This window comes from Streptomyces sp. CBMA123 (assembly GCF_014596465.1).
Lineage (GTDB): Bacteria > Actinomycetota > Actinomycetes > Streptomycetales > Streptomycetaceae > Kitasatospora.
In genome coordinates this window covers 1-48,130 of sequence record NZ_MECK01000379.1, presented here as the reverse complement: position 1 = coordinate 48,130, position 48,130 = coordinate 1, and the positions used below count along the sequence as shown (strand labels likewise).

Sequence of the window (48,130 nt, the reverse complement as noted above, 5' to 3'; positions counted from 1 at the left end):
TCCAGCCGGCGCCACACCCGCGGCTCGCCGCGCAGGTCGACGACGCACGCGCCGAGGTGGGTGACGCCGATCTCCAGGCCGAGGCCCGCCGGGCCCTCGCCGCTCACGGCCAGCGCCCGCCCGGGTCGGCCGACCCGTCCGCTGGCGGTGGCCACGGCCTCGGTCACCGCGCCGCGACCGATCAGCTCGTCGACCAGGGAGGAGACGGCCGCCCTGGTCAGCCCGACGCGGCCGGCGACGTCCGCGCGGGAGAGCGGGGTGTGCGCGGCGACGGCGCCGAGGACCACCGCGAGGTTCTGCCGTCGCATGTCCTGCAGCGACGCGGGCCCGTTCTCCGCGCTCCTGCTCGCCCTGCCGACCACTGTCACGCGCCGTCCCTCCTACCGGTCCCCGGCCGGGGCGCCCTGCAAGGCCCCGGCCCGACGCAGGGTATCCCCGATCCGCGTCAGTGCGTCGTCGTCCTTCTTCACCGGCTCCAGCACCGGTCCGTGGGCCGTCCGCCAGCGGCGCGCCACGGTGTCGGCGGGCTCGCCGGTGAGGAGGGCGGCGGCCTGGGCGGCGGCGCCGAGCGCGACCAGCTCCTGGGCGTCGGGCACCTGGACCGCCCGGCCGGAGAGCCGCCGGACGGTCTGCTGCCAGGCCCGGCCGCGGGCGCCGCCGCCGATCAGCAGCAGCGGCTCGTCGCCCGCCGGGTCCGCTCCGCCCGCGCGCAGCACGCCGTCCAGGGCGGTGAGGAGGGCGTGGGCGGCGCCGTCGTAGGCGGCCTGGAGCAACTGCCCGGGGGTGGTGTCGTGGCGCAGTCCGTGGACGAGGCCGGAGGCGCCCGGGAGGTCCGGTGTGCGCTCGCCGTCCAGGTAGGGCAGGACGACGACGGTGCCGCCGTCCTCGACCTCGTCACGGCCGCGTCCGAGCAGGACGGCGAAGCGGTCGACGGCGAGGGTGCAGTTGAGCGTGCAGGCCAGCGGCAGCCAGCGGCCGAGGGCGTCGGCGAAGCCCGCGACGGTGCCGGTCGGGTCCGCTGGTCTGGTCCGGCCGACGGCGTAGACGGTGCCGGAGGTGCCGAGGCTGAGCACCGGCTGCCCGGGGAGCAGCCCGAGCCCGAGGGCCGCGGCCATGTTGTCGCCGGTGCCGGCGGCCACCGGCGCGCCCTCGCGCAGCGGCGTCCCGGGGCGGACGACGCCGGCCCTCGCCCCCGGGGGCAGGACCTCGGGCAGCAGCTTCGGGTCGAGACCGAGGCGGGCGAGGACGTCCTGGTCGTAGCCGTCCGGCCCCCACCAGCCGGTGCCCGAGGCGTCGCCCCGGTCGGTGACCGCCTCGCCGGTGAGCCGCTCCGTCAGGAAGTCGTGCGGGAGGCGGACGGCCGCGACGCGGTCGGCGGCGGCGGGTTCCTCGGCGCGCAGCCAGGCCCACTTGGCGGCGGTGAAGGCGGCGGTCGGCACGCTGCCGGTGCGGCGGGCGAGTTCCGCCGCACCGAGCGCGGCCTTCAACGCGGCGGCCTGGAGCGCGGATCGGACGTCGTTCCAGAGCAGTGCCGGGCGGACGGGCGCTCCGGCCTCGTCGAGGGTGACCAGGCCGTGCTGCTGGCCGGCGATCGAGACGGCGGCCGCGCGGTCCGCCCAGCCCGTTCGCGCCGCGGCCTCCCCGAGTGCCTCCCACCACTGCTCGGGGTCGCTCTCGCGGCCGACGCCGGTGCTGACGGTGTGCGGGGCGCGGCCCTGGCCCAGGACGGCGCCGGTGTCGATGTCGACGGCGAGCGCCTTCGTGGACTGGGTCGAGCTGTCGAAGCCGATCACGACACGCTGCTCAGCCATGCGTTCCTCCGGTGCGGGGGGTTACTTCTGACGTTCCGGCATACTAATTTGTTGAGAGTCCTGACAAACACCCCTCGGCACAGATCCGGAGCCGCTCCATGTCCAGCGACGCCCTCACCCCCACCCCCGCGCACAAGTTCACCTTCGGTCTGTGGACCGTCGGCTGGCAGGGGCGCGACCCCTTCGGCGACGCCACCCGCCCGGCCCTCGACCCGGTCGAGACCGTGCAGCGGCTGGCGGAACTCGGCGCCTACGGCGTCACCTTCCACGACGACGACCTGATCCCCTTCGGCGCGGGCGACGCCACCCGCGAGCAGAGCGTCAAGCGCTTCCGCGCCGCGCTGGACGCCGCCGGGCTGACGGTCCCGATGGCGACCACCAACCTGTTCACCCACCCGGTCTTCAAGGACGGCGCCTTCACCGCCAACGACCGCGACGTACGCCGCTACGCGCTGCGCAAGACGATCCGCAACATCGACCTGGCCGTGGAGCTCGGCGCCTCGGTCTACGTCGCCTGGGGCGGGCGGGAGGGCGCCGAGTCCGGCGCGGCCAAGGACGTGCGCACCGCGCTGGACCGGTTGAAGGAGGCCTTCGACCTGCTGGGCGAGTACGTCGAGCAGCAGGGCTACGACCTGCGCTTCGCGATCGAGCCCAAGCCGAACGAGCCGCGCGGGGACATCCTGCTGCCCACGGTCGGCCACGCCCTGGCGTTCATCAACGAGTTGGAGCGCCCCGACCGGGTCGGCCTCAACCCCGAGGTCGGCCACGAGCAGATGGCCGGGCTCAACTTCCCGCACGGCATCGCCCAGGCCCTGTGGCACGGCAAGCTGTTCCACATCGACCTCAACGGCCAGTCCGGCATCAAGTACGACCAGGACCTGCGCTTCGGCGCGGGCGACCTCCGACAGGCCTTCTGGCTGGTCGACCTGCTGGAGACGGCCGGCTACGACGGCCCCCGGCACTTCGACTTCAAGCCGCCGCGCACCGAGGACCTCGACGGCGTCTGGGCCTCGGCGGCGGCCTGCATGCGCAACTACCTGCTGCTGGCGGAGCGTTCCCGCGCCTTCCGGGCCGACCCGGAGGTCCGGTCTGCGCTCGCCGCCTCCCGGCTGCCCGAACTCGCCCTCCCCACCGCGCAGGACGGCCTGGCCGCACTGCTGGCGGACCGCTCCGCGTTCGAGGAGTTCGACGTCGACGCAGCCGCCCGGCGCGGCATGGCCTTCGAGCAGCTGGACCAGCTGGCCCTCGAACACCTCCTCGGCGCCCGCTGACCGCATCCGCGACCGAGCCGGGCCGTGCGGATGGCACGACCCGGCTCGCTCCGTCGTGGGTTCACCCCCGCGAGGCGGGTGGCTGTGCCTGGGCTTCGACCACCAGTGCGTGGCCGGGGTGGTTGGTCAGGCCCGGGGCGGCGAGGCCGACCTCGGCGAGGTACCGGCCGGTCAGGGTGAGCGCGGTCGTACGCCGCGCCCAGGCGGGCCAGGTGTGCTCGGGGGCGGAGAGTTCGGGGCGTACCCGCAGGGCGTAGCGGGTCGTGGGCTCCAGGCCCGGCAGGCGTACGGGCGCGCCGTTCTCGGCGACGGAGGTGTCCAGCTGGACGTAGGCGAAGACGGCGTGGGTCCGGTCACGGGAGACGACGCCGTGGACCCAGGCAGCCGGGTCGGGGTGGTCGGTGCGGACGACGTCGCCGCCGTGGAGCAGCGGCCGCAGCTGCTTGTAGGCGCTGACCCACGCGGTGAGCGCGGTCAGGTCCTCCGGTGACCACCTCGCGAGGTCGGACTCGATGCCGGCGTGGCCGAACAGGGCGGTGGCGCAGCGGAAGGCGAGCGTGGTGTCGCGGCGGCTGATGTGGGCGGGGGAGGAGCCGACGTGGGAGCCGATCAGCTCGTAGGGCAGGAGGAGACCGGTCCAGCGCTGGATGGCCTGGCGTTCGATCGGGTCGATGTTGTCCGATCCCCAGATCCGGTCCGTCCGCTCCAGGATGCCGAGGTCGGCGCGGGCCCCGCCGGAGGAGCAGGACTCGATCTCCAGCCCGGGGTGACGGTCGCGCAGCTCGTCCAGGAGTCGGTAGACCGCCGTCGTCTGCGCGTGCACGCCGGGCCGGCCCTCGTGGACGGCGTCGGCCAGGTCGCGGTTGTGGTCCCACTTGAGGTAGTCGATGCCCACGTCCCCGACCAGGGTGCTGATCCGCTCCAGCAGGTGGGCGAAGGCGTCGGGGTGCGCGACGTCCAGGACGTGCTGGTTGCGCTGCTCGAACGGGAGGCGCTCGGCATCGGCGAGGAACCAGTCGGGGTGGGCGCGGGCCAGGTCGGAGTCGGGGTTGACCATCTCGGGCTCGAACCAGAGACCGAACTGCATGCCGAGGCCGTGGACGTGGTCGGCGATCGGGCCGAGCCCGTCGGGCCACACCTCCTGGTCGACGTACCAGTCGCCGAGGCCGGCCCGGTCGTGGCGGCGGTGCCGGAACCAGCCGTCGTCCACGACGAACCGCTCCACGCCGACCGTCGCCGCGGTGTCGGCGAGGGCGCGCACCCGCTCGGGGTCGTGGTCGAAGTAGACCGCCTCCCAGATGTTCAAGGTGACCGGCCGCGCGGTGGACGGGTGGCGGGGCCGGTCTCGGAGCATGTCGTGGAAGCCGCGGCTGATCCCGTCCAGACCTGTGCCGGAGGTCGCGAAGTACACCCACGGGGTCCGGTAGGACCCGCCCTCCGCCAGCCGGATCTCACCCGCGTCCAGCAGTTCGCCGCCGCCGAGGACCGTCGTACCGTCGGCCAGCCGCTCGGCGTACTGGACGTGGTTGCCGCTCCAGGCGGAGTGCACGCCCCAGACCTGGCCGTGCCGGAAGCCGAAGCCCTCGGTGCCGGCGAGCAGCAGCCCGGCGTCGAAGCCGGTCCGGCCACGGCGGTTCTCCCTCGACCACACGCCCTGGCGCAGCGGGGCGCGCTGCGGGGAGCGCTCACGGGCCCAGCGGCCGGCGAAGTCCAGCAGTTCCGCGGCGTGGGCGGGTACCGGCAGCACGCACACCAGTCCGTCCAGCGTGTAGGCGTCGGTCGCCGTGTTGGTCAGGGCGTGGCGTAGCCGTACCACGCCGTGCGCCGTCATCTCCAGCTCGGTGTCCAGTGCGAGCCCCGCGCCACGGTCCAGGGCGCGCACGTGGACGACACCGCCCCGGCCGTCCCGGGCGCGTGCGCTGACCGGTTCGGCGAGCTCGAACCGCAGGGGGCGGACCCGGCCGTCGCGGTGCCCGGCCAGGGCCGGCCGTCCGAACCAGCCCTGCCCCTGGAAGGGCATCAGACTCCCGGCCCGGTGGCCCGGGCCGCGGCCCATGGCGTCGAGCACCTGCGCGGCGTCACCGGCGCGGAAGCCGGGATCGACGCCCCAGTGCAGCACGCGGGGCAGCCCGGGGCCGGCGGTGTCGAGCGCGAGGGCCGCATCGCCGGCCGTCAGCACGATGACGTTCGATTCAGTCATGTCGTCCTCGTCAGGGGTGGGTCCTGGTGCGGTGCCCGGCGGGCGCCGAGCTACACCCTGGCAGCACGGCGGCCGTGCGGCGCAGAGGCCGTGCGGTCGCTTCCGCCCTGCGGGGAGGGGCTTCGGCGGGGATCAGCCGAGCCTGGCCGCGACGTCCGCACCTTCCCGGACGAAGACCGGGATGCGTTCCAGCGGGGCTTCGGCGTCGAGCGTCGTACCGCCCTCCAGCAGGCGCCCGGTGACCGGGTCGAGCCAGCGGGCGCCGGACGGCAGGTACACCCGGCGGGCCCGGGCGCCCGCCTCGTAGACGGGTGCCACCAGGACATCGGGGCCGAGCAGGAACTGGTCGTCCGTCTCCCAGGCGCGCTCGTCCTCGGGGAAGTCGAAGAACAGCGGGCGCATCGGCGGGGCGCCGGTGCGGTGGGCGTCCTCGGACAGCCTGCTCAGGTACGGGCGCAGGCGCTCGCGCAGCACCAGGTGCTCGCGCAGGATGGCGTACGCCTCCTCCCCGTACGACCAGACCTCGTTCGGCCCGCCGGTCATGTCCGTGGCGAAGGCGGGGTGGTTGGGCTCCCGGTCCCCGTGCAGCCGCATGACGGGAGTGAAGGTGCCGTACTGGAACCACCGGATCAGCAGCTCGCGGTACGCCGGGTCGTCCGGGTCGCCGCCGAAGAAGCCGCCGATGTCGGTGTTCCACCACGGGATGCCGCTCATCGCGACGTTCAGGCCCGCCCTGATCTGGCGCCCGAGGGAGTCGAAGGTCGTCGGGATGTCGCCGGACCACAGCAGGGCCCCGTGGGCCTGACTGCCCGCCCAGGCGGAGCGGACCAGCGACAGCGGCCGGTCCTCGCCCGCCGCGCGCAGGCCGTCGGCGACTCCCCGGACGTGCTCCAGCGGGTAGAGGTTCGCGGCCTCGGCCGCCGGCCCGGCCGCGTAGACGGCGCGCTCGGCGCGGTCAGGGGGAAGGTCGGGTTCGCAGGCGTCCAGCCAGAAGCACGCCACGCCCGGCGAACGGTAGTTGTCGCTCAGCCGCTGCCACAGTGCGGCGCGTGCGCCGGGGTGGGTCGCGTCGTAGTACGCCATGGGGCGGATCAGCGCGTCCCCGCCGTACCGGGACGGCCACGGGTAGGTGAGCAGGCCGCCGTCGGCGTCCCGGACGAGGTGCCCGGCCAGGCGCAACCCGTCGTAGGTGTCGCTGCCGGGCTCGACGGTGGGCCACACCGAGACGGCGAGTCTCACCCCGAGGTCCGTCAGCTCCTTGACCATGGCGGCGGGATCGGGCCACTCCCGCTCCTCGAAGCGCCAGTCGCCCATCCTCGGCCAGTGGAAGAAGTCACAGACGATGACCGACAGCGGCAGTCCCCGCTCCTTGTACTCCCTTGCCACCGCCAGGAGTTCGTCCTGGGTACGGTAGCGCAGCTTCGACTGCCAGAAGCCTGAGGCCCAGTCGGGGAGCAGGGGCGGTCGGCCGGTGGCCCGGGTGTAGGAATCCAGGATCCGGGCCGGGGTGTCGCCGGCGGTGATCCAGTAGTCGATGCGCCCGCCGGCGTCGGCGGTCCACCGGGTGGTGTCGGCGCCCAGGTCGACGCGGCCCGTGGCGGGGTTGTTCCAGAGCAGTCCGTAGCCGCGCGAGGAGTGCAGGAAGGGGATCGCCGCCACGGTGTTGGCCTGGACGAGGTCGATCACACAGCCCTTCTGGTCCAGCCGCCCGTGCGGGTGCTGCCCCAGGCCGTGCAGCCGTTCACCGTCGTAGGCCTCGAAGGACTGTTCCGTCCGGCCGCCCGCCGCGTGGCGGCGGGAGCCGGCGTGATGTGCGTGCGGGCTGCGCTCGGCGAGGAGTTCGCGGCCCGACCCGGTGTGGCGGAACGTCAGCCGGCCGTCCGCCGACGCCTCGACGGCGATGCGGCCGTTGACCAGGCGGGCACGGCCGTCGTCCGCCACGGACGTTTCGGCGGGCGGCGAGGGCGGGGGGCTCGCCAGCGCGCCGGGGGCGGCGGGGTCGATGGTCCCGGCCGAGGCCCGCACCCGGACGGCGTCCGGCCCCCAGGGCTCGATGCGCAGGACCTCTGCGGCGGTGTGCCGTTCCAGGCCGCCCGCGCGGATGCTGTAGGGCAAGGGTGATTCCTCTTTCTTCCTTCTCCGGTGGCGGGTGTGTGCGGGCCGGCGCCCGAGTGCGCCTCCGGGTGCCGGGAGGAGGAAGCGCGGGGCCCGCGCGCCCTTGCGGTGGCGCCCGGGACCTCGCGTCCGGGGGCCGGCCTCAGGCCGGGTAGGGCAGTTCGGCCTCGAAGGTGCCGGCCGGGCTGACGTGCAGGGCGCCGTCCGGGCCGCCGATCCGCAGCTGCCAGGGGTGCGGGCTGTCGGTGGTCACCCGGAGCCGGTCGCCCGTGCGCCGCAGCTGGAAGCGGGCGCTCTCGCCGGGGCCGTCGGTGCGCGGGATCACGGCGGTGCGCTCGGCGCCGTCGGCGAAGGCGTGCACCCGCAGTTCGACGCCCTCGGCCCAGGCGGAGACCGGGCGTTGGTCGTCCGCGCCGAGCGGGACGACGGAGTCCGGGCGGGCGAGCAGCGGCAGGGTGTGGAAGCCGTGCCGTTCGCGCACCCAGCGCGGGCCGGTGATCTGGTCGCCGGTCAGGATGTTGGTCCACGTCCCCTCGGGCACGTAGTACTCGACCGTGCCGTCCTCGGTGAAGACCGGGGCGACGAGCAGGTCGTCGCCCAGCAGGTACTGCCGGTCGAGCGTGGCGGCGGCCGGGTCGTCCGGGAACTCCAGCACCATCGCGCGCATCACCGGGAGGCCGGTGGCGTGGGCCTGCTGGGCGGCGTGCTGGAGGTAGGGCGCCAGGCGGTGCTTGAGCAGGGTGAACTCGCGGGTGACCTTGACGGCCTCCTCGCCGAACTCCCACGGCACCCGGTAGGACTTGCTGCCGTGCAGCCGGCTGTGCGAGGAGAGCAGGCCGAACTGGGTCCAGCGCTTGAAGACCGCGGGGGTCGGGGTGCCCTCGAAGCCGCCGATGTCGTGGCTCCAGAAGCCGAAGCCGGACAGGCCGAGGGACAGGCCCCCGCGCAGCGACTCCGCCATCGCGTTGAAGTGCGATTCGCAGTCGCCGCCCCAGTGCACGGGGTACTGCTGGCCGCCCGCGGTGGCGGACCGGGCGAACAGCAGCGCCTCCCCCTCCCCGCGCTCCTGGCGGAGCAGCTCGAACACGGCCTGGTTGTACAGCTGGGTGTAGTAGTTGTGCATCCGCTCCGGGTCGGAGCCGTCGTGCCAGAGCACGTCGGTGGGGATGCGCTCGCCGAAGTCGGTCTTGAAGCAGTCCACGCCGATGTCCAGCAGGGTGCGCAGCTTGCCGGTGTACCAGTCCCGGGCGGCGGGGTTGGTGAAGTCCACCAGGGCCATGCCCGGCTGCCACAGGTCCCACTGCCAGACGGTGCCGTCCGGGCGGCGCACCAGGTAGCCCTCGCGCATGCCCTCGGCGAACAGCTGCGACTTCTGCGCGATGTACGGGTTGATCCAGGCGGAGATCCGCAGCCCCTGCCGCTTGAGCCGGGCCAGCATGCCGGCCGGGTCCGGGAAGGTGTCCTCGTCCCACGCGAAGTCGCACCACTGGTACTCGCGCATCCAGAAGCAGTCGAGGTGGAAGACGCTCAGCGGGATGCCGCGCTCGGCCATGCCGCCGACGAAGCGGTTGACGGTGGCCTCGTCGTAGTCCGTGGTGAAGGAGGTGGTCAGCCACAGGCCGAGCGCCCAGGCCGGGGGCAGCGCGGGGCGGCCGGTGAGGGCGGTGTAGCGCTCCAGGATCCGCTTGGGGGTGGGGCCGTGGACGATGAAGTACTCCAGCGACTGGTCCTCGACGCTGAACTGCACCTGGCCGACGGCCTCGGAGCCGATCTCGTAGCCGACCTTGCCGGGGTGGTTGACGAAGACGCCGTAGCCCCGGTTGGTCAGGTGGAACGGCACGTTCTTGTACGCCTGTTCGCTGCTGGTGCCGCCGTCCGCCTGCCAGATGTCCACCACCTGGCCGTTGCGGACGAACGGGGTGAACCGCTCCCCCAGGCCGTAGACCAGCTCACCGACGCCGAGGGCGAGCCGGCCGAGCATGTGGTGGCGGCCGTCGGCGTCGGTGACGAAGCCGGTGCCGCGCTCGCCCGCCGTGGTCAGCACCCGGCCGTCGGCGGTGAACTCCAGCTGCCACGGCTGGGCGGTGTCGACCCGCAGGGTCAGTTCGCCGGCGCTGAGCTCGACCACGTCGCCGTCCCGGCGCACCTTCCCGCTGCCCTGCTCGGCGCCGGGCAGCGCGAACTCGGGCCCGCGCCGCACCGAGCCGGCGTGGTGGGTGGTGCGCACCCCGATCACGCCCTCGGCCGGGGACCAGCACTCGACCGTCAGCAGCGGGCTGTTGAGCGTGTCACCGCGGCCGCGCACGTGCTTGACGGGCGCGTAGAGGGTCAGCCGTTGCTCATCGGCGCGGACGTCGGCGACCTCGGTGGCGTAGCGCGCGGTGACGCCCGGGCGCATCAGCCAGTAGCCGTCGGTGAACTTCATCGGGCAGGTTCCTCCGTCCGCGCGCGGCGCGCGGTGATCAGGCCCCGGTACCAGTGGTAGCTGTCCTTGGGGGTTCGGGTCAGGGTGTCGTGGTCGACGCGGACCAGGCCGGGTCACAGCTGCGGCGCCAGCCCGCGCTCGCGCAGCCAGGACAGTTGGACGGGCGGGTTGGAGCCGCAGCCGCCGGCGTGGTCGGCGAACGGCCAGACGGTCATGGTGCGGTCCTCGCCCGCGTAGTGGTTGTAGGCGGCGTAGACCGTCCGGGGCGGGCAGACCGGGTCCATCAGGCCGACGCTGAACAGGGCCGGTGCGGTGGCCCGTTGGGCGAAGTTGACGCCGTCGAAGTAGGCCAGGGTGGCGAAGGTGGGCTGCACCCGGTGCCGGCTGTGCCAGCGCAGGTAGCTGACGAGCTCCTGGTAGGGCCCGTCCAGGGCGAGCTGCGCGGCCTCGCGGTAGTGGCACAGGAACGGGACGTCGGGCATCACCGCGGCCACCCGCTCCCCGGTGAGCCCGGCGGTGGCGAGGGCCAGGCCGCCGCCCTGGCTGCCGCCGGCCAGGACGATCCGGTCGGCGTCGAGACCGGGCAGCTCCGTGACGGCGTCCACGGCCCGCACGCAGTCGGTCATCAGGCGCCGGTAGTAGTAGTTCTCCGGGGAGTCGATGCCGAGGGTCATGAAGCCCCCGACCCACTGGGTGCCGTCGCCCGTGGCCCGGTCCGGGGTGTCGTGGCCCTGTCCCCGGCTGTCCACGACGAGTTGGGCGTAGCCGGCGGCGGACCAGAACAGGTGCTCGGTGGGCAGCCCCCGGCCTCCGGAGTAGCCGATGTAGCTGACGACGACCGGCAGCGGGCCCTGGGCGCCGCGCGGGCGCAGCAGCCAGGCGGCCACCGGCTCGCCGTTCCAGCCCGGGAACCGTACGTCGTCCACCTCGACGGTGCGCAGTCCGTGCCGCGCGGTGACGCGTTCGGCCTTGACCGCCCCGCTGTGCGAGCGGGCCTCGGCGAGGGTGCGCCGCCAGAACTGGTCGAAGTCCCGCGGGATGGTCGACTCGGGCTGGTAGTCGCCGAGTTCGTCGACTCCGAAGTCGGTGGACGGCATGGGTGCTTCCTCCGGGTGGTGCGGGTTCGAGGTCGGGTGGTGGGGCGTGAGCAGTGACACGCGGGCGGCCTCCGGGCGGCGGGTGACTGCGGCGGGGTCGGAACGGATGCGGCGGCGGGCGGTCCGACCCGGCCGGGGAACCGGAAGGGGAGGGGGCGGCAGTCCTCAGCCGGCCGCGGCGAAGCGGTAGGCGGTGAGCCGGAAGTCGCCGTGCAGGGTCAGGCTCAGGTCGTACACGCCGTGGAGCGGGGCGGCGAGTTCGGCGGTGGTGCTGGTCCAGGCGTACCGGTCGCCGGTCACGGGCACGTCGATCGCGGCCAGCACCCGGTCGCCCGACCGGACTTCGAGCCGCGCCCCACCGGTGCCGACGCCCTCGCGGGCGGTCTCGACCTCGATCGCGCGGGCGCCGGAGAGATCGACCTCGCGGAACAGGAGCGTCGCGGGCTGCGCCGGATCGGTGGGCGTGACGGCGTCCCCCTCGGAGCGGGTGGCGTCGACGATGGTGGCGTCCTCGTAGTCGTCGAAGTCGACGGCCAGGATCCGCTGGTCGACGCCCGCCCGGGGTGCGGCGGGCGCCCCGGTCACGGTGAGCGGCGCGGTGAGCACCGGGTGGTCGGCGCTGCGGGCGACGATCACCTCGTAGCGGCCCGGGTCGACGACGAAGGCGCCGGTGGCGACCGACCAGTGGGCGAGTTGCTCGGCCGGCAGCCGGAACGTCAGCTCGCGGCTCCGCCCCGGCTCCAGCCGGACCTTGCGGAAGTCGGCCAGGCGCAGCCGGGGCGCCTCGTAACGGGCGTCCAGGGCGCGGACGTAGAGCTGGACCACCTCGCTGCCGGGCCGCGCTCCCCCGTTCTCCAGGGTGACGGTGACGTCGACCGCGTCGTCCCGGCCGATCGACGGCTGCGACAGCCGCAGGTCGCGGTAGCCGAAGTCGGTGTAGGAGAGCCCGTGGCCGAAGGAGTAGAGCGGGTCGGAGCGGTGGTACTGGTAGGTCCAGCCGGCCTTGATGATGTCGTAGTCGAGCGGGGCGGGCAGCGGGTCGTCGCCCCGGTACCAGGTCTGCGGCAGGCGGCCGGCCGGTTCGGCCTCGCCGAGCAGTACGGCGGCCAGCGCGCGGCCTGTTTCCTGCCCGCCGTGGGAGGTCCACACCACGGCGGGCAGGTGTTCGTCGGCCCAGTCGAGGGCGTAGGGGTAGCTGCTCATCACGACCAGGGCGGTGTCCGGGCGGACGGCCGCGACGGCGCGCAGCAGTTCCTCCTGCCCCTCGGGCAGGTCGATGTCCGCGCGGTCCTCGGTCTCGCGGCCGTTGATCATCGGGTGGTTGCCGAGGACGACCACGGCGAAGTCCGCCGCCCCGGCGGCGGCCCGGGCCTCGGCGGCGCCGTCGCGAACCAGCTCGCGCTGCCAGTGTTCGGCGTCCTCCGCGCTCTCGGCGGTGACGCTCACCCGGCCGTCGAGCGGGTCGACGGCGGCGTAGCGTGCGGTGAACACCGAGCGCAGCAGCACGGTGCCGGGGCCGGCCGGTTCGAGCCGGAAGGTCTCCTTGACGAACCAGCTCTTGATGACGTCCTGGCCGGCCGCCAGCGCGTCGTCGTCCTGGAGGCTCAGGTAGCGGCCGGTGTCGGCGGCGCGCAGGGTGGAGGCGCCGCCGCCCCAGTCGGTCACGTCGAAGGCGGACGTGCCGAGCAGCTCACCCGTGGTGCGCGAGCGCAGGGTGATCCGGTCGGAGCCCTCCACCGGAAGCACCTCGCCACCGTGGGCGCCGAGGGTCTCGGCCAGTCCGTCGGCGATGCTCACCCGGTACGGCATGGTGCCGCTGTACCAGTCCTCGAAGAGGGTGTCGGCGAGCGGGCCGATGACGGCGATCCGCGGCGCGTGGGCCGGGTCGAGCGGCAGCAGGCCGTCGTTCTTGAGCAGCACGGTCGACTCGGTCGCGGCCTGCCGGGCCAGCGAGCGGTGCCCGGGGCTGTCGATCACCTCGGGGCCGGTGCCGGCGTACGGGTCCAGCTCGGGGTCGAACTCGCCGAGGCGGAAGCGCAGTTCGAGCTGGCGCCGGACGGCGCGGTCCACGTCGGCCTCGTCGATCAGGCCGCGCTTCAGCGCCTCGCGAAGGCGGCCGACCGGGATCTCGGTGTCCTCGCCGTGGTCGGTGAAGCTGTCGATGCCGGCCTTGAGCGCGGCCGCGTGGGACTCGGCGTGGTCGTCGAAGTAGTGCTCCGGGTCGACCAGGTTGGAGGGGGCCTCGGCGTCGCTGACCACGAACAGCTCGTGGCCGGTCGGCCGGGCCCAGCGGCGCAGTTCCGCCTCGATCAGCGGACTGACGTGGCAGGGGCGGCCGTTGACCAGGTTGTAGGCGGCCATCGCGCCGGTCGCGGCGCCGGAGGCGATGACGGGCCGGAAGGCGGCGAGGTCGTACTCCTGGAGGACGCGTGGGCGCAGTCCGGAGGAGGTGGTGCAGCGGTCGTCCTCGTTGTTGTAGGCGAGGAAGTGCTTGAGCACCGGGGCGGTCCGCAGGTAGGTCGGGTGGTCGCCGGTGAGGCCGTTGCAGAATGCCTCGCCGACCCGCGCGGTGTGCACCGGGTCCTCGGAGTAGGCCTCCTCGTTGCGTCCCCAGCGCGGGTCGCGCAGCAGGTTGAGCACGGGGGCCCAGGCCTGGAGGGAGTGGGGGCCGCGCTCGGGGGAGCCGATCGCCGGCGGGCGGTGGTAGTGGAAGGCCCGCAGCTCGGTCGAGACGGCCTCGGCGACCTCGCGCACCAGGTCCTCGTCCCAGCTGGCGCCGAGGCCGACGGCCTGCGGGAAGACCGTTGCCGGGCCGAGCCAGGAGACGCCGTGCAGGCCCTCGCTGCCGGTGCGGAAGGGGGCCACGCCCAGGCGCGGGACGGCCGGCGCGTACTGGTGCAGCATCGCGAGCCGTTCGTCGAGCGTGAGCCGGTGGAGCAGGTCGTCGGCACGCCGGCGCAGGGGCAGCGTGGGGTTGCGGAAGTCGGGCAGGCCGGCTGCGGACGCGGGCACGGAACTCACGTGGGGCACCCCTCGGACGGGCTGGGCTCGGGTGGTTGTACATCGAAGCGCTTCGACGCTGGCACGCCTCGGAAGGACTGTCAACTCCCCTGGAAACAACCGATTTTGCATTTGTTCAGACTCTTGCTCAACCAGTAACGCGTCGTTAGTCTCGCCGAAACATCCAAGCGCTTCGACGCTTTGGTGCCTCGACTGTGCTTCGACTGTGCTTCGACGGAGAGGGGCCACGCCACCATGAGATCCGGGCTGAACCGCAGGAGCTTTCTGAGTACCGCCGCCACGGTCGCCGGAGCCGCCGCGATGGCGCCCCTGCTGTCCGCCTGCGGCGGCGGCTCGACCAGGAAGGCCGGCGCGAACACCAAGGAGGGCCTGAGGGCGGCCCTGCCGACCTACGCGCCGAACGCCAACGCGGTCAAGCCGGACATAGCCCCTGTGCAGGGCGGATCCGACGTCGCGACCGACGCGGGCTACCTCTCCTACCCGGCGTCCCCGCCCGCCACCGTGTCCGGCGTTCCGGGCAGGGGCGGCAGCTACACGGCGGTCACCCCGCTGTGGGGCACCGCCCCGCCGGTCGGCAACTCCTTCTACCAGGCGATGGACAAGGCGCTCGGGGTCGAGCTGACCATGAAACCGGCGGACGGGATCAACTACAGCACCATCATCCCGACGATGACCGCCGCCAAGAAGCTGCCGGACTGGATCAACCTGCCGTCCTGGCTGAACGCCAACTTCAACACCGGCGGGCTGGTCGGCACCCAGCTCGCGGACCTGACCCCGTACCTGTCCGGCGACAACGCCAAGAAGTACCCCAACCTGGCCGCCCTCCCCAGCGGTGCCTGGCAGATGGGGGTCTGGGGCGACAAGCTCTACGGGATCCCCTGCTTCTCCAGCAGCTTCGGCATCCCCGGAGCCACCTTCTACCGCCGGGACATCCTCGATGCCCGCGGCATCACGGCCGACCAGGTCACCTCCGCCGACGACCTGATGAACATCGGCAAGGAACTGACCGATGCCAAGCGGGGCGTGTGGGCCTTCGACGACGTGTGGACCTACCTCCAGTTCTCCTGGGGCGTTCCCATGAACTGGAAGGTCGACAACGGCAAGCTGGTCCACCCGTTCGAGACCCAGGAGTTCCTGGAGGCCCTCGACTGGCACTACCGCCTGGCCACCGCGGGCTACATGCACCCGGACACCCTCGCCGGTGACGTCGCCAACGGAGCCACCCGCTTCTACAGCGGCAAGGTGCTCATCGGGGGCGGCGGACTGGGCGCCTGGAACCTGGCCGACCACCAGTCCGGCGCCGCCGCGGACCCGAACTACCGACGCGGCGCGTTCAACGCCGTCACCGCCGACGGCAAGGGCACGCCGGTGATCTACCTGGGCGCGGCCGCCAGCATGATCAGCTACCTCAACGCCGATCTGAAGCCCGCGCAGATCGAGGAACTCCTCGCCGTCGCGAACTACCTCGCCGCCCCCTACGGCACGGCCGAGTACACCCTGGTCAACTACGGTGTCGAGGGCGTCCACCACACCCGGGTGAACGGCGTGCCGACCTTCACCGAGGAGGGCAAGAAGGACGTCCAGGCGACGACCTTCCCGTTCCTGGCCGCTCCCGGCTCCGTGATCAGCAACCCGGGCGGCGACCAGGTCACCAAGGACTACACGTCCTGGTCCGCCGCCAACGTCAAGTACCTCACCAAGCCGCCCTTCTGGGGCATGAACTTCAGCATGCCGCCGGCCCTCGCCACAGCCTCGGCCGCGCAGAGCGTCAACGACACCATCAAGGACTGCTACCACGGCAAGAAGAAGGTCTCCGACGTGCAGGACGCCATCGCCGGCTGGCGCTCCGGCCCCGGGGAGCGGCTCAAGCAGTGGATGACCGACAACGTCCTCGACAAGTACGGCACCGGCCGGTGAGCACCGCGGCCCCGAAGCGCCCGGCGGGCCCCGCGCGGCTCGGCTGGCGGACCAGGCTGCGGCGCGACAGGTCCCTCCTGCTGATGACGGTGCCCGCGGTCGTCCTGCTCCTGGTGTTCAACTACGTCCCGCTGTTCGGCATCGTCACCGCCTTCCAGGAGTACGACCCGCTGGTCGGGGTCTGGCACAGCGAATGGGTCGGCTTCGACCAGTTCCAGCAGCTGTTCGGCGACCCGGCGTTCTGGGCCTCGATGAAGAACACGCTGTACCTCAGCTTCGTCCAGCTGATCCTGTTCTTCCCAATCCCCATCGCCCTGGCCCTGCTGCTCAACTCGGTGATCAGCGAACGGATCCGCAACGTCTTCCAGTCCGTGGTCTACCTGCCGCACTTCTTCTCGTGGGTGCTGGCGGTCACGATCTTCCAGCAGATGCTGGGCGGTGCCGGCGTGCTCAACCAGTTCCTGCGCCAGCACGACATCGGCACCTGGGACATCATGACCAACCCGCACACCTTCGCGCTGCTGGTCACCTCCCAGGCGATCTGGAAGGAGGCGGGCTGGGGGATCATCGTCTTCCTCGCGGCGCTGAGCGCGATCAACAGCGAGCTGTACGAGGCAGCGGCGGCGGACGGCGCCGGCCGGCTCCGGCGGATGTGGCACATCACGCTGCCGGGACTGCGCGGGGTGATCGTGCTGATGCTGGTCCTGCGGCTCGGCAACGCCCTGTCCGTGGGCTTCGAGCAGTTCCTGGTCCAGCGCGACGCCGTCGGCCACGAGGCCGCGGACGTCCTGGACACCTTCTCCTTCTACTACGGCATCTCCACCGGCGGCTACAGCTACGGCGCGGCGGCCGGGCTCTTCAAGAGCGCGGTCTCGCTGCTGCTCGTCTGGGGTGCCAACCGGCTGGCGCACGCCTTCGGCGAGGACGGGCTGTACCGCACATGACCAACGCACTCACCATGGCTTCGCGCCGCGAGAAGCGCCGCCCGGCGGCGGCCGCCCGCCGCCGGGCCGGCTCCGCCCGCCCACCGTGGGAGGAGCCGCCCACCGCCGTCGGCCAGGCCGCCAAGGGGCTCACGCTCGGCGGGACGCTCGCCGTCATCCTGGTCCCGCTCTGGGTCATCATCCTCACCAGCTTCTCCACACCCGGCGCCATCAACCGGGCCGGCGGCCTGGTGATCTGGCCGGACGGCCTGACCACCGCGACGTACCACCAGATGCTCAGCGACCCGACGGTCGTCACCGCGCTGGGGGTGAGCCTGGGCATCACCGTGGTCGGCACCGCGCTGTCCATGGCCGTCTCCGTCCTGTGCGCCTACGGCCTCTCCCGGCCGCGCTCCCTCGGGCACCGCTTCGTCCTGCTGCTGCTGATCACCACGATGTTCATCAGCGGCGGCCTGATCCCCGGCTTCCTGGTCGTCACCGGCCTCGGCGGCTACGGCCAGTGGTGGTCCCTGATCCTGCCGAGCGCGGTCTCCGTCTTCAACATCCTGGTGCTGCGCGCCTTCTACCAGGAGACCTCCTCCGAACTGATCGACGCGGCCCGGATGGACGGCGCCGGGGAGTGGCGCATCCTGTGGTCCGTCGTCCTGCCCACCTCACGCGCCGTCACCGCCGTCACCGCGCTGTTCTACGCGGTCGGGTACTGGAACTCCTTCTTCAACGTCATGCTCTACATGCCGACGGACAGTCAGAAGTGGCCGCTGCAGTACGTACTGCTCACCTACGTCAACCGGGCCAACGGCCTGCCCGGTTCGGTCAACTCCGGCTTCGGAGAGACCCATGTGCAGACCGCACCGCTGTCGCTGCAGATGGCGGTCGTGGTCCTCACCCTGGTACCACTGGTGATCGTGTACCCGTTCGTGCAGAAGCACCTGCGTACCGGCGTCCTCACCGGTGCGATCAAGGGCTGAGCCGTCCGTGCCGGGCCTGACGGGCCCCGCGGACCGGGAGCGGTCCCACCGCGGGCCCGCCCCTCACACGACCGGGACGCTCCCGACCGGAACCGACACGAAGGAAGCAGAACGATGGTGACACTCGCCGATGTGGCCAGGCACGCCGGCGTCTCGTCCAGCACGGTCAGCTACGCCCTCAGCGGCAAGCGCCCGATCTCCGACGGGACCAGGACCCGCATCGAGCAGGCCATCACCGACCTCGGCTACCACCCCAACGCGGGTGCCCGCGCCCTCGCCGGCAAACGCTCCCACATCATCGCCCTGGTGGTGCCGCTCCACCCCGAGGTACACGTCCCCACCATGATGGAGATCGCCATCGCCGTCACCGTGGCGGCCCGTGAGCACGGCTACGACGTCCTGCTGCTCACCAACGACGAAGGGCCCGAAGGCGTCCGCCGGGTCGCCGCCACCGGCCTCGCCGACGGCGTCATCCTGATGGACGTCCGGCTGGACGACGAGCGCATCCCGGTCCTGCGCGCCGAGGAGATCCCGGCCGCGCTCATCGGCCTGCCCGACGACCCCGCCGGACTCTCCTGCGTCGACCACGACTTCGCCACCGCGGGCGCCCTGTGCGCCGACCACCTGGCCGACCTCGGCCACCGCGACATCGCCTTCATCGGCTACAGCAGCGGCGTCTACCGGCGCCACGCCGGATACGCCGAACGTACCCTCCACGGCTTCCGCGCCCGCGCCGAGCGGCGGAACCTGCGCTTCCTCCACCGGCCCTGCGCGGGCACCTACGAGAGCACCGCCGGCACCCTGGCCCGGATCCTCGCGGACCGCCCGGACACCACCGGGTTCGTGGTGCAGAACGAGTCGGCGATCGGCCCGCTACTCAGCCTCCTGCGCGCCAGCGGGCGGACCGTGCCGGAGGACGCCTCCGTCATCGCCATCTGCCCCGACCCGATGGCCGAGCAGCACTCACCCCGGCTCACCTCCGTGACCAGTCCGAAGAAGGACCTCGGGCAGGTCGCCGTCGAGCAGGTCATGGCGAGGATCGCCGCGGCTGCCGCGGGCACCCGGCCGGAGGACCGACTCCTCCTGATGCCACCGGAACTGGTGGTCCGTGAAAGCACCGCCCCGGCCCCGCCCCGCAGTTGACACCACGACGAGAAGGACGGTTCCCAGATGGACATCCGCCGGCTCACCGACCGCCTCGGCGGCCTCGCCTACGGCGGGGACTACAGCCCCGAGCAGTGGGACGCCGAGGTGTGGAAGCAGGACGACGAGTTGATGCGCCGGGCCCGGATCAACCTCGCCACCGTCGGCGTCTTCTCCTGGGCTCTGATGGAACCCGAGGAGGGGCGTTACGACTTCGACTGGCTCGACGCCCACCTCGACCGGCTGCACACGGCCGGCGTCGCCGTCGACCTCGCCACCCCCACCGCCTCCCCGCCGCCCTGGTTCACCCTGGCCCACCCGGACGCCCTGCCGGTCCGCCCCGACGCCACCAGGCTCACCCACGGCAGCCGGGACACCTACTGCCTCGCCTCCCCCGCCTACCGCCGGGCCGCGCGCCGCATCGCCGCCGCCCTCGCCGAACGCTACGGCGACCACCCGGCGCTCGCCCTGTGGCACGTCCACAACGAGTACGCGACCCGCTGCCACTGCGACCACACCGCCGCCGCCTTCCGGGTCTGGCTGCGCGCCCGCCACGGCTCGCTCGACGCCCTCAACGAGGCCTGGGGGACGGCCTTCTGGAGCCAGCGCTACACCGCGTGGGAGCAGGTCCTGCCGCCCCGTGCCAGCCAGTGGCACCGCAACCCCGGCCAGGCGCTGGACTTCAGCCGCTTCTGGTCCGACGAGACCCTCGCCGCCTACCGGGAGCAGCGCGACGCGATCCGCGCCCACAGCGACCGCCCGGTCACGACCAACCTCATGCTGCCCGGCTACCAGAACCTCGACCTGTGGGCCTTCGGCCGCGAGGTCGACGTGGTCTCCGTCAACCACTACCCCAGCGCCCCCGGCGTCGACGCCGCCGCCCACGCCGCCTTCGACGCCGACCGGGCCCGCTCGTTCGCCGGCGGCGCCCCCTGGCTGCTGATGGAACAGGGCACCAACACCGTCTACGCCGACGGCCGGGTCCTGGCCAAGGACCCGGGGGACGTCCTGCGCCACTCGCTCGCCCACATCGCCCGCGGCTCGGAGGGGGCCCTGTTCTTCCAGTGGCGCCAGTCCCGGGCCGGCGCCGAACAGTGGCACTCGGCGATGGTCCCGCACGCCGGGCCGGACAGCCGCACCTTCCGCGAAGTCACCGCGGTCGGCGAGGCCGTCGCCCGGCTCGGCGAACTCGCCGGCTCCGCCGTCCGGACCGAGGTCGCCGTGCTGCACGACTCCGACGCCTGGTGGGCGCTGACGGTCGACGGCCTCCCCTCGTCCGAACTCGACTACTTCGCCGCGCTGCGCCGCGCCCACCGGGCACTGTGGGACGCCGGCCGGACGGTCGACTTCGCCCACCCCGGGCACGACCTCGGCCACTACCGGCTGGTCATCGCCCCGGCCCTTTTCCTGCTGTCCGATGTGAACGCTCACAACCTGCGCCGCTACGTCGCCGCCGGCGGCACCCTGCTCGTCCAGCACTTCAGCGGCATGGTCGACGAGCGCCTCCACTCCCGGCTCGGCGGCTACCCCGCCGCACCGCTGCGCGAGGCGCTCGGCATCCGGGTCGAGGAGTACCGTCCGCTGCGGCAGGGCGAGGAACTGACGCTCTCCGACGGCTCGACGGCCACGTCCTGGACCGAGTCCCTGCGCACCGAGGGCGCCGAGGCAGTCGCCGCCTACACCGACGGCATGCTCGACGGCAGTCCGGCGCTCACCCGCCACGCCTTCGGCTCCGGCCACGGCTGGTACCTCTCCACCCGGCTCGACGACACCGGCTACGCCGCCCTCGTCGGCCGACTGCTCTCCGAAGCCGGTGCCGTCCCGGAGCTGCCGGGGCTGCCGCCCGGCGTCGAGGCCGTCACCCGGCACGCTCCGGACGGCCGCAGCTGGCACGTGTTGATCAACCACGGTGCCGACCTCGTCCCGCTGCCGCAGGCGGGCCATGACCTGCTCACGGACGGGCCCGTGCACCGACTGCCGCCCGGCGGCTGCGCGGTGCTGCGCGCGCACTGACCGCACCTCATGTCCCCCGGACCGAGGAAGGCACCATGAGCGACCCGCACGAGACGATCCGCTGGGGCCACCATGCCCTGGACCTGGAGATCGCCCTGGACGAGCAGGGCCCGCCCCGCCTGGTCCGCCTCGGCGCGCCCGGCGAGAAGACCGCCGCCCCGCGCCCAGGAGCACCGCTGCCGCTGGTGGAGGTGACCACCGCCGCCCTCGGCCGCTACTGGTCGGGCCGGCACCTCGTCAACAGCGCCCTCGGCGGACGGCTGCGCCACCGCTCCCACCACGCGACCCGGGACGGCGACTGGCACGTGCTCACCGTCGAACTCCACGACCCGGAGACCGGCCTGACCGCCGAGGCCGTCTACCGCTCCCCGGACGGCCTGCCGGTCTTGCGCAGCGAGGTGCTGCTGCGCAACGACGGGCCGCGCACGCTGCACCTGGAGTCGGTCTCCTCACTCGTGGCGGGCTGCCTCACCGGGGGCGACCCGGCGGCGCTGGACACCGCCGACCTGCTGTGGGCGGAGAACGAGTGGTTCGCCGAGTGCCGCTGGCACCGCCAGCCGCTGAGGGTGTCCTCGCCCGAGCGCAGCGGCCGCGTCCACACCACCTCCGGCCGCAGCACCCGCGTCGCGGCCGGTCAGGGCGCGTGGTCCAGCTGCGGCCAGCTGCCGATGGGCGGTCTGACGGACCGCACGTCGGGCCGCACCTGGCTGTGGCAGATCGAGCACAACGGCGGTGGCTGGCGCTGGGAGTGCGGTGTTCGCGACGACACCGCGTACGCGGCGCTGTACGGCCCCGACGACGCGGACCACGGCTGGCGCCACCCGCTGGAGCCGGGCGCCGAGTTCCGGACCGTGCCCGTGGCGCTCGCCCTGGCCGCGGACGGCGGCTCGGACGCCGCCTTCGCCGCCCTCACCCGCTACCGCCGCGCCACCCGCCGGCCGCACCCCGACCACCGCCGGCTGCCGGTCATCTTCAACGACTACATGAACTGCCTGATGGGCGACCCGACCACGGCCAAGCTGCTGCCGCTGGTGGACGCCGCCGCCGAGGCCGGCGCGGAGTACTTCGTCATCGACGCCGGCTGGTACGACGACGACGACAACTGGTGGAGCTCCGTCGGCGCCTGGGAGCCGTCGGCCTCCCGGTTCCCGGGGCCGAAGGGGATCCACGAGGTCCTGGACCGCATCCGGGAGCGGGGCATGGTCCCGGGCCTGTGGCTGGAGCCGGAGGCGGTCGGGGTGAACAGCCCGGTGGCCGGCTCCCTTCCGGAGGAGGCGTTCTTCCGGCGCGACGGACACCGTGTGGAGGAGGGCGGCGGCCGCTACCACCTGGACCTGCGCCACCCGGCCGCCCGGGCCCACCTGGACGCCGTGGTGGACCGCCTGGTCGGGGAGTGGGGCGTCGGCTACCTCAAGCTCGACCACAACACCGACCCGGGCTCCGGCACCAGCAGCCACCCGGCCGAGGCCCCGGCGGCCGGCCTGCTCGGCCACAACCGGGCCCAACTCGCCTGGCTGGACGGCATCCTGGACCGGCACCCGGACCTGGTGATCGAGAACTGCGCCTCCGGCGGCATGCGGATGGACCACGCCCTGCTCTCCCGGCTCCAGCTACAGTCCACCAGTGACCAGCAGGACCTGCTGCGCTACGCACCCATCGCGGCTGCGGCCCCCACCGCCGTCACGCCCGAGCAGGGCGCGGTCTGGTCGTACCCCTTGCCCGAGGACTCCCTCGACGAGGTCGCCCTCACCATGGCCAACGCGCTCCTCGGCCGCATCCACCTCTCCGGCCGGATCACCGATCTCTCCCCGGCGGCACGGGACTTGGTGCACGAGGCGGTAGCCGTCCACAAGTCGATCCGCGCCGACCTGCCGAAGGCACTGCCCGGCTGGCCGCTCGGTCTCCCGGGCTGGGAGGACCCGTGGATCGCCCTGGCACTGCACACCCCGGCCACCACCTACGTCACCGCCTGGCGCCGCTCCGGCGAGGAGACCGTCAGGGATCTCGACCTGCCCCACCTGGCCGGCGCCGAGGTCCGCGTCGAGGTGCTCTACCCGTCGTCCAGCCAGGCCTGCGCCACCTGGCACCCCTGCACCGCCGAACTCACCCTGGCCCTGCCGGCGGCCCCGTCCGCCGTCCTGCTGCGCCTCACCAGGATGTCCGCCGAGAGGAGTTGACGATGCGTCAGGCGACCGCGCGCGCCCCACCGCGCCGGCCCGCATCCGTACGGAACACGCTCAGCGTCCGGGCCAGATCCCGAGCAGCCGCTCCGGCCCCCACCGTCCAGAACGCGGGAGTTCGATCCCCCACCCGAACACCACGCACCCCCACCCCTGGAGGGACGCAGTGAAGTCACCCGTCCAGTCTTGTCGTGAACGCGCCATAGCTGTCGCGGCGGCCCTGGCGCTCGCGGTCACCGGCGCGATCGCCGCCGTCGCACCGCCCGCCGCCGCCGCGAACTCCGTGTCGGTGTCCGTCGACGCCGCCCTGCAGCTCGCCACCGTCCCCGCCACCGGCGTCGGCGTGAACATCCCGGTCTACGACGCCGGCATGAACGCCGCCACCACCCCGGGCCTGCTCAGTACGGCCGGCATCAACACCGTCCGCTACCCCGGCGGCAGCCACTCCGACGTCTACCACTGGCAGACCGGCACCGCCGAGGGCGGTGCCTACGTCGCCCCGAACACCGGCTTCGACGCCTTCATGAGCACCGTGCGAGCCGCCGGGGCACAGCCGATCATCACCGCCAACTACGGCTCCGGCACCCCGCAGGAGGCCGCCGCCTGGGTCCAGTACGCCAACGTCACCAAGGGCTACGGCGTCAAGTACTGGGAGATCGGCAACGAGGTCTACGGCAACGGCGAGTACGGCGCCAACTGGGAGTACGACACCCACACCAGCAAGAGCGCAACGACCTACGCGAACAACCTGGTGCAGTACATCTCGGCGATGAAGGCGGCCGACCCGAGCGTCAAGATCGGCGCCGTGCTGACCACCCCCGGCTACTGGCCGGACGGCATCGTCGGCCCGGGCGACACCATGGACTGGAACCACACGGTCCTGTCGATCGCCGGCTCGAAGATCGACTTCGCCATCGTGCACGCCTACCCCACCAGCACCAGCCCGGCCGACCTGCTCACCAAGCCGCAGGCCCAGAACCCGAACATCGCCGGCGCCGTGCGCTCGCTGATCAACCAGTACGCCGGATCCAACGCCCCCAACGTCGGCATCGCGGTGACCGAGGCGAACGCCCAGGCCTACCTGGACACCTCCCCGAACGGACTGTTCGCCCCGGACAACTACCTCACCTGGCTGGAGAACGGCGCGTTCAACGTCGACTGGTGGGACCTGCGCAACGGCACCGACTGCACGAAGGTGACCACCGTCGAGGGCGCCACCGACTACAACGACGGCGGCATGGTCTCCAGCGGCTCCCCCTGCGAGCCGGCCGTCAACACGCCCTTCCCCGCCTACTACGGCACCCAGATGATCTCCAGGCTGGGCGCACCCGGGGACACCCTGGTCAAGGCCGCCAGCTCGTCCGCGCTGCTCTCCGCGCACGCCGTCCGCCGCGCCGACGGCGACGTGGACGTCATGCTGATCAACAAGGACCCGAACAACGACGCCACGGTGAACCTCTCGTACAGCGGGTTCACCCCCTCCTCCGCCGCCCCGACCGTCCACTCCTACCTCAAGAACGCCCACGGGATCGGCACCGCCCAGTCCAGCAGCCCGACCACCCAGACCGTGCCCGCCTACGGCATCACGGTCGTCCAGATGCACCCGACCGACGCGCCCTGCCGGGTCGTCTACGCCAAGAGCCAGTGGTCGGGCGTCACCGTCGCCAACCTGACCGTCGTCAACAACGGCCTCGGCCAGGTCAACGGCTGGTCCCTCGGCTTCACCTTCCCCGGTGACGCCGGCATCACCAACACCTGGAACGCCTCGGCCTCGCAGAGCGGCCCGAACGTCACCGCCCAGAACGTGTCCTACAACGCCTCCGTCCCGCAGGGCGGCAGCGTCCAGTGGGGCTTCAGGGCCACCTGGTCCAGCAGTGACGCCAACCCCTCCGCCTTCCGGTTCAACGGCGCCTCCTGCGCGATCGGCTGAACCGCCGAACCGGTGGTGCCCCTGGCTCCCCGGGGCCCGGGGCGCCACCCCCGACCCATGAAGACCCGAGAGGAACCGACCACGTGTCAGTCCAGCCCGAGCCCGCCGGCACCGTCCCCAACCCGGTGATCCCCGGCTTCCACCCCGACCCCAGCGTCTGCCGCGTGGGCGACGACTACTACCTCGCCTGCTCCAGCTTCGAGTACTTCCCCGGCATCCCGGTCTTCCACAGCCGCGACCTGGTGAACTGGGCGCGGATCGGCAACGCCCTGGACCGGCCGAGCCAGCTGAACCTGCCACTGGAGTCGCCGTCCTCCGGCGGGATCTACGCCCCGACGCTGCGCCACCACGACGGCCGCTTCTGGCTGATCGTCACCAATGTCAGCGGGGACGGGAACCTGCTCTTCACCGCGACCGACCCGGCCGGCCCCTGGTCCGACCCGGTCCGGCTGCCCGGCGTCCACGGCATCGACCCGGACCTCGCCTGGGACGAGGACGGCACCTGCTTCTGCACCGTCGCCGGCGTCTCCCAGGTCCGCCTCGACCCGGCCACCGGCGAGACCCTCGGCGAGCCGCAGCGGATCTGGTCCGGCGCCCCCGGCGCTGCGGCCCCCGAAGCCCCGCATCTGTACCGGATCGGCGCGTACTGGTACCTGATGATCGCCGAGGGCGGCACCGAGCGCGGCCACGCCGTCTCCATCGCCCGAGGCACCTCGCCCTCCGGCCCGTTCGAGCCCTGCCCGACCAACCCGGTACTGACCCACCGCGGCATCGACAGCCCCGTCCAGAACACCGGGCACGCCGACCTCGTCCAGGCTCCCGACGGCTCCTGGTGGATGGTGCTGCTCGCCGTCCGGCCGCGCGGCGGCACCCCCGCCTGGTACGTGCTCGGCCGGGAGACCTTCCTCGCCCCCGTCGAATGGATGGACGGCTGGCCGGTGGTCGGCCGGGTCACCCCCGAACTGCCCACCCCGGCCTGGCCGTTGCACCCGATGCCCACCGTCCCGGCCCGGGACGACTTCGACCAGGCCGAGCTGCACCCCCAGTGGATCTCCGTACGCCGGCGCACCGAGCAGCTGTGCACCACGAAGGAACGGTCCGGCTGGCTCACCCTGCGCGCCGCCGGCGCCTCCCTCGACGAGAACGACGTGGTGTTCGTCGGGCGGCGCCAGCAGCACCTCGGCTGCCGCGCCCGCACGCTGATCGATCCCACCGAGGGACGCGGCGGCCTCGCCGTCCGCATGGACGAGGACCACCACTACGAGATCGAGGCGGCCGACGGTGAGGTGAAGGTCCTCGCCCGGATCGGCTCGCTGCGCACCGAGGTCGCCTCCCGTGCGGTGCCCGCCGGAGCCGTGGTGCTCGGTGTCGACGTCGTCCCGCGCCAGACGCGAGGCCCGCGCACCGGCCCCGACGACATCGTCCTCGGCATCGAGGAGCCGGACGGAACCTTCACCGAGCTCGCGTGCCTCGACGGCCGCTACCTCTCCACCGAAGTGGCCGGCGGCTTCACCGGCCGGGTCATCGGCATGTACGCCGCCGAAGGCACCGTCCACTTCGACTGGTTCGACTACGAGCCCCTCCCGTTTCCCTGACCACCCGTCAGGGGCTCCCCCACCCCGTTCACCCGAAGGGACGACCCGTGAACACCGCACGACACACCGCCCGACCGCTCGCCCGCCGGCTCCGGCGCACCGCCGGCCTCGTGGTGGCCCTGGCCACCACCGGCGCCCTCTGCGCCGGCACCGCCGTCGCCGCCCCCGCCGAGAAGGCCCCGCCGGCGGCCGAGGCCGCCGGCGTCCGGGTCCCGCAGGACCCGATGGCCGCCGTGGCCCGGATGCAGCCCAGCTGGAACCTCGGCAACACCCTGGACGCCATCCCCGACGAGACCTCCTGGGGCAACCCGCTCACCACCAAGGCCACCTTCGACGGCCTCAAGGCCCAGGGCTTCCGCAGTGTCCGGATCCCCGTCACCTGGTACCCGCACCAGTCCGACACCGCCCCCTACACCATCGACCCGGTGTGGATGAAGCGGGTCAAGCAGGTCGTCGACTGGGCCCTGGAGGACGGCCTCTACGTCGAGATCAACGTCCACCACGACTCGTGGAAGTGGATCGCCGCCATGTCCACCGACCACGACAACGTCGTGGCCCGGTTCAACTCCACCTGGCAGCAGATCGCCACCGCCTTCAAGGACGAACCGCGCAGCCTGCTCATGGAGAGCATCAACGAACCGCAGTTCTCCGACGCGACCGACGCCCAGAAGACCCAGTACCTGCGCGAGCTCAACACCTCGTTCCACGACATCGTGCGCAACACCGGTGGCAGGAACAAGGACCGTCTGCTCGTCCTGCCCTCCGAGGAGACCAACAACGCCCAGCACTGGCTCGACGACCTCTCCACCACGATGGCCTCGCTGCACGACCGCAACCTGGTCGCCACCGTGCACTACTACAGCTGGTACCCGTTCAGCGTGAACATCGCGAACGGCCCGACCTACGACGCGAAGGCCCAGTCGGACCTGACCGAGGGCTTCGCCCGGGTGCACGACACCTTCGTCGCCAAGGGCATCCCCGTCTACCTCGGCGAGTACGGCCTGCTCACCTCGCCCTACTCCGGCGTGGTCGAGCGCGGCGAGATGCTCAAGTACTTCGAGCACGTCAACTACGAGGCGCGGCGCAACGGCATGACCTCCGCCGTCTGGGACGCCGCCAACGACTTCCTGAACCGCGGCACCATGCAGTGGATGGTCCCCGAGATGAAGGACCTGATCCAGACCTCCTGGCGGACCCGCTCGGGCACCGCCTCCACCGACAACGTCTTCCTGCCGAAGTCCGGCCCCATCGCGGCGCAGACCATCACCCTGAACCGCAACGGCTCCTGGTTCACCGGCCTCTGGCAGGGCGACCGCCCGCTGGTCCCGTACATCGACTACACCGTCAACGGCGACCAGCTGACCCTGACCGCCGACGCCCTCACCCGGCTCGCCGGCGACCGGACCGCCGGGGTCAACGCCACCCTGGAGGTCCGGTACTCCGACGGCGTCCCGTGGAAGCTCTTCGTGCGCTCGTACGACAAGCCCGCGATGGCCGACGCTACCGGAACCGCCGACGGGCTCACGATCCCCACCCGGTTCAACGGCGCCCTGATGGCCAACGTGCAGTCCACCTACGCCGACGGCACCGCCGCCGGTCCCGCGTCCTGGACCACCTACCAGTCGTTCGACAACCTCCGTGCCGACTACGGCGCCAACACCACCACCCTCAAGCCCGACTACGTCAAGTCCCTCAAGGACGGCGTCCCGGCGACATTCACCTTCCGCTTCTGGACCGGTGACACCGTCACCTACCACGTGACCAAGTCCGGCAACACGGTCACCGGCACCGCCTCCTGACCCGCGTCCCCTCCGCCCCGGCTGTCGCGCCCGGCAGCCGGGGCTCCCACCCGTTCCGAGGCGCACCCATGGTCCCCCTGCCCCCTCGCGCGCTGTCGGCGCCGCCTACCACCACGAGTACCAGCCCTACGAGCGGCTCACGGAAGACCTCGACCTGATGGACGACGCGAGGTTCACCGTGATCCGGGTCGGCGGGGGCGCTGGCCTCCTGACGCGGGAGGGCGGTGGGCCCCGCCGGGCCCACCGCCCCCGCTCACCGCCCCCGCTCACCGCCCGGCGCTCCGCTACTCGGCCGAGAAGCGGTACACCGTCCGCGACCGGTACCTCTCCCCCGGGCGCAGCACGGTGGAGGGGTAGTCGGGCCGGTTGGGCGAGTCCGGAAAGTGCTGGGTCTCCAGGGCGATGCCCGCGTAAGCGGTGTACCGGCGGCCGGAGCGACCGGCCAGCGTGCCGTCGAAGTGGTTCCCGGTGTAGACCTGGAGCCCCGGCTCCGTGGTCAGGCACTCGACGTGCCGACCGCTGGCCGGGTGGCTCAGCAGGGCAGCCCGCCGCAGCCCGGAGCCGTCGAGCACCCAGGTGTGGTCGAACCCGCGTCCGGCCGCCCGGATCTGGGGGTGTTCCCCGGTGACGCAGGCACCGATCCGCCGGGCGCGGCGAAGGTCGAAGGGGGTGCCGGCGACCGGCTCGACCGGGCCGAGCGGGATCAGCTCCCCGTCCACCGGGAGGTACCCGGCGGCCTCGACGCGCAGCAGGTGGTCGAGCACCGTTCCGCGGCCCTCGCCGGCCAGGTTGAAGTACGCGTGATTGGTGAGGTTGACGACCGTCGGGGCGTCCGTGGCCGCCTGGTAGGTGATCGAGAGTTCGCCGTCGGCATCGAGCAGGTACGTCACCTCGGCGGTGACCGCCCCCGGGAACCCCTGGTCCCCGGCGGGGCTGCGGAGGCGGAAACGGACGCCGACCTGCCGGTCCGCCCGGACCGGCACGCCGTCCCAGACACGGGTGGCGAAGCCGTCCGGGCCGCCGTGCAGGGTGTGCCCGGTGGGTTGGGTGGCCAGCTGGTACGTCCGGTCGTCCAGGGGCAGCACACCGCCGGCGATCCGGTTGGCGTAGCGGCCGACCGTCGCGCCGAGGAAGGCCGCTTCGCCGAGCAGGTCCTCGACGCTGCCGCCGCCCAGGACCACATTGGCCCGCTGCCCGGTCCGGTCCGGCGCGTTGAGGGCCTGGAGGCGGGCGCCCAGGCTGAGCACCTCCGCTGTGACCCCGGCCCGGGAGCCGAACGTCCAGCGGGTGATGCGCTGCCCGTCCGGCAGGGCCCCGGCGGCCTCCTGGGCCACCGTCAGGTCACCGGGGGAGACGAGTACGTCTCTGGGCACGGGCTGCTCTCCGTTCGGCGGGTGTGCGGGAAGCCGGGGCGACGCCCACCGGGCGGGCGGGCGTCGTCGGTACGGGCTCATCGGGGTCAGAAGCCCTGGGCCAGCCGGTGGTAGGCCTGGTTCCAGCGCAGTTCCTTGGTGAAGCGGCGCATCGTGGTGTCGTCGTCGATCACCAGGAGTTCCACGCCGAGCATCTCGGCGAGGTCGTCCAGCTCCTCGGTGCCGACCGCACCGGAGAGCACGGTGTGGTGCGGCCCTCCGGCGGTCAGCCAGGCCTCGGCGGAGGTCGGCAGGTCCGGTCGCGGCCTCCAGACGGCACGGGCGACGGGCAGGTTGGGCAGCGGCGCCGGGGACGGGACGACGTCGATCTCGTTGGCGACCAGCCGGAAGCGGTCACCGAGGTCGGCGAGTCCGACGACGACGGCCGGGCCGGGTTCGGCGTCGAAGACCAGGCGGACCGGGTCCTCCCGGCCGCCGATGGCCAGCGGGTGGATCTCGCACGAGGGGGTCTGCGCGGCGATGCTCGGGCAGACCTCCAGCATGTGGGCACCGAGGATCAGCTCACTGCCGCACTCCAGGTGGTAGGTGTAGTCCTCCATGAAGGAGGTGCCGCCGGGCAGTCCGGTGCCGGTCACCTTGAGGGTGCGCAGCAGGGTGGCGGTCTTCCAGTCGCCCTCGCCGCCGAAGCCGTAGCCGTCGGCCATCAGCCGCTGCACGGCGAGGCCGGGCAGCTGGCGCAGTCCGCCGAGGTCCTCGAAGTTGGTGGTGAAGGCCTTGAAGCCGCCCTGTTCCAGGAAGCCGCGCAGGCCGAGTTCGATGCGCGCCGCGTAGCGCAGCGAGTCGTGGCGCTCCGCGCCGGCGCGCAGTTCGGGCGCGAGGCGGTAGCTGTCCTCGTACTCCTCGGCGAGCGCGGTGACTTCGCCCTCGCCGGCCGCGTCCACGGCGGCGACCAGGTCGTTGACGCCGTAGGTGTTGACCGAGACGCCGAAGCGGCGCTGGGCCTCGACCTTGTCGCCCTCGGTGACGGCGACGTCGCGCATGTTGTCGCCGAAGCGGGCGAGCTTGAGGCTGCGGAGTTCGGCGCGGCCCGCGGCGGCGCGGGCCCAGGCGGCGATCCTGGCGGCCACGGTGGGGTCGGCGACGTGTCCGGCGACGGTCTTGCGCGCGAGGCCGAGGCGGGACTGGATGTAGCCGAACTCGCGGTCGCCGTGGGCGGCCTGGTTCAGGTTCATGAAGTCCATGTCGATGGACTGCCAGGGCAGTTCGACATTGGCCTGGGTGTGCAGGTGGAGCAGCGGCTTCTGCAGGGCGTCGAGGCCAGCGATCCACATCTTGGCCGGGGAGAAGGTGTGCATCCAGGCGATCAGGCCGATGCACTCGTCCGCGGAGTTGGCTTCCAGACAGATCCGGCGGATGGCGCTCGCGTCCGTGAGGACGGGCTTCCAGACCACCTCGACCGGCAGGGTGCGGTCGCGGTTCAGGGTTTCGGCGATCCGCTGGGACTGCTCCGCGACCTGGCGCAGCGTCTCCTCGCCGTAGAGCCCTTGGCTGCCGGTCAGGAACCAGACCTCGCGGCCTTCGAGTGGCTTGGTCATGGGGTGGCTCCTCACCGGGCCTGGGGCTGGCCGTAGACGTTCTGGTAGCGGAAGTTGAGACTGTCGATGTCCGCCTGGGCGATCGGCAGCGGTTCGCCGAGCTGACGGGAGAGGTGGACGGTGCGGGCCACGTCCTCGCACATCACGGCGGCCTTGACCGCTGACGTGGCGTCCTTGCCGATGGTGAAGACACCGTGGTTCTGCATCAGGACGGCGGGCGAGCGGTGGCCCTTGAGGGTGTCCACGATGCCGCGGCCGATCGAGTCGTCGCCGATCAGGGCGAACGGGCCGACCGGGATCTCGGCGCCGAACTCGTCGGCCATCGCGGTGAGCACGCAGGGGACGGCCTCGCCGCGGGCCGCCCAGGCGCAGGCGTAGGTGGAGTGGGTGTGGACCACGCCGCCGACCTCGGGCAGGTGGCGGTAGACGTAGGCGTGCGCGGCGGTGTCGGAGGAGGGTGCGTGCTCGCCTTCGACGACCGTGCCGTCCAGGTCGCAGAGGATCATGTTCTCGGGCGCGAGCTCGTCGTAGGAGACGCCGCTGGGTTTGATCACCATGAGGTCCTCGCCGGGGACGCGGGTGGAGACGTTGCCGGCGGTCCAGACCACCAGGTGGTAGCGGACCAGCTCCCGGTGGAGGTCGCTGACCTGGCGGCGGATGAGGTCGATGGTCGCGTTCACAGATCCTCGCTCGGTGTGGTGAGGGTGGTGAGGGCGGCGTTGCGGATGTCGCGCAGGCGGTGCAGGAGTTTGTCAGCGCCGAGGCCGAAGTGGTCGTGCAGGGCCCGGTATTCGGCGAAGAGCCGGTCGTAGGTGTCGGCGGCGGCCGGGTCCGGCTGGTAGGCGCCCCGGTGCACCCGGCCCATGGCGGCGGCCGCGGCCCGTACGTCCGGGTAGGCTCCGGCGGCGACGGCGGCGTGGATCGCCGAGCCCAGCGCCGGGCCCTGCTCGGACTCGGCGACCGAGACCGGGCGGCGCAGCACGTCGGCGTGGATCTGCATCAGCAGGGCGTTCCTCTTGAGGCCGCCGGTGACGATGAACTCGGTGACGGGGACGCCGCCCCGCTCCAAGGCCTCGACGATGACGCGGGTGCCGAAGGCGGTGGCCTCCAGCAGGGCGCGGTAGATCTCCTCGGGGCGGGTGGCCAGGGTGAGTCCGACGATGACGCCGGACAGGTGGTGGTCGACCAGGGTGGAGCGGTTGCCGTTCATCCAGTCGAGCGCCACCAGGCCGTGCGCGCCGACGGGTTGGGCGGCGGCCTTGCGGGTGAGCAGCCGGTGCAGGTCCTCGCCGGTCGCCTCGGCCTCGGCCAGGTAGTCGGCGGGGACGCCCTGGCGCAGCCACCAGGCGAAGATGTCGCCGACGGCGCTCTGGCCGGCCTCGTAGCCGTAGGAGCCGGTGACGATGCCGTCCTCGACCACGCCGCAGATGCCGGGGACGTCGGCGAGGGTGGCACCGTTGACGACGTGGCAGGTGGAGGTGCCCATGATGGCGAGGAGTTGGCCGTTGTCGACGGCTCGGGCGGCGGGTGCGGCCACGTGGGCGTCGACGTTGCCGGCGGCGACGGCGATGCCCTCCGGCAGGCCCGTCCACTCCGCCGCCCGGGCAGTGAGCGAGCCGACCCGGGAGCCGAGCGGGGAGAGCGGGTGCTCCAGGCGGGTGCGGGCGAAGTCCGCGAACTCCGGGTGGAGCAGGGCGAGGTAGTCCTCGCTCGGGTAACTCCCGTCCTGGTGGATGCCCTTGTAGCCGGCCGTGCAGGTGTTGCGGCTCTCGGTGCCGGTGAGCTGCCAGACGATCCAGTCGGCGGCCTCGATCCAGCGCTCGCAGGCGGCGTAGACGGCCGGGTCCTCCTCCAGCACCTGGAGCGCCTTGGCGTACTGCCACTCGGCGGAGATCCGGCCGCCGTACCGGGAGATCCACTTCTCGCCGCAGGCGTGCGCCAGCGCGTTGATCCGGTCCGCCTGGGGCTGCGCGGCGTGGTGCTTCCAGAGCTTGGGCCAGGCGTGCGGGTGGGCGGCCCAGGCGTCCGTCTCGGCCAGCGGGGTGCCGTCGGTGAGCACCGGCAGGACGGTGCAGGCGGTGAAGTCGGTGGCGATGCCGATGACGTGGGCCGGGTCGACGTCGGCGGCGGCGAGCGCGGCCGGGACGGCGGTGCGCAGCACCTCGCGCCAGTCCTCGGGGTGCTGGAGCGCCCAGTCGGGCGGGAGCGGCCCGCCGGTGCCGGGCAGTTCGCGCTCGATGACGGCGTGCGGGTAGTCGTGGACGGCGGTGCCCAGCTCCTCGCCGTCCCGGACCCGGACCACCACGGCGCGTCCGGAGAGGGTCCCGAAGTCGACCCCGACGACGTACTGGTCGGTGTCGGGGTCGGCAGGAGTCACGGTCACTTGCTCATCCTTCGTACGGGAGGCGTGGCGTTGTCGACTGTCGCCGGTGCGGTTCTCGACCGAGGCGGTGGGACCGCACCGGCGACAGGCTTCGTTCCGCTGCCTCCCCCTCTGGAGGGCGGAACGGCTGGCCGTCGGCCGGGCACACGGAAGCGGGATGCGGTGGCTCGGCCGACGGAGTGGGGGGCGTCACTGTTGACGCTCACGGCGATTGTTAACGCTCACAATCACCGTGTCAAGGGAGGTCCACGGCCGAAAGGCCGCGAAACCGCGTGCTCAGGGCGCTGCGGCCCGGCTACCGGCTCAGCGCCGGACGACGGGGCCCACGCTGCGCCGCAACACCATCTCCGCGGAGATCTGCACCTGACTGGGCGGGTGCGCCACGCCCTCCAGCTCATCCACGAGCAGTTCCAGGGCCCTGCGGCCGAGTTCGCCGAAGTCCTGCCGCACCGTGGTCAGCGGCGGAATGAAGTACGCGGCCTCGGGGATGTCGTCGAACCCGACCACGCTGATGTCGCCCGGCACCGACCGGCCGGCCTCGTGCAGGGCGCGCAGCAGGCCGAGGGCCATGTGGTCGTTGGCGCAGAACACGGCGGTGACGTTGCCCAGTCCGGCGATCCGCAGACCCGCCTGGTAGCCGGAGCGGGCGCTCCAGTCACCGCGCTCCACCTCCGGCACGGGAGCCCCGGCCGCCTCCAGGGTGCGACGCCACCCCTCCTCCCGGTCCTGGCTCTCCAGCCAGTTGGCCGGCCCCGCGACGTGGTGCACCGTACGGTGCCCCAGGTCGAGCAGGTGCCGGGTGGCCGCCTCCGCGCCGGAGCGGTTGCCCACCGACACCATGGGCACCTGGGTCTGGTTGCCCGAACCGACCGCGACCACCGGCACGGAGCTGGAGAGCCGGGCCACCGCGCTGACGGTGGAGGTCTGCGGCGCTATCACCATGACGCCCTCCACCCCCTGGTCGCGCAGCCGGTCGACGGCCTCCTGGATCGAACGGCCGTCCAGGGAGCGCAAGCTGGCGACGCTCACGAAGTACCCGGCGCTGCGCGCGGCCCGCTCGATGCCGTCCAGCATCGAGGCGGGGCCGTAGAGGGTCGAGTCGAAGCTCACCACCCCGAGCGTCTGCGAGCGGCGGGTGACCAGCGCCCGGGCGGCGGAGTTGGGCCGGTAGTCCAACTCCCGTATGGCCGCCAGCACCCTGTCCCGGGTGTCGGGCCGGACGTGCGGGGCTCCGTTGAGCACCCGGGACACCGTCTGGTGGGACACACCCGCCAGTTTCGCCACGTCCGCCATTACGGGCTGGCGCTGTTCAGTCCCGGTGCTGTCGGTTCCCACTCGCAGTCCCCTCCTCGGTTGTGGACCACAGTACGCGACCAGGTCCAGTCCAATCCGTCACCCTCGGTTCAACAGACGGCCTCTCTTCATACCAGTCCCCCGGGGCGTCCACATGTGCCGATACCGCCAAGTTAACGCTCACACGCGCTCCACGGGGGGGCTTGCCGAGATCGTCCGCCCGTGGCCCGCGCGGCCGGCAGCGGTCAGTGAGGCGTTCAGCACGGAGCGCGTACCGGCCGGCCGGGACCGGGGCGCTGAACGCCATGCCGTCCCCGGCCTCGCGGGACCTCGCCGGCCCAGCCCCCGACGCACGCGTCGGGGCCGCACCCCCCCGGCCCCGACGGCGGCCGGGCCCCGGCTCCGCAGGTGCGCGGAGCCGGGGCCCGGCCGGGGTGCGCGCTACCCGAGGGTCCACCGCTGGTTCCCGCCGCCCCAGCAGCTCCACAGCTGGACGGGCGTGGCGTCGGCGGTGGCCGCCCCGGCGACGTCCAGGCACCGGCCGGACGGCACGCCGCTGACGCTGCCGTCGGAGTTGAACCGCCACTGCTGGTTGGCGCCGCCGTTGCACGGCCAGGTCACCACCTTGGTGCCGTCGGCCGTCGCGCCGCCGTACGCGTCCAGACACAGCGTGGTACCGGAGACGTTCACCGTGAGCCGGCCGTCGTCGGTGCGGGTCCAGGTCTGGTTCGTGCCTCCGGAGCAGCTGTTGATCTGCGTCTGGGTCCCGGGCGTGGTGGAGGCGTTCGGCACGTCCAGGCACTTGTCCGAGCCGGCGCCGCGCAGCGCCCCCGTGGCCGCTGCCGGGGAGTTGGCGTAACCGGCGGCGACGATGTTGGCCTGCACCGCGTTCTCGGTGGCTTCCGACGGGTAGCCGGAGGTCATCACGCCCTCGTAGAAGGTGCCCCGGGCACTCTTGCTGTTGTCGCCGCCGATGCCGAGGATGATCGCGCCCTCCTTGTGCATCGGGTGGTACCCGGCCACGTTCGGACGCGGACCGGAGTAGAAGGTCGACAGCCCCCCGGACTGGGCGTCGCCGGCGCGGATCGCCCACTGGTTCGGCGCGCCCTTGACCATGGCCGTCAGGTAGCGGTGGTTCACGGTCGGGTCGTCGGCGTTGTAGCCGGCGTCGACCCCGGAGAACAGACCGTTCTCCAGGTCGGCCATCACCCAGGGGCCCGGTCCGGTGCCGTAGCCCCAGACCTTGATGTTGCCGAAGTAGATGGCTTCCATGTGACCGTTGCCGGTGTCGGTGCTGCTGGTCTCGGCGTTGCCGTAGTCGAAGCAGCAGCCGCCGTTGTCGTGGGTCCCGTCGAGGATCGCGTACATCCCCTCGGGCTGGTCCCCGGTCGCGACGCCCGAGGTGTGGTTGTCGCGGTAGCCGGTGCCGGGCGCCACGTAGACGCCGTAGGCCCGGTGCCCGTTCAGCGTGGTGGGCGCGAGCGCGGCGTCCGCGAGGTTGTCCGGGCCGGGTGCGGCCCCGCCGCCGGGCGCCTGGGTCAGGTGGTTGCCCCGACCGCTCTGGTCGTAGATCACGGTGATCACGCAGGCGGTACCGGCGCAGAAGGCGTCCTGGGCGGCGGCGTCGGCGTAGCCGCCGGGACTCAGCGCCCCGATGTTCCGGATCGCCTGGTCCGACGCCCGCCGGACCTGGTACAGCGGCCCGCCGTACCCGGAGTACAGCGCGCGGGTGGTGCTGTGCGCGGCCACGCAGGGCGTGCCGCCGGCGGCGTAGAGGTCGCACGGGCCCTGGGTGGCGGCCTGGGCCACGCCGCCCGTCACGGTGGCACCGGCCAGGGCGCCGACCAGGACGGCGAGGGCCGTCCCGGCCCGGGCGAGGCGGCGCAGCGCACCGCTTCGACGGGTTGTCCTGTTGTTGTCACTCATGGGTGCTCCCTGCTCGTCCGTTGAGCGCGGCCAGAGAAATGTGAGCGCTAACAATCCAGCCCACGACAGCAGGCTGCGGCCGGGGCGGGGGTGGGGGTGGGGGTGGGGGTTCCTGGACCGGTGACAGTGCCCGCACCGGCCGTGTCCCGTCAAGGCTTTCGACAGAACCCGTGACGGAAGGGCCGGTCGAGGACTGATCGCCCGTCAGGGCCGCCACCTTCCGCTTGACGCACAGTGGTTGACGCCGAGCAATGTGAGCGCTCACACTCCACACCGGCGCACCCGCGTCCGGTTCGCCGCGTCCACGCCTTTCACCTGCTCCCCCACCCATCGGCAGCGATCGAGAGGAACCACCCCATGCGCGCACCCTCCCGCAGGCCCTCCAAAGCCACCCGCCTCACCTCCGCCGCGATCGCCGTCCTGGCGCTGGCCGTCGGCTGCAGCAAGCAGGGCGCCGGTGACTCCGGCACCTCCACCGGAGCCTCCTCGGCCGCCGCACCCGCGATCCAGGGCGACATCACCTTCAACGACGACAACCTGACGCGCCTCGACGCCGCCCTCAAGACCGCGCTCCAGGGCAAGGACCTGTCGCAGCTGGACCTGGCCATGGTCGTCAACGTCGCCGTGGACTACTGGAACGCCGGAAAGGCCGGCTTCACCAAGGGCCTCGCCGACCTCGGCGCCAAGGGCACCTTCCAGGCCCCGGCGAACGGGCGGCTCGACCAGCAGCTGTCCATCCTCCAGACCCTGCGCGGCCAGGACATCTCCGCCTTCTCGCTCTCCGCGATCGATCCGACGGCCGTCAAGTCGCCGATCCAGTCGGCTGGTGCGGCGGGGATCCCGGTCCTCGCGATCGACTCGCCACTGCCCGCCGAGGACGGCGCCGCACTCTACCTCGGCACGCCCAACTACCAGGCCGGAAAACGGGCGGGCGAGGCGATGAGGACCGCCCTCGGCGGCCGGGGAAAGGTCGTGGTGCTGGTCGGCTCGCTCACCGCCTCCAACGCCGTCGAACGCATCCAGGGCTTCGAGGACGCGCTCAAGGGCTCCGACGTCACGGTGTCCAACAAGCTCGCCGACACCATGGACGCGGCCAAGGCCCTGACCAACGCGCAGACCGCGATCCAGACCGACCCGGGGGTGACCGGCCTCTACGGCGTCTACTCCTACGACGGCCCGTCGGCCGCGCAGGCGGTGCAGGCCGCAGGCAGGACCGGAAAGGTCAAGGTGATCTCGGACGACAGCGACGCCCAGACCCTGGCGTTCATCCAGCAGGGCGTCATCCAGGCGACCGTCGTCCAGTCGCCCTACCAGCAGGGCTACACCGGCGCCTACCTGCTGGCCGCCCTCAAGGTGCTCGGCAAGGACGCCACCATGGCCGTCGTGAAGCCGTTCCTGGAGTCCGACGGCAGCACCCTGAGCTCCGGTGTGGGCGTGGTGACCCCGGACAACCTGGCCGCCTTCCGGGCCAAGCAGGCCCAGCTCGGCAGCACGGGATGACCGGGGCGGGCACCCCCGGCCGGCCGGCCGCGACCCTGCGCGCCGTGCGCAAGAGCTACGGGCCGGTCACCGTGCTGGACATCCCCGAGCTGGAGCTGATGCGTGGCCAGATCACCTGCGTGGTCGGGGAGAACGGCGCCGGGAAGTCGACCCTGATGGGCGTGCTGTCCGGCACCGTCTCCCCCACCGCCGGCGAGATCCTCGTCGCCGACCACCCCCTCCAACCGGGCCGACCCGACCACGCGAAGGCCCTCGGAGTCGGCCTGGTGGCGCAGGAGTTCCCGCTGGTCGGCCGGATGAGCGTGGCCGAGAACCTGCTGCTCGGCCGGCGCACCCGGCCCGCGCAGGGCGCGGGGGCGCTGCGCCGCGCCCTGTTCGACCGCGCCGGCACCCGGCACGAGGCCCGTGAACTGCTGGCGGACATCGGCGTCGAGGGCGTGGACGTCGACCGACCGGTGGAGCGGCTGCCCGTCCCGCTGCGGCAGATGATCGAGATCGCGAAGGCCTGGGGGAACCGACCCCTGGTCCTGATCCTGGACGAGCCGACCTCCTCGCTGGGGCCGGTCGAGGCCGGCAAGGTCCTCGCACTCGCGCGGCGGCAGGCCGCGAACGGCGGCGCGGTGCTGTTCATCGGCCATCGGCTGGACGAGGTGCGGGACATCGCCGACCGCGTGCTGGTGCTGCGCGGCGGCCGTCTGGTCGCGGACCTCCGCCCGGCCGAGGCCACCGACGTGCGGATGATCCGCGAGATGGTCGGCGGCGAACTCGCCCGCGACATCACCGTCCGCCCCGTCCCCGCCGCGGCCCGCACCGTCCTGACCGCCCGGGGGCTGACCGCGGCCGGCCTCGGCCCGGTCGACCTGGACCTGCGGGCCGGTGAGATCGTCGGGGTGGCCGGCCTGATGGGCTCGGGCCGCAGCCGGTTGCTGCACACCCTGATGGGCGCGCAGCCCAGCACCGGGGGCGAGGTCGCACTGGGCGGGCGCCGGTTCCGCCCGCGCCATCCCGCCGACGCGGTCGCGGCGGGCATCGGTCTGGTGCCGGAGGACCGCAAGGAGCAGGCCCTGCTGCTGTCGCACCCGGTGCGGTGGAACGCCACGCTGGCCACCCTGCGGCGCGACTCCTGGCACGGCGTGCTCACCCCAGGGGGCGACCGGGCGCGCTCCCGCCGGATCGTCGACGCCCTGGGGGTGCGGCTGCACAGCCAGGAACAGCCGATCGGAGACCTGTCCGGTGGCAACCAGCAGAAGGTCGTGTTCGGGCGGTGGCTGCACGCCGCCCCCGAGGTGCTGCTGCTCGACGAGCCGACCCGCGGCGTCGACGTGGGCGCCAAGGCCGAGATCTACCGGCTCGTCGACCGGGCCGCGGCGGACGGTCTCGCCGTCCTGGCCGCCTCATCCGAACTGGAGGAACTGCTGTGGATCTGCCACCGGATCCTCGTGATGGCCCGAGGACGGATCGTCGCCGATCTGCCGCGCGACCGGTTCGAAAAGGAACGGATCATGACGGCAGCCACCAGCCGGCCGACAACGAGCGCGGAGGAAACCGCATGACCACCGAGAGCGCTCCGGCCCGCGAGACGGCCGCAGCCGCCCGGAGCCGACTGCGTGTCCTGATCGACACGCCCGAGGTGGGTGTCGTCCTCGCCTGCGTCGCCGTGTTCGCGGCACTCGCGCTGGCCCGTGACACCTTCGCGAGCGCGGTCAACCTCCAGGGCATGGGCGCCGACCTCGCCCAGTACGGGCTCCTCGCGATCGGCGAGTCGCTGGTCATCCTCACCGGCGGCATCGACCTGTCGGTGGGCGCCCTGATGGGCACCAGCGTGATCCTGATGTCCTGGTTCGACGTCCGGGCCGGCCTCCCCGCAGGCGTGGCGGTGCCGGCCACCCTGGCCGTCGCCGGACTGGTCGGCCTGGTCCACGGGCTGGCCGTCACCCGGCTGCGGATGCCGCCGTTCGTCGTCACACTGGTCACCTACACGGTGGCCCAGGGCGTGACCCTGGCCATCACCTCCGGCACCTCGATCGTCGGCATCTCCCCGTTCTTCGGCGACGTCGGCCAGAGCTACCTGGCCCAAGTCCCGGTGCCGCTGGTGCTGTTCGCGGTGGTCGCCGGCACCGCCTGGTTCTTCCTCGAACGCACCTACGCCGGACGGCAGGTCTACGCGGTCGGCGGCAATCCCGAGGCGGCCAGGCTGGCCGGCATCCGCGGCGACCGACGGGTGGTCTCCATGTACGTGGCCTCCTCGCTGGTGTCGGCTTTCGCCGGGATGCTCGTGCTGGGCCGGATGGGAGTCGGGTCCGCCAGCGGCGTCGGCGTCGGCTGGGAGCTCTCGGCGATCGCGGCCGCGGTCATCGGCGGGGTCAGCCTGACCGGCGGGCAGGGACGCGTCCTGGGAATCGTCGCGGGCGCCGTCCTGCTGGAGCTGATCAACAACGGACTGACCACCCTCCAGGTCAACTCCGACTACACCGACATCGTGCTCGGCTGTGTCCTCGGCCTGGCCATCACGGCCGACCGGCTGCGCGCCAGGCACGTGGCGAGGAGGTCCTGAGCCGTCTCCTCGGCACCCTGCCGATCTCTCCGGCCTGCCGTCGCCCCGCCATCTCGCCTTCACCTGGCCCTGGTTGGCGGGGCACGCCCCCTCCGCCTGGCGGGGAGAAGGACACGGCGAAGGCCCGTCGGCTCGTCGCCGACCGGATGACCGGCACCGGTGGCGGGACCTGCGCCCACCGCCTGCTGGAACGCGTCGCCGGCGAGGTGCCCCGGCAGTCGGGTCGACCTTCCGGGGCAGCACGCGGCACCCGCCCCGGGAGGCCTGTCCCGGGGCATGGGAATGTCCATGTGAGCGATAACATCGCATCGCGGATGCGTGCTATCGTCAGCACCGACCGCCAGTCGGGACAACTCCGCGGCGGCCTCGAAATACCCCCGACAGCGCGTCATGAAATGTGCTGCACGGGGCCCTGATCAGGACCCTTCCGGTCTCGTGCACTGCCTTTCCCGCAGCCCCCTGCCCCCGCTGCGCGAAGAGGTCGGCAGCCGCCCCCCTCTCCTCCCCCCGGCGGCGACCGGAAGGGTCCCCTTTTCTGCTGAATTCCGACCAAGAAACCGGGCTCCGTCGAATCTTCACTTCGGAAGCTATTCTCAGGCATTACCTGCCGTATAGGTTTGCGCCATGGAGCTGGAGTTTCGTCATCTGAGGATGATCCGGGCCATCGGCGACGCCGGAAGCGTGACCAAGGCAGCGGACCGGCTGGGACTCGCCCAATCGGCGCTCTCCACCCAGCTGAAACGGATCGAGGCGGCCGTGGGCGGGCGGCTCTTCGAGCGGGGCCGGGAGGGCGTACAACCGACCCCGCTGGGCATCCTGGTCCTGGAGCGGAGCCGAGTACTGCTGCCCGCGATGCGTCAACTGCAGGAGGACGCCCGGTGCCTCGCGAACACTGCGCGCAAGGACGGCGCACTGCGCGTGGGGGCGACCCACGGTCCGTTCCTGGGCGCACTGGTGGACCGACTCACGACGGCCCGGCCCGAGCTGGTGGTGAGCACCCGATCGTCGACTTCCGCCTCGGAGTTGGTGGACCGGGTGCTCGACGGGCGGCTGGACCTCGCACTCACCGGGTGCTGCGGACACCGGAAGGCCACGGGAGACGAGCGGCTGGAATGGCGGGAGATCGCCACAGACCCGGTGTTCGTCCTGCTCGCCGAGGAACATCCGCTGGCAGGGGAGCCGGAGGTGGAACTCGGACAACTCGCGGGCGAGCGCTGGGCTCTGCCACCCGGGGAGAGCTGCTTCGGTGAGTGCTTCGCAGCCGCCTGCGTACGCGCGGGCTTCCTGCCCCGGTCGGTCTACGAGGCCGACGCGGCCTCGTGCCTCCACCTCGTCCGCTCGAACCGGGCGGCCGCGCTGTGCCGGGCGACCTTCCCGCCACCCCCTGGCGTCGTGCCGATTCCCCTGGCCCCACCGCAGTTGAGCTGGCGCCAGCTGTTCTGCTGGCGTCCGCTCGCGCTGGCGCGTGGGCTCGCGGACGAGGTGCTCTGCTACGCCAGGGCGGTGCACGCCGACGCGGTGGCCCGCAGCCCGGTGTACTCGGCGTGGCTGCGGCGACAGGAGGAATCGGCGGCGCGACTGGGGGACAACAGTGCTCCTGCGTCGCCGGACCACCGGCCTCACCCGCGCCTGACGGACCCCGATCCGCTGGAGAGCCAACCGGACCCGGCACCCTGAACGACCCTGACCGTCGCCACCGCCGCCCCGGCCGCCGCCCGGACCACGGTCGTCCGCAACACCCTCGCCACCGGCTGACCCAGGAGCAGCAAGGTGCTCCGCTCCCCGGTCCCCGGCGGGAAGCGGGGCACCGTGCTGCGGCGGCCGCCGCTCCCGGACAGCCCCCTCCGGCCGTCCGCACCCCGGCGGACGTGTCGCCGGGGCACCGCTACCCAACGGTGATCTCACGCCCCTTGACGCCACGGTTGTTAGCGTTAACACTTCATTTCACGCCAGGCCAGAGCTACCGCCACCCCGACGTTCCACAGCGCGAGGGACCGCTCCGGCCGGCCCCGCTCGACCACGCCCAGAGCCGCCCAGTCACGGGCGCACTGCGCCGGTCGCGGAACATCATCACTGGAGGAACTGTGCGGAAGCTTTCAGCGGGCCTTGTCGCGGCGGGCCTGACCCTCTCGTTGGCGGCCTGCGGCCAGAGCAGCAACGGCGTAGGGGACGGCGCCGCCAAGGGCGATGCCAAGGGTGGACTCATCGGCATCGCGATGCCGACCAAGTCGTCGGCACGCTGGATCGACGACGGCAACAACATGGTCAAGGACTTCCAGGCCAAGGGCTACAAGACCGACCTGCAGTACGGCGACAACGTGGTGGAGAACCAGGTCTCCCAGGTCGAGAACATGATCACCAAGGGCGCCAAGCTGCTGGTGATCGCCGCCATCGACGGCTCCTCCCTCACCAACGTGCTACAGAAGGCCGCCGACGCCCACATCCCGGTCATCTCCTACGACCGGCTGATCAAGGGCACCGCGAACGTCGACTACTACGCGACCTTCGACAACTACAAGGTCGGCGTCCTCCAGGGCGGCTACATCGTCGACAAGCTCGGCCTCAAGGACGGCAAGGGCCCGTTCAACATCGAGCTGTTCGCCGGCTCGCCGGACGACAACAACGCCAACTTCTTCTTCAACGGCGCGATGAGCGTCCTCAAGCCGTACATCGACCAGAAGAAGCTGGTCGTGCAGAGCGGCCAGACCGACTTCAACCAGGTCGCCACGCTGCGCTGGGACGGCGGTGTCGCCCAGTCCCGGATGGACAACCTGCTCAGCAAGGCCTACACCACCGCGCACGTCGACGCCGTGCTCTCGCCGTACGACGGCATCTCGATCGGCATCCTGTCCTCACTCAAGGGCGTCGGCTACGGCACCGCCAAGTCGCTGCCCGTCGTCACGGGCCAGGACGCCGAACTGGCCTCGGTGAAGTCGATCATCGCGGGCGAACAGACCCAGACCGTCTACAAGGACACCCGCCAGCTGTCCAAGGTGGCGGTCCAGATGGGCGACGCGCTGCTGACCGGCGGCAAGCCCGAGGTCAACGACACCACCCAGTACAACAACGGCGTGAAGGTCGTTCCGGCGCAGCTGCTCCAGCCGGTCAGTGTCGACAAGGACAACTACCAGAAGATCCTGGTCGACAGCGGTCAGTACACCGCGGACCAGCTCAAGTAGCCTGCGGGGCCCGCTCGGCGGGCCCCGTGCCGAACCGGCGGTGCCGAGCCCGGGCTCCCCCGGGAGCCCGGCGGCTCCCCCACCGCACCGCCCCGAACGATACGGACGCACAACCATGGTTGGACCGGTTCTCGAAATGCGGTCGATCAGCAAGTCGTTCCCCGGCGTCAAGGCGCTCTCCGAGGTCAACCTAACCGTCGCCGCCGGCGAGGTGCACGCCATCTGCGGCGAGAACGGTGCCGGCAAGTCCACCCTGATGAAGGTGCTCAGCGGGGTCTACCCGCACGGCGGCTACGAGGGCGAGATCCTCTTCGAGGGCGAGCCCTGCCGGTTCAAGGACATCCGGGCCAGCGAGCAGCGCGGCATCGCCATCATCCACCAGGAACTGGCGCTGGTGCCGTACCTGTCCATCGCCGAGAACATCTTCCTGGGCAACGAGCACGCCACCCGGGGCATCATCAGCTGGCACCGGACGCTCACCCACGCCGCCGACCTGCTGCGCCGGGTCGGGCTGGACGAGAGCCCGCACACCAGGGTCGCCGACCTCGGTGTGGGCAAGCAGCAACTGGTCGAGATCGCCAAGGCGTTGGCCAAGGAGGTCAAGCTGCTCATCCTGGACGAGCCGACCGCCGCGCTGAACGACGAGGACAGCCGCAAGCTGCTCGACCTGATCCTCGAACTCAAGGCGCAGGGCATCTCCTGCATCGTCATCTCGCACAAGCTGAACGAGATCGCCCGGGTCGCCGACGCCGTCACCATCCTGCGCGACGGGCAGACCATCGAGACCATCGCGATCGGCCCGGAGGGCATCTCCGAGGACCGGATCATCCGCGGCATGGTCGGCCGGGACCTGGAGCACCGCTACCCCGAACGCACCCCCGAGATCGGCGAGGTCGCCTTCGAGGTCGAGGACTGGACCGTCCGGCACCCGATCGACCAGCAGCGCACGGTGGTGGACGGCGTCTCGCTGAACGTGCGGCGCGGCGAGATCGTCGGCATCGCCGGGCTGATGGGCGCCGGCCGCACGGAACTCGCGATGAGCGTCTTCGGCCGCTCGTACGGGCGCTGGGCCGGCGGCCGGGTGCTGCTGCACGGCCGGGAGGTCCACACCCGGACGGTGCCGGAGGCGATCGGGCACGGCATCGCCTACGTCACCGAGGACCGCAAGCAGCTCGGCCTCAACCTCATCGACGACATCAGCCGGAACATCTCGCTGAGCGCGCTCGGCAAGGTCGCCCGGTACGGCCGGGTCGACCGGCACGAGGAGAGCAAGGTCGCCGAATCGTTCCGGCGGACCATGAACATCAAGGCCCCGACGGTGTTCACCCGGACCGGCACGCTCAGCGGCGGCAACCAGCAGAAGGTCGTCCTCAGCAAGTGGATCTTCGCCGAGCCGGAGGTGCTGATCCTCGACGAGCCCACCCGGGGCATCGACATCGGCGCCAAGGCGGAGATCTACACCGTCATCGCCGAACTCGCCGCCCAGGGCAAGGCCGTACTCGTCATCTCGTCCGAACTCCCCGAACTCCTGGGCCTGTGCGACCGGATCTACACCATGGCCGAAGGCCGGATCACCGGTGAGGTCGAGCGCGCCACCGCCACCCAGGAATCCCTCATGCGGCTCATGACCATGAGCGCCGCATCCAGCAGCGAACAGGTGTAAGGCATGGCCCAGACCGAGATCATCCCGGACTCCACCCAGAGCGGCCCGGAGGCCGGCCCCGGCCAGTCCGTCGGCTCCGCACTGGCCCGCGCGCTGCGTGGCAACGTGCGCCAGTACGGCATGCTCGTCGCGTTGGCGTTGATCGTGCTGCTGTTCCAGATCTGGACCGACGGCATCCTGCTCCAGCCGCTCAACATCACCAACCTGATCCAGCAGAACGGCTACATCCTCATCCTGGCGATCGGCATGATGATCGTCATCATCGCCGGGCACATCGACCTGTCGGTCGGCTCCCTGGCCGCCTTCGTCGGGGCCGCCGCCGCGGTGATGATGGTCGAGCACCACCTGCCGTGGCCGGTGGCGATGCTCGCCGCGCTGGTGATCGGGGCCCTCGCCGGGGCCTGGCAGGGCTTCTGGATCGCCTACCTCGGGATCCCGTCGTTCATCGTCACCCTGGCGGGCATGCTGCTGTTCCGCGGCGGCACCCAGATCCTGCTGCAGGGCCAGTCGGTCGCGCCGTTCCCCAAGGGCTTCCAGAGCATCAGCAGCGGCTTCCTCCCCGAGGTCGGACCGCACACCAACTACCACAACCTCACCCTGCTGCTCGGTCTCGCGGTGCTGGCCGTCGCGATCCTCCAGGAGCTGCGCGGGCGGCGGCAGACCGCCTCGTTCGGGCTGGAGGTGCTCCCGCTCGGGCTGTTCGTCGTCAAGCTCGCCGTGATCACGGCGGCCGTGGTCGTCTTCACGCTGCTGCTGGCCAGCTACCACGGGGTGCCGATCGTCCTGCTGATCCTCGGCGCCCTGCTGGTCGGCTTCGGCTACCTGATGCGCAACTCGATCATCGGCCGGCACACCTACGCCATCGGCGGCAACGAGCCGGCGGCCAGGCTCTCCGGGGTGAAGAGCAAGCGGGTCGTCTTCCTGGCCTTCACCAACATGGGCGTCCTCGCGGCGCTGGCCGGACTGGTCTTCGCCGCACGGCTCAACGCGGGCACCCCGCAGGCCGGCATCAACTTCGAGCTGGAGGCGATCGCCGCCGCCTTCATCGGCGGTGCCTCGGCCAGCGGCGGCGTGGGCACCGTCCTCGGCGCGATCATCGGCGGCCTGGTGCTGGGCGTACTGAACAACGGCATGTCGCTGGTCGGTGTCGGCACCGACTACCAGCAGGTGATCAAGGGCCTGGTGCTGCTCGCCGCCGTCGGCTTCGACGTCTACAACAAGCGCCGGGCCGGTTCCTGACCAGCCTGCCCGGCGGGGACGGGCCGCGGTGTCTCGACACCGCGGCCCGTCCTGCCCTGTTTCCACCCCGATCCAGACTGGCTTTCTCTCCCCCGACGGCAGCGGCTGCGGCGGACCGGTCAGGGTCACCGACCGCTACGGCGAGCACCTGAGCGTCGACGGGATCGCGTTGCGGGCGAACGCCGTCCAGCCGACCCGCGTCCCGTTCGCCCGGCATGGACAGCGCCGGCCACCCGTCGGCCCCCGCCGGCCTCCGTCCGAGGCGACCACGGCACCGCCCCGGGACCGGGCACTGCTACGCTCAGGCCGATTGTTAACGCTCACATTGCAGGGAGGAGGCGACCGGGGACATGCTCCTCGATGACGCGTCCGCGGAGTTCCACGACTTCTTCGAACGCCACTACGCCGAACTCGCCCGCCTCGCCCATCTCCTGACCGGCGGGACGGACGCGGCCGACGACCTCGCCGCGGACGCCCTGGTCGCCCTGTGGCAACGCTGGGACCGGCTCCGCGCGGCCGACCACCCGCTCGCCTACGCCCGCGGAGTGGTCGCCAACATGGCCCGGGAACGGATCCGCAGCGCCGTCCGCGAGCGGCGCCGGGTCCTGCTGTTCTGGTCCCGCACCCCGGAGAGGACCTCGGGACCCGACGTGGCGGCCGTCCTGGACGTGCGCGCGGCGCTCGCCCGGCTGCCGTTCCGCAAGCGGGCCTGCGTGATCCTGCGGCACGCCTTCGACCTCTCGGAGAAGGACACCGCGGCGGCGCTGGGCATATCGGTCGGTACGGTGAAGAGCCAGACCTCGAAGGGCATGGCCGAGCTGGAACACCTGCTCGGCGCACGAGCGGTCGGCGAACTGGCGACAGGAAGGAGGAACCGATGAACGAGCACATCACCCGGCAGCTGCGCGAGGCGGCCGAGGCCCACCAGCCCGACCGCGCACGGATGCTGGCCCGCGTACAGCGCGGCGCGGCCGGCCCCGCCGCCCGCCACCGCAC

At 72.3% G+C, this 48,130-nt stretch carries 31 protein-coding genes; 18 read left to right on the top strand and 13 right to left on the bottom strand.

From position 1 onward, the window contains the following. Together BG452_RS31240 and xylB are read right to left on the bottom strand one after the other, a co-directional pair. Positions 1 to 308: helix-turn-helix domain-containing protein (locus tag BG452_RS31240; protein ID WP_317621309.1), on the bottom strand; the 308-nt coding region annotated here is incomplete at its 3' end. A gap of 72 nt (positions 309 to 380) precedes the next feature. Then, positions 381 to 1,811 carry a xylulokinase gene (gene xylB, locus BG452_RS31235; RefSeq protein WP_188307718.1) on the bottom strand — a complete coding sequence of 477 codons (1,431 nt, stop codon included), beginning with the start codon at positions 1,809 to 1,811 and terminating at the stop codon, positions 381 to 383. A 98-nt stretch (positions 1,812 to 1,909) separates the two neighbouring features. On the opposite strand from xylB, the gene xylA reads away from it, so the two are divergent. Then, positions 1,910 to 3,082: a xylose isomerase gene (gene xylA, locus BG452_RS31230; RefSeq protein ID WP_188307717.1), complete on the top strand. Its 1,173-nt coding sequence runs from the start codon at positions 1,910 to 1,912 to the stop codon at positions 3,080 to 3,082. A gap of 61 nt (positions 3,083 to 3,143) precedes the next feature. Here the strand turns inward: xylA and BG452_RS31225 are convergent, their stop codons facing one another. The 5 genes from BG452_RS31225 to BG452_RS31205 all read right to left on the bottom strand — a co-directional run bounded on the left by BG452_RS31225 (position 3,144) and on the right by BG452_RS31205 (position 13,940). After that, on the bottom strand, positions 3,144 to 5,282 hold the full coding sequence (locus tag BG452_RS31225) for an alpha-galactosidase (protein ID WP_188307716.1): 2,139 nt from the start codon (positions 5,280 to 5,282) through the stop codon (positions 3,144 to 3,146). Positions 5,283 to 5,414: 132 nt separating this feature from the next. Then, the gene (locus BG452_RS31220; RefSeq protein ID WP_188307715.1) at positions 5,415 to 7,397 is read right to left on the bottom strand and encodes a glycoside hydrolase family 31 protein; all 1,983 of its coding nucleotides are present in this window, start codon (positions 7,395 to 7,397) and stop codon (positions 5,415 to 5,417) included. Between the two features lie 142 nt (positions 7,398 to 7,539). Further along, positions 7,540 to 9,822, bottom strand: coding sequence for an alpha-xylosidase (gene yicI / locus BG452_RS31215; RefSeq protein WP_188307714.1), 2,283 nt, complete (start codon positions 9,820 to 9,822; stop codon positions 7,540 to 7,542). A 113-nt stretch (positions 9,823 to 9,935) separates the two neighbouring features. After that, complete coding sequence (locus tag BG452_RS31210; protein ID WP_188307713.1) at positions 9,936 to 10,919, bottom strand: acetylxylan esterase; 984 nt, start codon at positions 10,917 to 10,919, stop codon at positions 9,936 to 9,938. A 165-nt stretch (positions 10,920 to 11,084) separates the two neighbouring features. Further along, complete coding sequence (locus BG452_RS31205; protein WP_317621308.1) at positions 11,085 to 13,940, bottom strand: glycoside hydrolase family 3 C-terminal domain-containing protein; 2,856 nt, start codon at positions 13,938 to 13,940, stop codon at positions 11,085 to 11,087. 300 nt (positions 13,941 to 14,240) lie between these two features. On the opposite strand from BG452_RS31205, the gene BG452_RS31200 reads away from it, so the two are divergent. From BG452_RS31200 to BG452_RS31160, 9 genes are all read left to right on the top strand, one after another. Continuing rightward, entirely contained in the window at positions 14,241 to 15,857 is a 1,617-nt protein-coding gene (locus BG452_RS31200; RefSeq protein WP_188307711.1) for a Tat pathway signal sequence domain protein, read from the top strand. Next, the gene (locus tag BG452_RS31195) at positions 15,812 to 16,801 is read left to right on the top strand and encodes an ABC transporter permease (RefSeq protein WP_411293051.1); all 990 of its coding nucleotides are present in this window, start codon (positions 15,812 to 15,814) and stop codon (positions 16,799 to 16,801) included. The genes BG452_RS31200 and BG452_RS31195 overlap by 46 nt, the downstream gene beginning before the upstream one ends. Next, positions 16,798 to 17,769, top strand: a complete 972-nt coding sequence (locus tag BG452_RS31190; protein ID WP_223242980.1) for a carbohydrate ABC transporter permease — start codon at positions 16,798 to 16,800, stop codon at positions 17,767 to 17,769. The genes BG452_RS31195 and BG452_RS31190 overlap by 4 nt, the downstream gene beginning before the upstream one ends. A gap of 114 nt (positions 17,770 to 17,883) precedes the next feature. Then, positions 17,884 to 18,912 (top strand): LacI family DNA-binding transcriptional regulator, encoded by a 1,029-nt coding sequence (locus tag BG452_RS31185; RefSeq protein ID WP_188307710.1) that lies wholly within the window; start codon positions 17,884 to 17,886, stop codon positions 18,910 to 18,912. Positions 18,913 to 18,939: 27 nt separating this feature from the next. Next, entirely contained in the window at positions 18,940 to 20,925 is a 1,986-nt protein-coding gene (locus BG452_RS31180; protein WP_188307709.1) for a beta-galactosidase, read from the top strand. A gap of 35 nt (positions 20,926 to 20,960) precedes the next feature. Further along, positions 20,961 to 23,102, top strand: coding sequence for an alpha-galactosidase (locus BG452_RS31175; protein WP_188307708.1), 2,142 nt, complete (start codon positions 20,961 to 20,963; stop codon positions 23,100 to 23,102). Between the two features lie 169 nt (positions 23,103 to 23,271). Next, positions 23,272 to 25,035: a cellulose binding domain-containing protein gene (locus BG452_RS31170; protein ID WP_188307707.1), complete on the top strand. Its 1,764-nt coding sequence runs from the start codon at positions 23,272 to 23,274 to the stop codon at positions 25,033 to 25,035. 83 nt (positions 25,036 to 25,118) lie between these two features. After that, complete coding sequence (locus tag BG452_RS31165) at positions 25,119 to 26,630, top strand: glycoside hydrolase family 43 protein (protein ID WP_188307706.1); 1,512 nt, start codon at positions 25,119 to 25,121, stop codon at positions 26,628 to 26,630. Positions 26,631 to 26,677: 47 nt separating this feature from the next. Then, positions 26,678 to 28,429 carry a cellulase family glycosylhydrolase gene (locus tag BG452_RS31160; protein ID WP_317621306.1) on the top strand — a complete coding sequence of 584 codons (1,752 nt, stop codon included), beginning with the start codon at positions 26,678 to 26,680 and terminating at the stop codon, positions 28,427 to 28,429. Positions 28,430 to 28,713: 284 nt separating this feature from the next. On the opposite strand, the gene BG452_RS31155 is transcribed toward BG452_RS31160, so the two are convergent. The 6 genes from BG452_RS31155 to BG452_RS31130 form a co-directional block, all read right to left on the bottom strand. Then, positions 28,714 to 29,802: an aldose epimerase family protein gene (locus BG452_RS31155; protein WP_317621305.1), complete on the bottom strand. Its 1,089-nt coding sequence runs from the start codon at positions 29,800 to 29,802 to the stop codon at positions 28,714 to 28,716. An 86-nt stretch (positions 29,803 to 29,888) separates the two neighbouring features. Continuing rightward, a complete protein-coding gene (araA, locus tag BG452_RS31150) occupies positions 29,889 to 31,397 on the bottom strand; it encodes an L-arabinose isomerase (RefSeq protein WP_188307704.1) in 1,509 nt (502 codons plus the stop codon). Between the two features lie 11 nt (positions 31,398 to 31,408). Beyond that, the gene (locus BG452_RS31145; RefSeq protein ID WP_188307703.1) at positions 31,409 to 32,077 is read right to left on the bottom strand and encodes an L-ribulose-5-phosphate 4-epimerase; all 669 of its coding nucleotides are present in this window, start codon (positions 32,075 to 32,077) and stop codon (positions 31,409 to 31,411) included. Then, positions 32,074 to 33,780: a ribulokinase gene (locus BG452_RS31140; protein ID WP_188307702.1), complete on the bottom strand. Its 1,707-nt coding sequence runs from the start codon at positions 33,778 to 33,780 to the stop codon at positions 32,074 to 32,076. The genes BG452_RS31145 and BG452_RS31140 overlap by 4 nt, the downstream gene beginning before the upstream one ends. Positions 33,781 to 34,083: 303 nt before the next feature. After that, a complete protein-coding gene (locus BG452_RS31135; protein WP_188307720.1) occupies positions 34,084 to 35,073 on the bottom strand; it encodes a LacI family DNA-binding transcriptional regulator in 990 nt (329 codons plus the stop codon). A 441-nt stretch (positions 35,074 to 35,514) separates the two neighbouring features. Then, positions 35,515 to 36,999, bottom strand: a complete 1,485-nt coding sequence (locus BG452_RS31130) for an arabinofuranosidase catalytic domain-containing protein (RefSeq protein ID WP_188307701.1) — start codon at positions 36,997 to 36,999, stop codon at positions 35,515 to 35,517. Positions 37,000 to 37,356: 357 nt separating this feature from the next. Here BG452_RS31130 and BG452_RS31125 point away from each other — a divergent pair, with 357 nt between their 5' ends. From BG452_RS31125 to BG452_RS31090, 8 genes are all read left to right on the top strand, one after another. After that, the gene (locus BG452_RS31125) at positions 37,357 to 38,499 is read left to right on the top strand and encodes a substrate-binding domain-containing protein (protein ID WP_188307700.1); all 1,143 of its coding nucleotides are present in this window, start codon (positions 37,357 to 37,359) and stop codon (positions 38,497 to 38,499) included. A gap of 44 nt (positions 38,500 to 38,543) precedes the next feature. Beyond that, on the top strand, positions 38,544 to 40,052 hold the full coding sequence (locus BG452_RS31120) for a sugar ABC transporter ATP-binding protein (RefSeq protein ID WP_317621304.1): 1,509 nt from the start codon (positions 38,544 to 38,546) through the stop codon (positions 40,050 to 40,052). Further along, positions 40,049 to 41,053: an ABC transporter permease gene (locus BG452_RS31115; protein ID WP_188307698.1), complete on the top strand. Its 1,005-nt coding sequence runs from the start codon at positions 40,049 to 40,051 to the stop codon at positions 41,051 to 41,053. Before BG452_RS31120 ends, BG452_RS31115 begins: the two co-directional genes overlap by 4 nt. A gap of 624 nt (positions 41,054 to 41,677) precedes the next feature. Continuing rightward, on the top strand, positions 41,678 to 42,730 hold the full coding sequence (locus BG452_RS31110; protein WP_188307697.1) for a LysR family transcriptional regulator: 1,053 nt from the start codon (positions 41,678 to 41,680) through the stop codon (positions 42,728 to 42,730). Between the two features lie 407 nt (positions 42,731 to 43,137). After that, a complete protein-coding gene (gene chvE, locus BG452_RS31105; protein WP_188307696.1) occupies positions 43,138 to 44,232 on the top strand; it encodes a multiple monosaccharide ABC transporter substrate-binding protein in 1,095 nt (364 codons plus the stop codon). Positions 44,233 to 44,347: 115 nt separating this feature from the next. Beyond that, a complete protein-coding gene (gene mmsA / locus BG452_RS31100) occupies positions 44,348 to 45,895 on the top strand; it encodes a multiple monosaccharide ABC transporter ATP-binding protein (protein WP_188307695.1) in 1,548 nt (515 codons plus the stop codon). Between the two features lie 3 nt (positions 45,896 to 45,898). Further along, positions 45,899 to 47,134 carry a multiple monosaccharide ABC transporter permease gene (gene mmsB / locus BG452_RS31095; RefSeq protein WP_188307694.1) on the top strand — a complete coding sequence of 412 codons (1,236 nt, stop codon included), beginning with the start codon at positions 45,899 to 45,901 and terminating at the stop codon, positions 47,132 to 47,134. A gap of 350 nt (positions 47,135 to 47,484) precedes the next feature. Continuing rightward, positions 47,485 to 48,015, top strand: coding sequence for a SigE family RNA polymerase sigma factor (locus BG452_RS31090; protein WP_188307693.1), 531 nt, complete (start codon positions 47,485 to 47,487; stop codon positions 48,013 to 48,015). Positions 48,016 to 48,130: the final 115 nt, after the last annotated feature.

Bases quoted from the DNA above. Each gene is read 5' to 3' on its own strand.
- xylB (WP_188307718.1), bottom strand. From the start codon at position 1,811: ATGGCTGAGCAGCGTGTCGTGATCGGCTTCGACAGCTCGACCCAGTCC.
- xylA (WP_188307717.1), top strand. From the start codon at position 1,910: ATGTCCAGCGACGCCCTCACCCCCACCCCCGCGCACAAGTTCACCTTC.
- BG452_RS31225 (WP_188307716.1), bottom strand. From the start codon at position 5,282: ATGACTGAATCGAACGTCATCGTGCTGACGGCCGGCGATGCGGCCCTC.
- yicI (WP_188307714.1), bottom strand. From the start codon at position 9,822: ATGAAGTTCACCGACGGCTACTGGCTGATGCGCCCGGGCGTCACCGCG.
- BG452_RS31210 (WP_188307713.1), bottom strand. From the start codon at position 10,919: ATGCCGTCCACCGACTTCGGAGTCGACGAACTCGGCGACTACCAGCCC.
- BG452_RS31200 (WP_188307711.1), top strand. From the start codon at position 14,241: ATGGCGCCCCTGCTGTCCGCCTGCGGCGGCGGCTCGACCAGGAAGGCC.
- BG452_RS31190 (WP_223242980.1), top strand. From the start codon at position 16,798: ATGACCAACGCACTCACCATGGCTTCGCGCCGCGAGAAGCGCCGCCCG.
- BG452_RS31185 (WP_188307710.1), top strand. From the start codon at position 17,884: ATGGTGACACTCGCCGATGTGGCCAGGCACGCCGGCGTCTCGTCCAGC.
- BG452_RS31180 (WP_188307709.1), top strand. From the start codon at position 18,940: ATGGACATCCGCCGGCTCACCGACCGCCTCGGCGGCCTCGCCTACGGC.
- BG452_RS31175 (WP_188307708.1), top strand. From the start codon at position 20,961: ATGAGCGACCCGCACGAGACGATCCGCTGGGGCCACCATGCCCTGGAC.
- araA (WP_188307704.1), bottom strand. From the start codon at position 31,397: ATGACCAAGCCACTCGAAGGCCGCGAGGTCTGGTTCCTGACCGGCAGC.
- BG452_RS31135 (WP_188307720.1), bottom strand. From the start codon at position 35,073: ATGGCGGACGTGGCGAAACTGGCGGGTGTGTCCCACCAGACGGTGTCC.
- BG452_RS31130 (WP_188307701.1), bottom strand. From the start codon at position 36,999: ATGAGTGACAACAACAGGACAACCCGTCGAAGCGGTGCGCTGCGCCGC.
- BG452_RS31125 (WP_188307700.1), top strand. From the start codon at position 37,357: ATGCGCGCACCCTCCCGCAGGCCCTCCAAAGCCACCCGCCTCACCTCC.
- BG452_RS31115 (WP_188307698.1), top strand. From the start codon at position 40,049: ATGACCACCGAGAGCGCTCCGGCCCGCGAGACGGCCGCAGCCGCCCGG.
- BG452_RS31110 (WP_188307697.1), top strand. From the start codon at position 41,678: ATGGAGCTGGAGTTTCGTCATCTGAGGATGATCCGGGCCATCGGCGAC.
- mmsA (WP_188307695.1), top strand. From the start codon at position 44,348: ATGGTTGGACCGGTTCTCGAAATGCGGTCGATCAGCAAGTCGTTCCCC.
- mmsB (WP_188307694.1), top strand. From the start codon at position 45,899: ATGGCCCAGACCGAGATCATCCCGGACTCCACCCAGAGCGGCCCGGAG.
- BG452_RS31090 (WP_188307693.1), top strand. From the start codon at position 47,485: ATGCTCCTCGATGACGCGTCCGCGGAGTTCCACGACTTCTTCGAACGC.